The organism is Qipengyuania sphaerica, assembly GCF_019711595.1.
Taxonomy (GTDB): domain Bacteria; phylum Pseudomonadota; class Alphaproteobacteria; order Sphingomonadales; family Sphingomonadaceae; genus Qipengyuania; species Qipengyuania sphaerica.
Genome location: NZ_JAIGNR010000002.1, coordinates 280,395 through 334,397, shown reverse-complemented (window position 1 = coordinate 334,397; position 54,003 = coordinate 280,395). Strand labels below are relative to the sequence as shown.

The 54,003-nt window shown below is 63.4% G+C and carries 65 protein-coding genes and 2 tRNA genes (2 of these 67 running past the window's edge); 35 read left to right on the top strand and 32 right to left on the bottom strand.

All coding sequences use genetic code 11. The annotated features are described in order from the left end of the window. On the top strand, positions 1–332 hold the final stretch of the coding sequence (locus K3178_RS09380) for an aldo/keto reductase (protein WP_221571132.1). Its footprint begins 691 nt before the window's first position; 332 of the gene's 1,023 nt are visible here — the last part of the coding sequence; its start codon lies off the left edge, out of view; the stop codon is at positions 330–332. Between the two features lie 95 nt (positions 333–427). Next, positions 428–1,102 (top strand): response regulator transcription factor, encoded by a 675-nt coding sequence (locus K3178_RS09375; RefSeq protein WP_345719884.1) that lies wholly within the window; start codon positions 428–430, stop codon positions 1,100–1,102. A gap of 58 nt (positions 1,103–1,160) precedes the next feature. Here the strand turns inward: K3178_RS09375 and K3178_RS09370 are convergent, their stop codons facing one another. Both K3178_RS09370 and K3178_RS09365 read right to left on the bottom strand, forming a co-directional pair. Next, positions 1,161–3,908 carry a TonB-dependent receptor domain-containing protein gene (locus K3178_RS09370; protein WP_221571131.1) on the bottom strand — a complete coding sequence of 916 codons (2,748 nt, stop codon included), beginning with the start codon at positions 3,906–3,908 and terminating at the stop codon, positions 1,161–1,163. A gap of 94 nt (positions 3,909–4,002) precedes the next feature. Then, complete coding sequence (locus tag K3178_RS09365; RefSeq protein WP_221571130.1) at positions 4,003–5,589, bottom strand: hypothetical protein; 1,587 nt, start codon at positions 5,587–5,589, stop codon at positions 4,003–4,005. 238 nt (positions 5,590–5,827) lie between these two features. Here K3178_RS09365 and K3178_RS09360 point away from each other — a divergent pair, with 238 nt between their 5' ends. From K3178_RS09360 to K3178_RS09315, 10 genes are all read left to right on the top strand, one after another. Further along, on the top strand, positions 5,828–6,214 hold the full coding sequence (locus tag K3178_RS09360; protein WP_221571129.1) for a hypothetical protein: 387 nt from the start codon (positions 5,828–5,830) through the stop codon (positions 6,212–6,214). A 166-nt stretch (positions 6,215–6,380) separates the two neighbouring features. Further along, positions 6,381–7,013, top strand: coding sequence for a lytic transglycosylase domain-containing protein (locus tag K3178_RS09355; protein ID WP_425594616.1), 633 nt, complete (start codon positions 6,381–6,383; stop codon positions 7,011–7,013). Between the two features lie 6 nt (positions 7,014–7,019). Then, complete coding sequence (locus K3178_RS09350; protein WP_221571128.1) at positions 7,020–7,325, top strand: TrbC/VirB2 family type IV secretion system protein; 306 nt, start codon at positions 7,020–7,022, stop codon at positions 7,323–7,325. A gap of 1 nt (position 7,326) precedes the next feature. Continuing rightward, on the top strand, positions 7,327–7,611 hold the full coding sequence (locus tag K3178_RS09345) for a VirB3 family type IV secretion system protein (protein WP_221571127.1): 285 nt from the start codon (positions 7,327–7,329) through the stop codon (positions 7,609–7,611). Beyond that, positions 7,601–10,033 carry a VirB4 family type IV secretion/conjugal transfer ATPase gene (locus K3178_RS09340; protein ID WP_221571126.1) on the top strand — a complete coding sequence of 811 codons (2,433 nt, stop codon included), beginning with the start codon at positions 7,601–7,603 and terminating at the stop codon, positions 10,031–10,033. Before K3178_RS09345 ends, K3178_RS09340 begins: the two co-directional genes overlap by 11 nt. Continuing rightward, on the top strand, positions 10,030–11,199 hold the full coding sequence (locus K3178_RS09335; protein ID WP_221571125.1) for a TrbL/VirB6 family protein: 1,170 nt from the start codon (positions 10,030–10,032) through the stop codon (positions 11,197–11,199). Before K3178_RS09340 ends, K3178_RS09335 begins: the two co-directional genes overlap by 4 nt. Beyond that, the gene (locus K3178_RS09330) at positions 11,196–11,969 is read left to right on the top strand and encodes a TrbG/VirB9 family P-type conjugative transfer protein (RefSeq protein ID WP_221571124.1); all 774 of its coding nucleotides are present in this window, start codon (positions 11,196–11,198) and stop codon (positions 11,967–11,969) included. The genes K3178_RS09335 and K3178_RS09330 overlap by 4 nt, the downstream gene beginning before the upstream one ends. Next, a complete protein-coding gene (locus K3178_RS09325) occupies positions 11,969–13,078 on the top strand; it encodes a TrbI/VirB10 family protein (protein WP_221571123.1) in 1,110 nt (369 codons plus the stop codon). Before K3178_RS09330 ends, K3178_RS09325 begins: the two co-directional genes overlap by 1 nt. A 10-nt stretch (positions 13,079–13,088) precedes the next feature. Then, the gene (gene virB11 / locus K3178_RS09320) at positions 13,089–14,114 is read left to right on the top strand and encodes a P-type DNA transfer ATPase VirB11 (protein WP_221571122.1); all 1,026 of its coding nucleotides are present in this window, start codon (positions 13,089–13,091) and stop codon (positions 14,112–14,114) included. Positions 14,115–14,321: 207 nt separating this feature from the next. Beyond that, the gene (locus tag K3178_RS09315) at positions 14,322–16,931 is read left to right on the top strand and encodes a TonB-dependent receptor (protein WP_221571121.1); all 2,610 of its coding nucleotides are present in this window, start codon (positions 14,322–14,324) and stop codon (positions 16,929–16,931) included. Positions 16,932–16,986: 55 nt separating this feature from the next. On the opposite strand, the gene K3178_RS09310 is transcribed toward K3178_RS09315, so the two are convergent. Further along, positions 16,987–17,724: a queuosine precursor transporter gene (locus K3178_RS09310; RefSeq protein ID WP_221571120.1), complete on the bottom strand. Its 738-nt coding sequence runs from the start codon at positions 17,722–17,724 to the stop codon at positions 16,987–16,989. A gap of 61 nt (positions 17,725–17,785) precedes the next feature. Here K3178_RS09310 and K3178_RS09305 point away from each other — a divergent pair. Further along, positions 17,786–17,862: transfer RNA gene (locus tag K3178_RS09305), tRNA-Arg, on the top strand. 38 nt (positions 17,863–17,900) lie between these two features. Here the strand turns inward: K3178_RS09305 and K3178_RS09300 are convergent. The 8 genes from K3178_RS09300 to leuC all read right to left on the bottom strand — a co-directional run bounded on the left by K3178_RS09300 (position 17,901) and on the right by leuC (position 23,217). Beyond that, positions 17,901–18,683, bottom strand: a complete 783-nt coding sequence (locus tag K3178_RS09300; RefSeq protein WP_221571119.1) for an NUDIX hydrolase — start codon at positions 18,681–18,683, stop codon at positions 17,901–17,903. 284 nt (positions 18,684–18,967) lie between these two features. Continuing rightward, the gene (gene grxD, locus K3178_RS09295) at positions 18,968–19,300 is read right to left on the bottom strand and encodes a Grx4 family monothiol glutaredoxin (protein ID WP_221571118.1); all 333 of its coding nucleotides are present in this window, start codon (positions 19,298–19,300) and stop codon (positions 18,968–18,970) included. Positions 19,301–19,339: 39 nt separating this feature from the next. Continuing rightward, positions 19,340–19,573 carry a BolA/IbaG family iron-sulfur metabolism protein gene (locus K3178_RS09290; protein WP_221571117.1) on the bottom strand — a complete coding sequence of 78 codons (234 nt, stop codon included), beginning with the start codon at positions 19,571–19,573 and terminating at the stop codon, positions 19,340–19,342. A 4-nt stretch (positions 19,574–19,577) separates the two neighbouring features. Continuing rightward, positions 19,578–19,901 (bottom strand): DUF1476 domain-containing protein, encoded by a 324-nt coding sequence (locus tag K3178_RS09285; protein WP_221571116.1) that lies wholly within the window; start codon positions 19,899–19,901, stop codon positions 19,578–19,580. Between the two features lie 75 nt (positions 19,902–19,976). Further along, positions 19,977–20,975 carry an NADPH:quinone oxidoreductase family protein gene (locus K3178_RS09280; RefSeq protein ID WP_221571115.1) on the bottom strand — a complete coding sequence of 333 codons (999 nt, stop codon included), beginning with the start codon at positions 20,973–20,975 and terminating at the stop codon, positions 19,977–19,979. Further along, positions 20,972–21,583 (bottom strand): 3-isopropylmalate dehydratase small subunit, encoded by a 612-nt coding sequence (gene leuD / locus K3178_RS09275; protein ID WP_221571114.1) that lies wholly within the window; start codon positions 21,581–21,583, stop codon positions 20,972–20,974. The genes K3178_RS09280 and leuD overlap by 4 nt, the downstream gene beginning before the upstream one ends. Next, the gene (locus tag K3178_RS09270; protein WP_221571113.1) at positions 21,583–21,741 is read right to left on the bottom strand and encodes an isopropylmalate isomerase; all 159 of its coding nucleotides are present in this window, start codon (positions 21,739–21,741) and stop codon (positions 21,583–21,585) included. Before K3178_RS09270 ends, leuD begins: the two co-directional genes overlap by 1 nt. A 39-nt stretch (positions 21,742–21,780) precedes the next feature. Further along, entirely contained in the window at positions 21,781–23,217 is a 1,437-nt protein-coding gene (gene leuC, locus K3178_RS09265; protein WP_221571112.1) for a 3-isopropylmalate dehydratase large subunit, read from the bottom strand. Between the two features lie 90 nt (positions 23,218–23,307). Between leuC and K3178_RS09260 the strand changes: the two genes are divergently transcribed. The 3 genes from K3178_RS09260 (at position 23,308) to K3178_RS09250 (ending at position 24,696) form a co-directional block, all read left to right on the top strand. Next, positions 23,308–23,727: an acyl-CoA thioesterase gene (locus K3178_RS09260; protein ID WP_221571111.1), complete on the top strand. Its 420-nt coding sequence runs from the start codon at positions 23,308–23,310 to the stop codon at positions 23,725–23,727. 38 nt (positions 23,728–23,765) lie between these two features. After that, positions 23,766–24,284, top strand: coding sequence for a sterol desaturase family protein (locus tag K3178_RS09255; RefSeq protein WP_221571110.1), 519 nt, complete (start codon positions 23,766–23,768; stop codon positions 24,282–24,284). A 199-nt stretch (positions 24,285–24,483) separates the two neighbouring features. Continuing rightward, positions 24,484–24,696: a hypothetical protein gene (locus K3178_RS09250; RefSeq protein ID WP_221571109.1), complete on the top strand. Its 213-nt coding sequence runs from the start codon at positions 24,484–24,486 to the stop codon at positions 24,694–24,696. 9 nt (positions 24,697–24,705) lie between these two features. Here the strand turns inward: K3178_RS09250 and K3178_RS09245 are convergent, their stop codons facing one another. The 14 genes from K3178_RS09245 to K3178_RS09180 form a co-directional block, all read right to left on the bottom strand. After that, positions 24,706–24,864 carry a YqaE/Pmp3 family membrane protein gene (locus K3178_RS09245; protein ID WP_221571108.1) on the bottom strand — a complete coding sequence of 53 codons (159 nt, stop codon included), beginning with the start codon at positions 24,862–24,864 and terminating at the stop codon, positions 24,706–24,708. Between the two features lie 72 nt (positions 24,865–24,936). After that, positions 24,937–25,284, bottom strand: coding sequence for a YbaN family protein (locus K3178_RS09240; RefSeq protein WP_221571107.1), 348 nt, complete (start codon positions 25,282–25,284; stop codon positions 24,937–24,939). A gap of 1 nt (position 25,285) precedes the next feature. After that, the gene (locus tag K3178_RS09235) at positions 25,286–25,693 is read right to left on the bottom strand and encodes a SufE family protein (RefSeq protein ID WP_221571106.1); all 408 of its coding nucleotides are present in this window, start codon (positions 25,691–25,693) and stop codon (positions 25,286–25,288) included. A gap of 43 nt (positions 25,694–25,736) precedes the next feature. Continuing rightward, entirely contained in the window at positions 25,737–25,913 is a 177-nt protein-coding gene (locus K3178_RS09230) for a hypothetical protein (RefSeq protein WP_221571244.1), read from the bottom strand. Then, on the bottom strand, positions 25,910–26,146 hold the full coding sequence (locus K3178_RS09225) for a hypothetical protein (RefSeq protein ID WP_221571105.1): 237 nt from the start codon (positions 26,144–26,146) through the stop codon (positions 25,910–25,912). Before K3178_RS09225 ends, K3178_RS09230 begins: the two co-directional genes overlap by 4 nt. Before the next feature lie 41 nt (positions 26,147–26,187). After that, a complete protein-coding gene (locus K3178_RS09220; protein WP_221571104.1) occupies positions 26,188–26,472 on the bottom strand; it encodes a hypothetical protein in 285 nt (94 codons plus the stop codon). Further along, a complete protein-coding gene (locus tag K3178_RS09215) occupies positions 26,469–26,777 on the bottom strand; it encodes a hypothetical protein (protein ID WP_221571103.1) in 309 nt (102 codons plus the stop codon). The genes K3178_RS09220 and K3178_RS09215 overlap by 4 nt, the downstream gene beginning before the upstream one ends. After that, positions 26,777–27,058 carry a hypothetical protein gene (locus K3178_RS09210; protein WP_247713672.1) on the bottom strand — a complete coding sequence of 94 codons (282 nt, stop codon included), beginning with the start codon at positions 27,056–27,058 and terminating at the stop codon, positions 26,777–26,779. The genes K3178_RS09215 and K3178_RS09210 overlap by 1 nt, the downstream gene beginning before the upstream one ends. Further along, a complete protein-coding gene (locus K3178_RS09205; RefSeq protein ID WP_221571102.1) occupies positions 27,058–27,366 on the bottom strand; it encodes a hypothetical protein in 309 nt (102 codons plus the stop codon). Before K3178_RS09205 ends, K3178_RS09210 begins: the two co-directional genes overlap by 1 nt. Then, positions 27,366–27,677, bottom strand: a complete 312-nt coding sequence (locus K3178_RS09200) for a hypothetical protein (protein ID WP_221571101.1) — start codon at positions 27,675–27,677, stop codon at positions 27,366–27,368. The genes K3178_RS09205 and K3178_RS09200 overlap by 1 nt, the downstream gene beginning before the upstream one ends. 27 nt (positions 27,678–27,704) lie before the next feature. After that, entirely contained in the window at positions 27,705–28,082 is a 378-nt protein-coding gene (gene pspC, locus K3178_RS09195) for an envelope stress response membrane protein PspC (protein WP_221571100.1), read from the bottom strand. After that, complete coding sequence (pspB, locus tag K3178_RS09190) at positions 28,079–28,381, bottom strand: envelope stress response membrane protein PspB (protein WP_221571099.1); 303 nt, start codon at positions 28,379–28,381, stop codon at positions 28,079–28,081. The genes pspC and pspB overlap by 4 nt, the downstream gene beginning before the upstream one ends. 3 nt (positions 28,382–28,384) lie before the next feature. Next, the gene (gene pspA, locus K3178_RS09185) at positions 28,385–29,188 is read right to left on the bottom strand and encodes a phage shock protein PspA (protein ID WP_221571098.1); all 804 of its coding nucleotides are present in this window, start codon (positions 29,186–29,188) and stop codon (positions 28,385–28,387) included. A gap of 116 nt (positions 29,189–29,304) precedes the next feature. Further along, complete coding sequence (locus tag K3178_RS09180; protein ID WP_221571097.1) at positions 29,305–29,457, bottom strand: hypothetical protein; 153 nt, start codon at positions 29,455–29,457, stop codon at positions 29,305–29,307. Between the two features lie 156 nt (positions 29,458–29,613). On the opposite strand from K3178_RS09180, the gene pspF reads away from it, so the two are divergent. Further along, positions 29,614–30,642 carry a phage shock protein operon transcriptional activator gene (gene pspF / locus K3178_RS09175; RefSeq protein WP_221571096.1) on the top strand — a complete coding sequence of 343 codons (1,029 nt, stop codon included), beginning with the start codon at positions 29,614–29,616 and terminating at the stop codon, positions 30,640–30,642. Here pspF and K3178_RS09170 read toward each other — a convergent pair. Further along, complete coding sequence (locus tag K3178_RS09170) at positions 30,639–31,115, bottom strand: hypothetical protein (RefSeq protein ID WP_221571095.1); 477 nt, start codon at positions 31,113–31,115, stop codon at positions 30,639–30,641. The genes pspF and K3178_RS09170 overlap by 4 nt on opposite strands. A gap of 252 nt (positions 31,116–31,367) precedes the next feature. On the opposite strand from K3178_RS09170, the gene rimP reads away from it, so the two are divergent. From rimP to rbfA, 8 genes are all read left to right on the top strand, one after another. Beyond that, entirely contained in the window at positions 31,368–31,925 is a 558-nt protein-coding gene (rimP, locus tag K3178_RS09165; protein ID WP_221571094.1) for a ribosome maturation protein RimP, read from the top strand. After that, complete coding sequence (gene nusA / locus K3178_RS09160; protein ID WP_221571093.1) at positions 31,925–33,562, top strand: transcription termination factor NusA; 1,638 nt, start codon at positions 31,925–31,927, stop codon at positions 33,560–33,562. Before rimP ends, nusA begins: the two co-directional genes overlap by 1 nt. Then, the gene (locus K3178_RS09155; protein WP_221571092.1) at positions 33,543–34,271 is read left to right on the top strand and encodes a DUF448 domain-containing protein; all 729 of its coding nucleotides are present in this window, start codon (positions 33,543–33,545) and stop codon (positions 34,269–34,271) included. Before nusA ends, K3178_RS09155 begins: the two co-directional genes overlap by 20 nt. A gap of 22 nt (positions 34,272–34,293) precedes the next feature. Then, the gene (infB, locus tag K3178_RS09150) at positions 34,294–36,798 is read left to right on the top strand and encodes a translation initiation factor IF-2 (protein WP_221571091.1); all 2,505 of its coding nucleotides are present in this window, start codon (positions 34,294–34,296) and stop codon (positions 36,796–36,798) included. Then, positions 36,795–37,220, top strand: a complete 426-nt coding sequence (locus K3178_RS09145; RefSeq protein WP_345719883.1) for a PaaI family thioesterase — start codon at positions 36,795–36,797, stop codon at positions 37,218–37,220. The genes infB and K3178_RS09145 overlap by 4 nt, the downstream gene beginning before the upstream one ends. Continuing rightward, positions 37,217–37,771, top strand: a complete 555-nt coding sequence (locus tag K3178_RS09140) for a DUF1697 domain-containing protein (protein WP_221571090.1) — start codon at positions 37,217–37,219, stop codon at positions 37,769–37,771. The genes K3178_RS09145 and K3178_RS09140 overlap by 4 nt, the downstream gene beginning before the upstream one ends. A gap of 91 nt (positions 37,772–37,862) precedes the next feature. Then, entirely contained in the window at positions 37,863–38,081 is a 219-nt protein-coding gene (locus tag K3178_RS09135; RefSeq protein ID WP_221571089.1) for a hypothetical protein, read from the top strand. A gap of 56 nt (positions 38,082–38,137) precedes the next feature. Beyond that, positions 38,138–38,539: a 30S ribosome-binding factor RbfA gene (gene rbfA / locus K3178_RS09130; RefSeq protein ID WP_221571088.1), complete on the top strand. Its 402-nt coding sequence runs from the start codon at positions 38,138–38,140 to the stop codon at positions 38,537–38,539. 27 nt (positions 38,540–38,566) lie between these two features. Here rbfA and K3178_RS09125 read toward each other — a convergent pair whose 3' ends face one another. Then, positions 38,567–40,219: an AbgT family transporter gene (locus K3178_RS09125; protein WP_221571087.1), complete on the bottom strand. Its 1,653-nt coding sequence runs from the start codon at positions 40,217–40,219 to the stop codon at positions 38,567–38,569. A 95-nt stretch (positions 40,220–40,314) separates the two neighbouring features. Between K3178_RS09125 and K3178_RS09120 the strand changes: the two genes are divergently transcribed. Beyond that, complete coding sequence (locus tag K3178_RS09120) at positions 40,315–40,893, top strand: thymidine kinase (protein ID WP_221571086.1); 579 nt, start codon at positions 40,315–40,317, stop codon at positions 40,891–40,893. 4 nt (positions 40,894–40,897) lie between these two features. Here K3178_RS09120 and K3178_RS09115 read toward each other — a convergent pair whose 3' ends face one another. Then, on the bottom strand, positions 40,898–42,715 hold the full coding sequence (locus K3178_RS09115) for a DUF1963 domain-containing protein (protein WP_221571085.1): 1,818 nt from the start codon (positions 42,713–42,715) through the stop codon (positions 40,898–40,900). Positions 42,716–42,853: 138 nt separating this feature from the next. Between K3178_RS09115 and K3178_RS09110 the strand changes: the two genes are divergently transcribed. The 5 genes from K3178_RS09110 to K3178_RS09090 all read left to right on the top strand — a co-directional run bounded on the left by K3178_RS09110 (position 42,854) and on the right by K3178_RS09090 (position 47,941). Continuing rightward, positions 42,854–43,543: a site-2 protease family protein gene (locus tag K3178_RS09110; RefSeq protein ID WP_221571084.1), complete on the top strand. Its 690-nt coding sequence runs from the start codon at positions 42,854–42,856 to the stop codon at positions 43,541–43,543. Further along, on the top strand, positions 43,540–44,460 hold the full coding sequence (gene truB, locus K3178_RS09105) for a tRNA pseudouridine(55) synthase TruB (RefSeq protein WP_345719882.1): 921 nt from the start codon (positions 43,540–43,542) through the stop codon (positions 44,458–44,460). Before K3178_RS09110 ends, truB begins: the two co-directional genes overlap by 4 nt. A gap of 4 nt (positions 44,461–44,464) precedes the next feature. After that, positions 44,465–44,734: a 30S ribosomal protein S15 gene (gene rpsO / locus K3178_RS09100; protein ID WP_221571082.1), complete on the top strand. Its 270-nt coding sequence runs from the start codon at positions 44,465–44,467 to the stop codon at positions 44,732–44,734. 177 nt (positions 44,735–44,911) lie between these two features. Next, positions 44,912–47,191: a polyribonucleotide nucleotidyltransferase gene (gene pnp / locus K3178_RS09095; protein WP_221571081.1), complete on the top strand. Its 2,280-nt coding sequence runs from the start codon at positions 44,912–44,914 to the stop codon at positions 47,189–47,191. A 69-nt stretch (positions 47,192–47,260) separates the two neighbouring features. Further along, positions 47,261–47,941, top strand: coding sequence for a spermidine synthase family protein (locus tag K3178_RS09090; RefSeq protein WP_221571080.1), 681 nt, complete (start codon positions 47,261–47,263; stop codon positions 47,939–47,941). On the opposite strand, the gene K3178_RS09085 is transcribed toward K3178_RS09090, so the two are convergent. Both K3178_RS09085 and K3178_RS09080 read right to left on the bottom strand, forming a co-directional pair. Further along, positions 47,938–49,143, bottom strand: coding sequence for a GGDEF domain-containing protein (locus K3178_RS09085; protein WP_221571079.1), 1,206 nt, complete (start codon positions 49,141–49,143; stop codon positions 47,938–47,940). The genes K3178_RS09090 and K3178_RS09085 overlap by 4 nt on opposite strands. Before the next feature lie 231 nt (positions 49,144–49,374). Next, positions 49,375–50,049 carry a GcrA family cell cycle regulator gene (locus K3178_RS09080; RefSeq protein WP_221571078.1) on the bottom strand — a complete coding sequence of 225 codons (675 nt, stop codon included), beginning with the start codon at positions 50,047–50,049 and terminating at the stop codon, positions 49,375–49,377. Positions 50,050–50,122: 73 nt separating this feature from the next. Between K3178_RS09080 and K3178_RS09075 the strand changes: the two genes are divergently transcribed. After that, entirely contained in the window at positions 50,123–51,028 is a 906-nt protein-coding gene (locus tag K3178_RS09075) for an ABC transporter permease (RefSeq protein ID WP_247713670.1), read from the top strand. A 52-nt stretch (positions 51,029–51,080) separates the two neighbouring features. Further along, positions 51,081–51,156 (top strand) — tRNA-Ala (locus tag K3178_RS09070). 5 nt (positions 51,157–51,161) lie between these two features. Here K3178_RS09070 and K3178_RS09065 read toward each other — a convergent pair. Continuing rightward, positions 51,162–51,944, bottom strand: coding sequence for a DUF1499 domain-containing protein (locus K3178_RS09065; RefSeq protein ID WP_247713669.1), 783 nt, complete (start codon positions 51,942–51,944; stop codon positions 51,162–51,164). Positions 51,945–51,957: 13 nt separating this feature from the next. Beyond that, positions 51,958–52,416 carry a preQ(1) synthase gene (gene queF / locus K3178_RS09060; protein ID WP_221571077.1) on the bottom strand — a complete coding sequence of 153 codons (459 nt, stop codon included), beginning with the start codon at positions 52,414–52,416 and terminating at the stop codon, positions 51,958–51,960. A gap of 103 nt (positions 52,417–52,519) precedes the next feature. Between queF and K3178_RS09055 the strand changes: the two genes are divergently transcribed. Both K3178_RS09055 and K3178_RS09050 read left to right on the top strand, forming a co-directional pair. Beyond that, positions 52,520–53,614, top strand: coding sequence for a hypothetical protein (locus K3178_RS09055; protein ID WP_221571076.1), 1,095 nt, complete (start codon positions 52,520–52,522; stop codon positions 53,612–53,614). Positions 53,615–53,651: 37 nt separating this feature from the next. Continuing rightward, positions 53,652–54,003, top strand: the 5' end (the start) of a protein-coding gene (locus K3178_RS09050) for a sulfurtransferase (protein ID WP_221571075.1). 482 nt of this gene lie beyond the right edge of the window; 352 of the gene's 834 nt are visible here — the first part of the coding sequence; its start codon is at positions 53,652–53,654; its stop codon lies off the right edge, out of view.

Below are 54,003 nucleotides of genomic sequence, written 5' to 3'. Positions count from 1 at the left end.
TGCGCAGCGAGACCGACGGTTTCGGCAAGACGCTCTACACGCAGAACGTTGATGCCGACCGCGAGGTGATCGAGGCGGTGGGCGCGATTGCCGATGAGCGCGGAACCAGCCGCGCGACGGTGGCGCTGGCATGGCATTTCGCGCGGGGCATCACCGCTCCGATCATCGGGGCGACCAAGCCGGGGCATATCGGCGCTGCGGTCGAGGCGATGACGCTCGGCCTGACCGACAGCGAGGTCGAACGGCTCGAAAAACCCTATCGCCCGAAGATGCCTGTGGGCGTGGTTTCGACCGCGCCGCAATTCGGGAAAATGACGCTCAAATCGACCTGATCGCCAGAGTGTTACAAACGCGGTTTCAGGGTCACAAACCGGTCACATGAATGCGCCAGAGCTTTTCCCTGACTTAGGGGACAAGGGGCGCATTCGTGGCCGTGATCAATATTCTCATGACCGGCGAAGATGCAGGCAGTTTCGCACAATTCGAAAACGGCGACACGCGCTATGTTTTCGACAGCCTGACATCGGGCGGGCCGCAGCGCCTGATCGAAGGGCCGGTCTGCGCCTTCATCGACTGGGTTCTGGACGACCTATCCGGCCTCGAAATGTGCCGCCGCCTGCGAGCCGATCCTCGCACTTCCGACGCCCATATCACGATGGTGCTCGAAAGCTGCGATGCCGAGGACAAGCGCCGCGCGCTTGCTGCCGGGGCGGACGATTACATGGTCGGTCCCGTCGACCGCACGACGGCGCTGGACCGCGTGCTGGCGCTCGGTACGGGCCGCATGGCGCAGGCCACCAACCGTCCCTTCACGCTGGGCAATCTCGAAATCGACCTGCCCGCCTTGCAGGCGCGCTGGGAAGGCAAGCCGATCCCGCTGCGGCCCAATGAATTCCGCCTGCTGCGCTTCTTCGCCGAGAATGCCGACCGCGTGCTCACCCGCACCGAACTGATAGACGGGCTTGGCAAGCAGGAACCGCCGATCGACGAGCGCACCGTCGATGTCTGGATCGGCCGCCTGCGCCGTGCACTGCGCGATGTCGGAGCGGGCGAACCGATCCGCACCGTGCGCTCGCTCGGTTACGTCTACGACAGCCACTAAAAAAAGGGGCCGCTCCGAAGAGCGACCCCATGAAGGAATCTTCCGGGAGGAAGAGGATCTAGAATTTCATCGAGGCACCGATGCTGAAGCTGCGACCCACGTCGTAGCTGTTGATCTCGATGCGGGTGTCGCCATTGGTCTGGAATTCCTCGTGGTCCGTACCGGTCAGGTTGCGGGCCTCGAGTTTCATCTCGACTTCCTTGCCGCCGATTTCGAAACCCTGACGGATCACGAAGTCGAGGCTCAGGCCCGGCTCTTCGATGATGTCGGGCAGCGGGCCGGCACCGCGGCTGGTCACACGCTCGCTCGCGTATTTGAGCAGCAGGGTGAACTGGCTCAGGCGGTCGAGGTCCTCGAGGCCCAGTTGCAGGTTCACGAGATGGTCCGACTGGCCGGTAAGCGAAGTGCCATCGTCGAAGAAGTTGGTCGCCGGCTGGTCGGCAAACGGGAACACCCGGGCGATGTCGCCGTCGCCGACGCTGATCTCGGACTGGGTGTAGGTGTAATTGGCGATGGTCACCAATTGCTGGCTGTCGAACCAGCCTCCCAGATCGAAGAGGTCGATATTGTACTGGAACTCGACTTCGGCACCATAGAGCTCCGCCTGCGGAGCGTTGGCGAAGCCGCTGATGATCGCATTGTCGGAAAAGCTCGTGAACACCTCGATCGGGTTTTCGATGTCCTTGTAGAAGCCGGCCAAGCTCGCGCGGCTGCCGCCGCCCATGTAATATTCGAGGCGCGCTTCGTAGTTGGTCAGCTCGCTGTCGATCAGGCGCGGGTTGCCGTTGAACTGGCGGTTGGTTTCCGGATCGAAATAGGTCTGGAAAATCAGTTCGCGGAACTGGGGCCGGGCGATCGTCTTCGAAGCGCTGGCGCGGAATTGCAAGGCATCGGTCAGTTCCCAGGTCAGCGTGCCGCCCGGCAACCAGTAATCGTTTTCAAGCAGCGTCCCGCTGGTCGAACCGAGCGGTTCGGCAAAAACCTCGACGGCTTCGACCGATTGCGTCGCGTCTTCGTAGCGCACGCCGAGATCGACCGTCAGCCTGTCGAAGGGACGAAGGTTGACCTTGCCGTAACCGGCCCAGACTTCGAGCGCTGCTGCGAAAGCGGGATCGGATCCGGTCGTCTCGAAGATTGCATAACCGAACGGGCCAAGGCCCGCTGCATCCTGCGCATCGCGATCGAAGCCAAGGTCGATCAGGGCATCGCCGAGCAGATTGTCCGGGCGGAAAGCGCCGAACACGGTCGGGTAATCGCCGGTCGAACGGATATCGAACTGGCGGCGCGTGGAGAGGCGTTCGGTGTCGGTGTAGGCAAAGCCAACCGTGGCACTGAGGAAATCGCTGAAGAAGTAACCGACGTCAGCGCCGCCGAACCACAGGTCTTCGGTAAGGTCCGAAAAGGCAACTGTCGCACCGCCACGCTGCGGATTGAGCGTATTGATGAAGAGATCGCCGTAAGGATCACTTTCGTTATTGGTGCGAACGTAGCTGAATTCCCACTCGAACGGGGCTTCGCGCTGTGTCTGCGCGTAACCGCCGCGCAGGTCGAGCGACAGATTGCCGAACTCGAGTTCGCCCACGAACTGGCTGTTGATCAGCTGGCGTTCGAACCAGCTCGTGCTCTGGTTGAGTTCGCTATCACCGTCCTGGAAGTCCGTGCCTTCCTCCAGCGACGCGCGCTTGAGCGTGTCGTGGATGAAGAGGTTGGTAAAGCGGAACTTGTGTTCGCCCAGTTCGAGGCCAAAGCCCAGCAGCGCGTTCGTCAGGACACGGTTGTCGGTCGCGAATTCGCGAAAGTCGGTGTCGAGTTCCAGCGCCTCGTTCGCGGCGGTTTGCTTGGTGATGAAGCGGTTACGCCACTTGTTGCTGATCGAAGCGGTGGCGATGATGCCCAGCATTCCGTCCGAGCCGACATCGAAAGACGTGCCTGCGGTCAGGCCCGCGCTGAAATTGGCGGGTACGTCGGCCAGCTTCTGAACGAGATAGAGGTTGGGATCGTTGATGTCCTTGAGGATGCCCCGGATATCGACGCCGTCGTCGCTGATGCGGGCACCACTGTCGAAGAAGCCCTGCAGGGCGTCATAATATTCGACCTTGCGCCGACCTTCGTCGAAGCCGGTCCAGTCCATCCCGCTGCCGAAATAGGTGTAACCGGGGCCGAAGGTGGTTTCGCTGTCGCCCGATAGCGAGCCGCTGACCGTCAGGAAGCTTTCGGTCGGGATCGCGCGGGTAGTGAGGTTCACCACGCCGCCGCCGAATTCGCCGGGGAAGTTGGCCGAATAGGTCTTCTGCACGAGGCTGGAGGCGACCACGCTGGTCGGGAAAATGTCGAGCGGGACGACGCGGGAGAGCGGCTGCGGCGAGGGGAGCGGCAGGCCGTTGAGCAGAGCAAGCGAATAGCGATCGCCGAGTCCGCGCACGTAAACGAGGCCGCCCTGTTCGGACAGGCCGGTCGTGCGACCGAGCGCGCCGGCAATATCGCCTTCGCCGGTGCGGGCGATCGTGGCGGTGTCGAGCACGGTGACGACCTGCGGCGAGGCGCGCGTCACGTCGCGGTTGCGGCGACCGGTGACGACGATCGTGCCGCCGGGAATGGAAATATCGGGCTGGGCCTCTTCTTCCACGATATCGCCCGGAACGGTTTCGTTCGCCGCGTCGATATCCTGGGTCAGTTCCTCGTCGGGAACTTCCTCTTCGGTCGGCGGCGGTCCTTCGGCGCCCGTGCTCTGGGCGAGCGCGGCAGCGGGGAAGGTCAGGGCGGTGGAGAGCAGGAGCAGGGCGGAAAGCCGCTTGCCGGATGACATGGGATTGACCCCCTCAGATCAGGACGGGAATTCGAAAAGGATGCAAAGGGGGCGGGAACGCGGAAAATCCGCGCCCCCGCCCGTGCCTCGTGGATTAGTCGTAGACCGGCAGGCTCGCGCAGTTCGAAACCGAGGTGTCGAAGGTCACGAGTGCGGAGTTGCAGGTCCAACCGTTCACCCAGTCGCGGTTACCGTCGAAGACGGCACCGATGTGGGCGGGCAGTTCGAAGAAGGCATCCCATGCGGTCACGTCGAACACGACCACACCGTCTTCGTTGCTGCCGTTGATGAACAGCGACTGGAGGGTGTTAGTGAAGTCCGAATCGTTGTTGGTGCCGGCATCGAAGATCGCCTGGGTCTGTGCTGCGGTCACGCCGCTGCTGCCGTCGCGGAAGTCGGTAGCACAGTCGAGCACGACGCTGTCGAAGCTCGGCGGGCCTGCTTCATCCGGACCCGCACCTGCGGCGCGGACGGTTTCCGGCAGGTCGATACGGATACAGGCGGTGCCGCCGGTCTGGTCGACGAGGACGGTGTTGGCGATGGCGAAGTCCGCACCGCCGCGAAGGCGCAGCGCCTGGTCCTGGTCGAAGCCGTTGTGGATGAAGGTGCCGTTCGAAATCTTCGTGTACTGGCGCGGGGTGTTCTCGACCAGGGCATTGTTGGAATCGCCCTCGAGGATGGTGTCGCCGACGCCGGGGCGCTGGATGGCGATCACGTACTGGAGGTTGGCCTGGACGCCCACGTCTGTGTCGAGCGAGTCGTCGCCCGAGCCGACCACGATCAGGTTCGACATGTCGACGTAGCCGCCGAAGAATTCCACGCCGTCATCCGAGCTGTTGTAGCTCATGATGTGGCTCAGTTCGGTGCCCGAACCGGTGCCGCCCGTGGTCAGCGACTGCAGTTCGCTGTCGGGAGCGAAGACGAAGCCCGAGTAACGCAGCTGGACGTAGCTCATGCTGCCCGAGCTGTCGTCAGGGGTTGCGCCGCCGTAAAGCGCGGGATCGGCAACGCCTTCCACCTGGCGTTCGCAGTTGACCGAGCCCGGGGTCGCGCCCGAAGCGATACAGTCGGTGATCGGCGCGCGGCCCGAAAGCACGACGCCGCCCCACTGACCGGCAGAGGTCTCGGTGTTGAGGCCCTGCACGTTGTCGCGGCTGGTAAAGACGATCGGGCGGTCGGCGGTGCCGTTGGCCTGGATGGTGTTGCCGCGATTGACATTGAGGAAGCTGCGGCCCGAGCCGTAGACGATAACGCCCGGCTCGATGGTGAGTTCGACTTCGGTGTCGGACAGTCCGTCGCTGGCGTCCGGAGCCGGACCGCCATCGCTGCCGACATCGACGCGGCCGTTCATGCGATACACGAGGCCCTTGATGTAGGGCAGGGTCGAGCTTGCAGTGAAGACCGAGGGCAGGGTGCAGACGCGGTATTCGCCGGTCGGGCCGGAGATCGTGCCGCTGTCGGTCAGGCCGACGGGATCGCTGATGGTCGGGCAACCGGCTGCCGGGGTGACGAGAGTGCCGCCGGTGGCAGTCGGGGTCGGGGTCGGCGTGCCGCCGGTGCCGCCACCGTTGTTGATGGTGATGTTGCCGCCGGTGCCGGGCGAAACGATCTCGTCCGCGCCGCAAGCCGAAAGGGCAATTGCGGACGCGCCAAGGATGAGCGAGCGATGGAAATTGGTCACGGGCTGAGTTCCCCTCAAGAAGCCGGATGAAAATCGAAATTCGAAGTGCGAATTCGTTGATCGCGACTCGCCAGCTAGGGGCGTCGTGTGACAGTTTGTGTCGCTTCGTGACCGTTATGTTGCAGTTTCAACAGGAAACGGGCCGAAACGCGCACATTTCAGAAATATGACAATGTTACGGTTTTGTTGCAGTTCGGGCCGGGCCGTAATATTTCGCTCCTGCAAGTTTGGGAGAACAATGATGTCGTTAATCGCTGCAGCAGCGCTTCTGGTCGTCGCGGAAGGTCCGGTCATGGTCGTCTCGGCTCCCGAGGCGGAATACGATATCGGCTATGTCGAACTGGTGACCGGCGAGGACCGGGCCGCCATCAAAGCGATCGAAAATTGCGAGAAGCTTCCGGCCAGCGATCCGGCCCGCCAGATCAACCATGCCGTCGCCCTCGCGCGTGTGGGCGAATTTGATGCTGCCCGCGAAAAGTTCGACGCGGCTGCGCGCAATGCCGATCGTTTCGAGCTGGAAACCACCAGCGGCGCATGGGTCGATTCGAAGGTACTCGCCCGCCGCGGCCTCGCCATGCTCGATGGCGGAGAGTTCCGCGGGTACGAGGCGCTCGCCGTTCGCTAAGCTTTTTGCCCGGAGCCACGGGTAATCTCAACTGGGCCCGCCCTCCCATACGGAGGCGCGGGCCTTCTTATATAGGCTATATTAACCAAACTTGGTATATTCAGCTTTCTGTCACCCCGGTGTCATGTAGGATGGCCATTGGGGTCCGCACGGAGGGCGTTGGACAATGATTCGCGCGAAGCTCGCGCCGATTGCAGGAGTGGCCTGCATGGCGCTGACCGCCTTCCCCGTGAAGGCGGATGTCATGGAGATCGACACGGACGGAGCGCGCTGGGTAGCCGGCGGAAGCACCGCGCTCGCTCCTGCGCAGATCGTGGATGCCGAATTTGCCGGCCCGGTCGAGGAAGTCCCGGCCGAAATCTTCGTGCCCGACCTGGTTGTCGCCGATCCCGCGCAGCATGCGGCAGGCGTACCCGAAATCTACCGCGCCAAGGTGGCGGAACTGTCCGCGCGCTTCGATCTCAGCCCGTCGCTGATCGAAGCGATGGTCTGGCAGGAAAGCCGCTGGCGGCATGACGCCGTCTCGCCTGTTGGCGCACAGGGCCTTGCCCAGCTGATGCCCGGCACCGCGCGCGACCTCGGCGTCGATCCGCGCGATCCATTCGCCAATCTCGAGGGCGGCGCGCGCTACCTGCGCGAACAGCTCGACCGCTTCGACGGCGATCTCGAAAAGGCGCTGGCCGCCTATAATGCGGGACCCGGCAGGGTCGAGCGCGCGAACGGGATCCCGCGCATCCGCGAAACCCAGCTTTACGTGGCAGCCATCATGGGCCGTCTTGCAGACCACTCACGGGAGTAGAACAACTTGAAATCGCTTTTCGCCAAGCTGGCGGTCATCGCCGCCCTTGTCAGTCCTTCCGCCGCCATGGCGCAGCAGGTGCAGAACGATCCCGCAGGGTCGGGCCCGGTCGTCAATGCGCTCGCATGGCTCCAGGGCACGCTGCTCGGCAATGTCGCCACCGCAGTTGCCGTGATGGCGGTGGCCGCCGTCGGCTTCATGATGCTGACCGGCCGCCTCAACTGGCGTTTCGGCGCGACTGTCATCATCGGCGTATTCATCCTATTCGGTGCCGCATCGATCGTCGCCGGCATCCAGGGCGTGGCGGCATAAGATGACCGCACTCGTCCGCCACCCCGTCCATAGAGCGCTTACCCGCCCGCAGATGTTTGCGGGCGTGACGTTCAACTATTTCATCATCAACGGGGTGGTGACGACCGAGGCATTCCTGATCACCGGCAGCTGGCTGGCGCTGCTCACCTTCGCGGTGATGCACGGCGTGGGCTATTTCGCCTGCCTGCGCGAGCCGCGCATCTTCGACCTGTGGATCACCAAGGTGTCGAAGTGCCCGCGCGTCGCGAATTACAAACGCTGGGGGTGCAATTCCTATGCCGCGTAAGGACAAATGGATCGGCCCCGCTGCGTGGAGCGCCAAGGAAGCCCGTGCGGGCGACCGGCTGCCCTATGCGCGGCTGGTCGATGAAAACACGGTGCTGCTGCGCGACGGCAGCGTGATGACCGCGATCCAGGTCCCCGGCCTCCTGTTCGAGACCGAGGATAGCGAGGCATTGAATGCGCACGCAGCGACGCGCGAGGTGATGCTGCGCAGCACGCTCGATGCGCGCTTCGTCATGTATCACCACGTCATCCGCCGCCGCGTGTCGGTGGAACTGGATGCCGAATTCCCCGATCCGATCAGCCGCCATATCGATGCGCGCTGGAAGGAACGGCTGGGTTCGGGCCAGCTGTTCGTGAACGACCAGTTCATCACCCTCATCCGCCGCCCCGCGCGCGGCAAGGCGGGCCTGGTCGAGCGTGTCGGCAAGAAAATGCGCCGCCAGAAGGACAGCCTCGAGGCCGATCCCAAGGACCTGCGGTCCTTGCGCGCTGCCAGCCAAGGCCTCGTCGCCTCGCTGACCGCCTATGGCGCAACTGTGCTCGGCGATTACGTCGGGCCGCAAGGCAATGTGAATTCCGAAATGCTGGAGCTGCTGTCCGCGCTCTACAATGGCGAGATGCGGCCTGTCCGCAAGCCTTCGGACGATGTCGATCTCGGCATGATGCTGCCCTATCGCCGCGTCAGCTTCGGTTTGGACGCGCTGGAAATGCGCGGCTCGGGTTCGCCCGATTTCGGCGCCATGCTCGGCCTCAAGGACTATCCCGAAGCGACCAGCCCGGGCCTGCTCGACGGGCTGCTGCGCCTGCCGTTCGAAATGGTCGTCTCGGAAAGCTATGCCCCGGCAGAGCGCCAGACCGCGCGCGAACGCATGGACCTTGCCATCCGCCGCCTGAAAAGCGCGGACGAAGAAGCCATGGCAGAGCGTGCCGACATGATGGCCGCGCGCGATGCGCTGGGTAACGGCGCGGTCGGTTTCGGCGATCATCACCTCACCGTGATGGTGAAGGAAAGCAATCTCGGCCGGCTCGACGATGCGACCGCTGCCTGCGCCGCTGCGCTGGCAGATACCGGCGCGATCGCGGTGCGCGAGGATACCAATCTCGAACCCGCCTTCTGGGGCCAGTTCCCGGGTAACGAGGGTTATCTCGTCCGCCGCGCGCTGATTTCGAGTGCGAACATGGCGAGTTTCGGTTCGCTCCACGGTTTCGCGCTCGGCCAGGCGCAGGGCAACCACTGGGGCGAGGCGGTGACGCTGCTCGAAACCACCAGTGCGACGCCCTTCTTCTTCAACTTCCACCACGGCGACCTCGGCAATTTCTCGGTCATCGGGCCTTCGGGTTCGGGCAAGACCGTGGTGATGAACTTCCTCGCCGCGCAGGCGCAGAAGTTCGCCCCGCGCACCATCCTGTTCGACAAGGATCGCGGCGCCGAACTCTTCGTGCGCGGTATCGGCGGGCGCTACGACAGCATTCGCGCGGGCGAGCCGACCGGTTTCAACCCGATGGCGCTGCCCGATACGCCGGGCAACCGCGCCTTCCTGCGCGACTGGCTGGGCGTCCTGCTCAAGGCCGAAGGTCCGGAAGAGGATGCGACGATCGCGGCGGCTGTTGACGCGGCCTATGCCAACGATCCTTCGCTTCGCCGGATGCGCCATTTCAAGGAGCTGCTTTCGGGCAGCAAACGTCCGCAACCGGGCGATTTGGCCGACCGTCTGGGCGCATGGATCGGCGAGGGCGAGAATGCCTGGCTGTTCGACAATGCGGAAGACAAGCTCGACCTCACCGCACGCGTTCTCGGCTTCGACATGACCGCGCTGCTGGAAAACCCCAAGCTGCGCACGCCGACGATGATGTACCTTTTCCACCGGATCGAGGAGCGTCTCGACGGCAAGCCGACGATGATCCTCATCGACGAGGGCTGGAAGGCGCTCGACGACGAGGTCTTCGCGGCGCGCATCCGCGACTGGCTGAAGACCTTGCGCAAGCGCAACGCGCTCGTCGGTTTCGCCACCCAGTCGGCGCGCGATGCGCTCGAAAGCCGCATTTCGACCGCGCTGGTCGAGCAGACTGCGACCATGGTCTTCATGCCCAACAGCCGCGCCCGCGTGGAGGATTATTGCGATGGCTTCGGGCTTACCAGCCACGAACTTGCGCTGATCCGCACGCTGCCTGCGCACAGCCGCTGTTTCCTCGTGCGCCAGCCCGATGCGAGCGTGGTGGTGCGGCTCGACCTTTCGGGCGCGCCCGAGGTGCTGACGCTGCTTTCGGGCCGCGAAAGCTCGGTGCGCCGTCTCGACCTGCTGCGCGAAGCCATGGGCGATGCGCCGGCCGACTGGTATCCCGCGCTCACCGGCACGCCGTGGCCCGGCGGCCCTGACGATGCCAAGGGCGACGATATCGAGATCGGGATGGCCGCGGAATGACTTCGGCCACCTGCCAGCAAGCCGCCGAACAGGTAGGCAATGGTGTCGCAGCAGCACTGCGCGGCGTCGACTGCGTGGCGGGCGAGGCAAGTGCCGCGGCTTTTGGCAAGCTTTTCGCCTCGGGCGGGGCATTGAGCTATGCGCTGACCGCAATCCTCACGATCTATATCGCCATCTTCGGCTACCTGCTGCTCACCGGCCGCACCAATATCGGTGTGCGCAGCCTGGTCCCGCGGATGATGACGCTGGGCCTCGTGCTGACCTTCGCTACCAGCTGGGTCGCCTACCAGAGCGTGGTGTGGAACCTCTTCGTCTATACGCCCGACTGGCTGGCGGGCGTGCTGACCGGCACGCAGGGTTCCGCCACCGATGTCTTCGCGCAGAAGATCGACGTGGTCTTCATCGCTATCCAGGAAGCGAGCGGGAGCAACAATGATTTCTCGGCCTTTTCGCCGCACGGGATGATGTGGCTTGGCGCCATGCTCTTCATGCTGGGAACGGTGGGCCTGCTGGTGACGACCAAGATCGCGCTCGGCATCCTCGTTGCGCTCGGCCCGGTATTCGTCGTGATGGCGCTGTTCAACGGCACGCGCGGGCTGTTTACCGGCTGGCTCAAGGGCGTGGTGATGTGCGCGCTGGCGCCGCTTTTCGCGGTGCTGGGCGGGTCGATCATGCTCGAGCTTTCAGTCCCCATCCTCGGCGCGCTGACCGCCAATCCGGGTACGGTCCCGGCGCAGGCGGGCATGGCCTTCTTCATGATCGGCGCGGTGCATGTTGCGCTGATGATCATGGTGTTCAAGGTCGCCGGAGCCATGGTGTCGGGCTGGACCGTATTCGGCCTCGCCGGCGGCAAGGACGAGAGTGACGCCGCGCCCGCGGCTGCCCCCGCTCCGCACACCGTCGTCACCCAGCCGCTTGCGCAGGCGCAGGCCGCCACGCAGGCGAGCGAACAGGCGCGGCGGATCGACGTGTCCGCCGTCGCCACCGGCGCTGCCGCGAACGACAGCGGCATGGGCGCATCGCGCACCACCAAGGTTTACGCCACCGCTTCAGGTGGCGCTCAGACGGGACCTGCTAGCCAGGGTCCCAGCCGCACGACGGGGATCGGCAGCCGCTTCAAGGCAGCCCCGCCGCGCGCCTTAGGTTCTTCGGAGAAACACTCATGACCCGCGCAGTTTTCGCAGCGCTTTCGCTCGCACTCGTCGCCACCCCGGCGCTGGCGGATTCCCGCCTGCAGGAAGTGATGTATGACGAATTCGCGGTCTTCACGCTGCCCGGCCGCGTCAATGTTCAGGCGAGCATCGTATTCGGCGAGGACGAGACGATCGAGAACGTCGCCATCGGCAATTCGCAGACCTGGCAGGTGACGCCCAACAAGCGCGCCAACATCCTCTTCGTGAAGCCGCTGGAAGCGCGCGCGGCGACCAACCTGACGGTCGTTACCAGCAAGCGCACCTACCTCTTCGACCTCGTCGCCAGCCCCAATGCCAAGCCAGTTTACGTGCTGCGCTTCGATTACCCGGTCGATCCGGAAGCCGAGGCCGCCAAGGCCGAAATGGCGCAAGGCTCAGCGCAGCCGCAGGTGCCCGCCGATCCCTTCTCCTCGGTCGATCCGGCCGAGCTCAACTTCGCATGGGATGGCGAGGGTTCGCCCTCCCTGCTGCCCGAGCGCGCCTTCGACGATGGCGAAGCGACCTTCCTCGCCTGGCCCGCCGGGCGCGACGTGCCCGCGATCCTCGTCACCAATGCCAAGGGCGTCGAAGGCCCGGTAAACTATACCGTGCGCGGCGATACCATCGTGATCGACGGCGTCCCGCGCAAAGTCGTCCTGCGCGCAGGCGAGGATAGCGCCACGCTGGTCAACACCGGACCGACACGCGCCGCAACTTCCGCTAATACCGCCGGCGGCGAATTCGCCCAGAGGGGAGACAAGTAATGCGTCTTGCCAACCGTATCCCGCAGTCGGGCCCCGTCGCCAACGACATGGACCCACGCGACGACAGCGATGCCGATGTCATCGACCTCGCGCAGCGCAATGCCTTCCCCGCCGTGGCGCGTCCGGGCGGCAAGGGCGATGCCATGGGCATGGTCGCCGGTATCGCGATCGTGGCCGGCCTTGGCGCGGTCACCTTGTGGAGCATGAGCAGCGCACGCCTGCCCGATCAGCCCAGCGTCGGCGGCCAGCAGTCAGCCGTCCAGCCGGCAGCAGCGTCGGTAGCGCCGCCTCCTGCCGAAATCGCTCCGCCGACCCCGGCGCAAAGCGCTGCCATGGCCGATCCGGCACCCGCACCGGTGCTTGCCGCTGCGCCCCAGCCGCAGGCGCTTGGCAACCCGTATAACAACCCCACCGTCGTCTATGACGCGGGCACGGCAAATGTCGTCGCAGTCGATGCAGCCGGAGCTGCCGAGGGCGCACCTGCTGAAGCCAGTGGCAATTCCGCCAGCGATTTCGCCAGCCGCGTGGGCGGCGTCGGCGGCGCTCCGGCGCAGGCGAGGGCGATGACCAATCCCTCGACCACGGTCACGCAGGGCACGCTGATCCCGGCGATCCTCGAGACCGCGATCGACACCAATGTGCCCGGCTACGTCCGCGCGGTAGTGAGCCAGGACGTGCGCAGCTTCGACGGGACCAAGATCCTCGTGCCGCGTTCGAGCCGCCTCATCGGCCAGTACCAGTCGGGCATGCAGAACGGCCAGAAGCGCGCCTATGTCATCTGGACACGCCTGATCCGTCCCGACGGTGCCTCGGTCAACCTCGCTTCGCCCGCAGTCGGTTTCGACGGCACCACGGGTCTTGAAGGCAAGGTCTCGGGCAACGGCTTCTTCAAGCGCTTCGGCTCGGCCATGCTGCTCTCGGTCGTCGGCGGCCTAGGAACGCTCGCAACCGGCGGTGCCGGGGCGGTCGTGGTCGGGGGCACGGGAACCTCGGCAGCTGCTGCCGCGGCAGAACAGGACGGCAAGCGCAGCCCCACCGTGCGCGTGCGCCAGGGCGAACCGATCCGCATCTTCACCGCGCGCGATCTCGATTTCAGCTCCGTCAGCTAGGACCAAGCGCATGAGCGCCGACATCCATCCTTTCCTGCCCGACGACCATCCGGAAGAGGACGCCCCCAGCGTCGACCTACAGGGCGAGCGCAGCGTCTATCTCGAGGCCTATCTCAAGCCCTTCGCCGAATGGCTGGAACGCGACACGGTCACCGAGATCCTTGTCAACAAGCCGGGCGAGGTGTGGGTGGAGGATGCCGCGGCTGGCGGCATGCAGAAGGTCATCCGGCCCGATATCGACGACCGGCTGATCCAGCGCCTCGCCGAACAGGTGGCGCGCGTCAGCCACCAGGGCATCAACCGCGAACACCCGCTGCTAGGTGCGACGCTGCCCGATGGCGCGCGCGTCCAGTTCTGCGGGCCTCCTGCCGCGCGCAAGCACTGGGCGATGGCGATCCGTCGTCACCGCCGCCTCGACCTTCCGCTCGATGCCTATGATACCGGCCCGCTCACCCCTGCACAGCAAGGCGCGATGCCCGATCCGCAGGCCGAGCCTGTCGCTTTCCTGCGCGAAGCGATCCGCCAGCGGCGCACGATCCTAGTCTCCGGCGGCACCAGCACCGGCAAGACGACCTTCCTCAACGCCATGCTCGGCGAAATTCCGAAGCAGGAGCGCGTGGTGCTGGTCGAGGATACGCCCGAACTCAAGCTGCCCGGCGAAAACGGCGTGGGCCTCGTCGCGGTGAAGGGCGAGCTGGGCGAGGCCAAGGTCACTGCGAACGAATTGCTGCAGGCCGCCCTGCGCCTGCGCCCCGACCGCATCGTGCTGGGCGAACTGCGCGGCGCGGAAAGCGTCAGCTTCCTGCGTGCCATCAATACCGGCCACCCGGGCAGCTTCTCGACCATTCACGCCAACTCTTTGCGCGGCGCGCTCGAACAATTGTCGCTCATGGTCATGCAGACGGGCATCGGCCTGACCCGCTCGGACACCATCGCCTATGCCGCCAGCGTGATCGACGTGGTCGTACAATTGAGCCGCGATTCGAACGGCAAGCGCGGAATCGCGCATATCGCGCAAAGCAGCGAACTCCTCTGACATTCCCCGCAGGCCGTAGCGTAAGCCCAGGCAGAGCGGCCATGCCGTAACGTCAGTTGACGTGCGCGCAAATGCTGCAATGCAACATTGCATCGCAATTGACGAGTTTCGCGCAAGAATCCTGCGTGAAAACTTGCGCGCATACGAATGTATGTTAGCGTGGCGACAGGCCGCCGTCTGAGCAGGCCAGGGATGAGGAGAGGGTTTATGAAGATCAGGGCAGCCCTGATGGGCGGCATCTGTGCCAGCGCGATTGCTTTTCCGGCATACGCCCAAGACACTGACGAAGACGAGATCACTGCCGACGAGGATGTTATCATCGTCACGGCGACCTTGCGTGCAAGCGATATCCAGGAAGTTCCGATTGCTGTGACCGCCGTCCAGCCCGCCGAATTGCAAAGGCAGGGGATCCAGGACATCAAGTCGCTGTCCTCGGTCTCGCCGAGCTTCAACATACAGTCCTCCCAGACCGAAACACAGGGGACCTCGATCCGTATCCGCGGCGTCGGGACCACCGGTAACAATACCGGCCTCGAAAGCTCGGTCGGCGTGTTCATCGATGGCGTCTACCAGTCGCGCCCCGGCATTGCGCTGGGCGACCTGCTCGACCTCGAACGGCTGGAAATCCTGCGCGGTCCGCAAGGTACGCTGTTCGGACGCAATACCTCTGCCGGTGCGTTGAACATCACGACCAAGCGCCCCGATCTCAACGAGGTCGAAGGCTTCGCCAACGCCACTTACGGAAACCTGGGCTATTACGGCGCGCAGGCCGGTGTCAGCGTCCCGGTCATCCAGGACGAGCTGGGTGTTCGCTTCTCGGGCGCCTACCGCAAGCGCGACGGCTATATCGTCAGTTCGACCAGCGGGGCGGAAAGCGGCAATCGCGATCGCTTCATCCTGCGCGGCCAGATGCTGTGGGAACCCACGGCAGATATGAGCCTTCGCCTGATCGGCGATTATGCTGAATCGGATGAAAACTGCTGTACGGCGGTCATCATCCGCGAGACGCCCTACCGCGATCTGGGCGCGTTCGAAGCCTATGGCCTTCCCGCCAATGGCGGGGTCATCGATTACGGCTTCGATGCGGTAGAAAATCGCCTGTCCAGTGATGACGGCTACATCAACACGACCAAGCAATGGGGCGTCTCGGGCCAGCTCGATTATAATCTCGGCGGGGCCGAACTGACCTATATCGGCTCCTTCCGTCACTTCGAGTCGCAATCGGCTCAGGACGATTTCGTCGGTGTCGACGTCTACCAGGTCGGACCGAGTTCCTTCGCTCCCAACGCGCCGTTTAGCGGCGGCGACAACGAGGTGATGACCCACGAGCTGCGGTTGAAGGGAACCTTCGGCGACGGTGCGGTGGACTGGCTCGTCGGTGCCTATTACTCCGATGAGCAGATCGACGAGATCCAGTCGATGGTTCTCGGGCCCGATTACCAGGCCTATGCCTCGAATGCGCTGTTCCCGCTGCTGGGCAACAATTTCGCCACCTTCGGTCCGAACCCGCTGTTCGCGCTGACACGGCTCGCCCAAGCTACCGGATTCACGGTCATACCGGGTCTGGGTGCGGTGCCGAATGCAGCGCTTCCCAGCGTGGTCGGCGTCGATGCTTCGGGCAGCTTTGCGGTGAACAGGTTCACGCAGGATGCGCAGAGTTTCTCGGTTTTCACGCATAATGTGATCAGCTTCACCGACGAGCTCAGCCTCACACTGGGTGCCCGCTATGTCGACGAGACAAAGGACGGCGCGTTCAACCAGGTAGACGCCAGTTCGCCGGCCTGTGCGACTATCGCCAACGGCTTCGGCAACATCGTGCAGAACCTCGTGGATTTCGGCCAATCGGAAGCGATTGCAACGGCAGTGGCAAGTGCAGGCCTGGGTTTGACCTGCTTCCCGTTCACGACACAGGCGAACCTGCCCGCATCGGCAGTGCTGCCGCTGCCGCGCGAATATGACCTTACCTTCGAGGATGACGAACTGACCTATACGGCCCAGCTTGCCTATAATGTCGGCGATTTCCTCGGCTATGCGAGCTTCAGCCACGGCTTCAAGTCGGGCGGCTTCAACCTCGATCCGGCTGCTTCGGCCGGCGGGGCCGATCCGCGCTTCGATTCCGAAAAGGTCGATGCCTATGAAATCGGTATCAAGACCTCGCTCGCCAACCGGCAGATCACCGCGAACCTCGCTCTTTTCCATATGGAAATGACCGACTTCCAGGTGCTCGAGTTCACCGGCGTGCAGTTCCAGACCTTCAACGTGGCCGCGGCCAAGTCGACCGGCGCGGAACTGGAGCTGGTCGGAAGGTTCGATCCCTACATGACGATCAACCTGTCCGGTACCTATGCCAATGCGCGCTATGCCGACGATTGCGACGAAGGGATCACCGGATCTGCGCTCGCGACCGTCCGGGTGCTCTGCGGACAGCCGCTCACCAATGCGCCGAAGTTCAGCGGGGTGGCGGGTATCACCTATGACGGGCCGATCAACAGCTCGGGCTGGGGAATGCTGGCCAATCTGAACGTCTATTATTCGGGCGATCGCCGGACCAGCACGACGCCGACCGAAACGGCGCCGCCATTCACCCCGTTGCCGCTCGATTACCAGGAGGCATATTTCAAGATCAACGCGCGCCTCGGCTTCACGACGCCGAACGAGCGCTTCACGCTTGAATTCTGGGGGCTCAATCTCAGCAACGAGATTACCCGCGGCATTACCGCCAACACGCCCCTGCGCGGCGGTGCGGGCAACCGCTCGCGGATCGCCTTCCTCGAAGAACCGCGCACTTATGGTGTGACGGTCAGGACCAAGTTCTAGATCCCAAGGGTCTTCAATTGGGAAATTGGGGCGGCCTTTGCGGGTCGCCCCTTTTTTATGTCCGCCCTGCTGAAGAGGCGAAGGGCGAGAAATCGGTGTCGGTATCGAAAATCTCGACACCCTCGGCCCGCTTCAGCCTGTTCACCACCAGATAGGTCAGCGGGGTCAGCAATGCTTCCCAGGCGGTCTTGATCAGCCATTGCGACAACACGACCTGCCACAAGAGCTCGACCGGCCAGCCAGCCAGGCCCCAGAATGCGAGCGGGTAGAAGATCAGGCTGTCGAGGCCCTGTCCGACCACGGTTGAACCGATTGTGCGCGCCCAAAGGTGCTTTCCGGCGGTCCACACCTTCATCTTTGCGAGAACGAAACTGTTGGCGAACTCGCCCGCCCAGAAGGCGACCATCGAGGCGAGCACGATCCGCCAGCTGTTCCCGAAGACGAATTGGTAGGATTCCTGTCCCGGCCATCCTTCAGCGGGCGGCAGCTGGACGACCACCCAGGCCATGAACGCCATGAAAAGGAGGGCCGCAAACCCGGTCCAGATAACCCGCCGCGCCCGGGCATATCCATACACTTCGGTGAGGATGTCGCCGATGATGTAACTAACTGGAAAGAAAAGGACTCCTGCTCCGAACGACCAAGTCCCGATCAGTGGCAGGTTCACATAGCTGGGCTTCGAAGCGCCGATCAGGTTGGACAACAGCAGGATGGTGACGAAGGCAGCCATCACGAGATCGTAATAGCGGAAGCGTGGCTGCTCCTGTGTCGGACTGGCTGGCGGCTTTTCCATATATTCGCTGCCTATCGCCGATTGGCGCATTGGCAAAGCCGCGTTATGGGATGCCCGGCGCGCGCCCGTAGCTCATCTGGATAGAGCGCGAGACTTCTAATCTTGAGGCAGCAGGTTCGAGTCCTGCCGGGCGCGCCAAATTATTTCGCCCTATCGCAGCGCTGCCTGAGGGCGGCTTACCCCCGTGCCACAGTGTCGAGGGGCTCACCAGTGACCGGATAGCCCAGGTCCTCCCCTATCTCGAGCCAGCTCTTGCCCTCTCGTTCGCCCATGAACGGCGTGATCGTGCGTACAGGGATGCGGTCGGCCTGCTCCTTTGCGGCGGAAAAATCGTCGAACAGGGCGAGGCGCTCGAGGTTGCGGCGGGTAGGGAAGATAATTTTGATCTCGCCTCGCTCCGCCGCAGCAAGTGCGCCATGAGCAGTGGTCCAGAAAAGGTGCGTGTTTTCCGATAGATCTGCCTCGATTTCCACTGCGCCTGTGCCGAGGTCCGCAATGTAGAACCGCGTATCGTAGACGCGCGGGATGCGCTCGTTCTTCGGATACCAGCGCGCGAAGGGGGTGAGCTGGGCTAGATCCAACTCCCAGCCGAAATGATCGAGCACGCTGGCAAGATCGCCCGTCTGCATCAGGTAACGCCGCGCCGCCCGCGCCTTGTCCGCGTCGATATCGCCCGATAGCCCGATGGCAAGACCGGTCTCTTCAAGCGTTTCGCGGACCACGGCGATTTGGTGAGCGGCCTCGTCGGGATCGAGCGGGCCGCCCATCATCGCTCCAAGATCGAAATCGGCCGGATCGACGCGCCCGCCGGGGAACACCGCCATGCCGCCGGCAAACACCATCTCGCGCGAACGGATGGTCATCAGGATCTCCGGTGGACCGCCTTCAGCGGCATTGCGGAAAATAACTACGGTTGCTGCGGGGATTCCGTCGGGCTGGCCGGCTTGGTTATCGCTCATGCGCCATGTGTGGCGCTGTTGCGGGCAATTGCCAAGGTTGAAAGGTTAACGCGGTGCGTCGGCAGATTTTACAACCCATGATGCCCGCAATTCCGCGTTAACCATCGAGTGGTCTGGGATTCTGCGAGATACCGATTTTGGCACGGGGCATGCATAATTGGCGGTGTCCCTATCGGTATAAAGAGGCGGACCTCTCCTGGTCTCGTGTCCGCCTCCCCGAAAAAAGAAAACCCGCCCGGTCGTCCCCCGGGCGGGTTTTTTTATTGGATTGGTGAGGTTCGCGCTCAGCTTTCGGCTTTGGCGACCTGCTTTTCTTCCATCAGGCTCTGCAGTTCGCCGGCCTCGTACATCTCCATCATGATGTCGCTGCCGCCGAGGAATTCGCCCTTCACATAGAGCTGGGGAATGGTCGGCCAGTCGGAATAGGCCTTGATGCCCTGCCGGATTTCCATGTCCTGCAGCACGTCGACGCTGTCGTAGGCGACGCCGCAATGGTCGAGGATTGCCACCGCGCGGCTGGAAAAGCCGCACTGTGGGAAGAGGGGGGTGCCCTTCATGAAGAGGACGACGTCGTTACCGGAAACGATGTCGGAGATGCGCGAATTTACGTCGGACATGGTTGCCCTGCCTTTGAATAGTTCGAATTTGCTGATGCTTCAGTTGGGGGCTTGGGTGGTCAGTTGCAAGGCGTGGAGCTCGCCGCCCATCCGCTCACCCAGCGCCTCGTAGACCATCTTGTGCTGCGCGACGCGCGTCTTGCCGGCGAATTGCGGCGCGGTGACCTTGGCGGCCCAGTGATCGTTATCGCCCGCAAGGTCGCGCATTTCGACGACTGCGCCCGGAAGCGCGGCCTCGATCAGCGCGACGATGTCTTCGGAAGCCATCGGCATGGTATTACTGGTCGCTCATGAACTGGCGGCGCGCTTCGATCTGGCATTCGTCGAGCTTGGCGCGGATATCGGCCTCGCTGACATCGCATTCGGCAGCGGTCAGATCGCCCAGCAGCTTGCGGACCACGTCCTCGTCGCCCGCTTCTTCGAAATCGGCCTGGACGACGGCTTTCTTGTACGCGTCGGTTTCTTCTTCGGTCAGGCCCATCAGGCCCGCTGCCCATTCACCCAGCAGGCGGTTGCGGCGTGCGGCGATCTTGAATTCGGTTTCCTGATCGAATGCGTATTTGGTTTCTTCGCCGCGTTCGCGGTCCTTGAAATCGGTCATGTCCTGTCCCCTTTTGAAGGTAGTTACCCTTCGAATAGGGATGCCGCAGGTCAGCGGCAAGGGCGAGAACGAGGATTAATCCATCGTCACGACGAGCTTGCCGATCGCACTGCGGTTTTCCAGCTTGGCAATTGCCTCATGCGCGCGCTCGATCGGGTAGGTTTCCGAAACGAGCGGGTTTATCTTGCCCGCTTTCCAGAGGTCGAACAGCTCGGCGATATTGGCATTGTTGCGCTCGGGCTCGCGCGCCGTGAAAGCACCCCAGAAAACACCGCGGATGTCGCAGCTTTTCAGCAGGGTCAGGTTGAGCGGCATCTTGGCGATACCCGCGGGGAAACCGATGACGAGGAAGCGGCCTTCCCATGCGATCGAACGCAGCGCAGGCTCGGAATAATCGCCGCCCACGATGTCGTAGACGATGTCCGCACCGTTCGGGCCGACGGCATCCTTGAATGCCTGTGCCAATGCCTTGGACTGGTCCTTGTCGAAGGGTGCGCGCGGGTAGATGACGACTTCGTCGGCGCCGGCTTTCTTCGCGACCTCGCCCTTTTCCTCGGTGGATACGGCGGCGACCACGCGGCAGCCATAGGCCTTGGCGAGTTCGACTGCTGAAAGCCCGACACCACCAGCTGCGCCGAGGACGAGAACCGTCTCGCCCTCCTTGATGTCGCCGCGGTCCTTGAGGCCGTGGATCGTCGTGCCATAGGTCATCAGGAGCGCCGATGCCTGCACCAGGTCGATGCCTTCGGGGACCTTGAAGAGGCGTGCGGCAGAGACCGCGACCTTTTCCTGCAGCCCGCCATTGCCGACGCCGCAAATGACCTTGTCACCCACCGCGAAGCCCTCGACACCTTCGCCCAGAGCCTCGATCGTGCCCGAAATCTCGCCGCCCGGCGAAAACGGACGCGGCGGCTTGAACTGGTACATGTCGCGGATGATCAGCGTGTCGGGAAAGTTGATCGCACAGGCGGCCACATCGATCAGGACCTCGCCCTTGCCGGGGGTTGGGGCATCGATCTCCTCGACAACGAGGGTTTCGGGGCCGCCGGTCTCTTTCGACAGGACTGCTTTCATGCGGGTTCTCTCCGTTTGTTGGTCGGCGCGTCGAGCCAGGGGAGGCTTGCCGCGCGCTTTCTCTCATGGGTGCCGATCGCCGCATCGCGCTCCAGCGTAAGACCGATCTCGTCGAGCCCATTGAGGAGGCAATGCTTGCGAAAGGGATCGATTGCAAAGGCAAAGCGATCCTGGAAGGGGGTGGTGACGACCTGGTTTTCGAGGTCGATGGTAATCGGGTGCTCCCTCGCCACCTCAAGCAGCCGATCAACCTGCTCCTGCGGCAGCTCGACCGCGAGAATGCCGTTCTTGAACGCATTGCCCGAGAAGATGTCCGAAAAACTGGGTGCGATGACGGCGGTCAGCCCCATGTCGAGCATGGCCCAGGCGGCATGTTCGCGGCTCGACCCGCAGCCGAAATTGTCTCCGGCGATGAGGATGGGAGCGCCCGCGAAATCCTCGACATCGAAGGGGTTGCCGGGTGCTTGCCGGATGGTCTCGAAGGCACCCTTGCCGAGCCCTTCACGGCTGACCGTTTTCAGCCAGTGTGCGGGGATGATGACGTCGGTGTCGACATTCTTGAGGCCAAGCGGGATCGCGCGGCCGTGGATGGTCGACACCTGTTTCATCAATCGGTCTCCGGGTTCTCGCCCGAGGGAATGGGTCCGGGCTGGGCGGGTTTGTTCTTCTTTTCACGGCGCTTGTTCGCATAGAGCAGCGCGGCGGCGATGGCGGCGGAGCCGATCGCACCTGCGATGGCGGCCTTGCCTTTGGGGAGCTTTGTCATGCCCCCCTCATGGATACAGTGCAGGCGAAGGGCAAGGGGTCACTCGCCCATAAGCTTGCGGACATCGGTGAGCCGACCGGTCACCGCGGCGGCGGCAGCCATGGCAGGGCTGAGCAAATGCGTGCGCGCGCCGGGACCCTGGCGTCCGACGAAATTGCGGTTGCTGGTCGACGCGCAGCGTTCGCCCGGAGGAACCTTGTCGGGGTTCATCGCGAGACAGGCCGAGCAGCCTGGCTCGCGCCACTCGAATCCGGCATCGGTAAAGATGCGGTCGAGGCCTTCGGCTTCTGCCTGTCGCTTGACGAGGCCGGAGCCGGGGACGGCAATGGCCCACCTGACATTCGATGCTTTCGTCCGGCCCTTCAGGATCTCGGCAGCAGCGCGCAAATCCTCGATCCGGCTATTGGTGCAAGAGCCGATGAAGATGTTCTCGACCTCGACCTCTTCGAGCGGGGTGCCGGGGGCGAGGCCCATATAGTCGAGGCTCTTGCGCGCGGCTTCCTGCTTGGAAGGATCGGTGAAACTTTCGGGCGAGGGGACGCTGCCACCGATAGCCACCACGTCTTCGGGGCTGGTGCCCCAGCTAACGGTGGGCTCGACATCGGCGGCATCGATGACGACGGATTTGTCGAAAGTCGCCCCTTCGTCGGTGGCAAGCGAGCGCCACCAGGCGACGGCCTTCTCCCAAGCCTCGCCCGATGGCGAGTAGGGTCGACCATTGAGGTAACGGAACACGGTGTCGTCCGGCGCAATCAGCCCCGCACGTGCGCCGCCTTCGATACTCATGTTGCAGACCGTGAGGCGGCCCTCGACGCTCATTTCCTCAAACACGCGTCCGCGATATTCGATGACATGGCCGGTTCCTCCCGCCGTGCCGATCACGCCGATGATGTGGAGGATGAGATCCTTGGGCGTGACACCCGGGCCGAGCTCGCCCTCGACGCGCACCTCCATCGTCTTGCTCGGCCGCAGGAGCAGCGTTTGGGTGGCGAGCACGTGCTCGACCTCGCTGGTCCCGATCCCGAAAGCCAGAGCGCCGATCCCGCCATGCGCTGCCGTGTGGCTATCGCCGCAGACAATGGTCGTGCCGGGAAGCGAGAATCCCTGCTCGGGCCCCACGACGTGGACGATGCCCTGCTCGGGCGCGACCGCGTCGATATAATCGATCCCGAAGGCAGGAGCGTTGGCCTCAAGCGCGGCGAGCTGGGCGGCGCTTTGCTTGTCGGCGATCGGCAGGCGCGAACCGTCTGGAGCGGTGCGCGGGGTAGTAGGCAGATTGTGGTCCGGAACTGCCAGCGTCAGGTCGGGACGGCGCACCTTGCGGCCTGCTATGCGCAGCGCCTCGAACGCCTGCGGGCTGGTCACCTCGTGGACGAGATGCCGGTCGATATAAATGAGGCAGGTGCCGTCCTCCTGCCGTTCGACGACATGGGCGTCCCAGATTTTCTCGTAAAGTGTGCGCGGATTTGTCGGCATGCGAGGCTTTGTGCTCCCGGATCGGGACAGAGGCAAAAAGGCAAATCCAGAGTCTTCCAAAGGTAACCTTTCTGTGCTTTACTTACACTCATGTCAGCAAAGCCATTCTCCTTTCCGATCAAGGTCCTGCCCGCCGATATCGATTTCATGGGGCACGTGAACAATGCGCGCTACCTGAACTGGGTGCAGGACACGGTGCTCGCGCACTGGCAAAAGCTGGCCCCGGCAGAGGAAGTGGCGAGCAAGGCGTGGGTCGCGCTCAAGCACGAGATCACCTATCGCAAGCCGGCGTTCCTCGACGACGAGGTGATCGCCGAAACCGTGCTCGAGAAGATCAAGGGGGCGCGCAGTTTCTACAATACTGTGATTCGCCGCGGCGAGGATGTGCTGGCCGAGGTGAAGAGCATGTGGTGCTGCCTCGATAGCGACACACACCGCCCCGCGCGCATCAGCGCAGAAGTGGCGGAGAAATTCTTCGGCATCCCTCGCAAGGTGCGGGCCGCAGACTAGGCTTTGCGCGGCGCGGATCGAGCGCCTATATTACCGTCATGCAATTTCTCGGCCCCATCCTGATCGTTTTGGCGAGCGTTCTCGCAATGGAGTGGGTCGCATGGGCGAGCCACAAGTACATCATGCACGGCTTCGGCTGGGGCTGGCACCGCGACCACCACGAGCCGCATGACAATGTCCTCGAAAAAAACGACCTCTACGCCGTCGTCGGCGCGGCAATGAGCATTTCGATGTTCGCGCTGGGGAGCGAATGGGTATTGGGGGATGCTGCATGGTGGCCGGCGACATGGATCGGTCTCGGCATCATGCTCTACGGTATCATTTACACGCTGGTGCACGACGGGCTGGTCCACCAGCGCTATTTCCGCTGGGTGCCTAAGAAGGGCTACGCCAAGCGGCTGGTCCAGGCACACAAGCTGCATCACGCCACCATCGGCAAGGAGGGCGGAGTGAGCTTCGGCTTCGTTTTCGCGCGCGACCCGGCAAAATTGAAGGCCGAACTGAAGCGTCAGCGCGAGGCCGGAGAGGCAGTCGTCCGCGAAAGCGCCGGAGCCTGAAGCGATCGGCGATCCCCACAACCTCACCGGCGAATGGGAAGGTACTTTTGCCTATCCCGGCGGCGAGGGCGCTACACCGTTCAGGGCCAGGCTGGCCGATGCCGGAGGCGCTTTCTCGGGATCGATCATCGAGCCCGACCTCTATCGTCCCGCGAGCATGATCGAAGCGAGGTGCACCGGGCACCGGAGTGGCGGGTCTGTGGATTTCACGAAGGCCTATATCGATCCGCCGCACGGTTACGAAAATCCCGTCGATTACGTCGGCAAGTTCTCTTCGGACGGGAATTCCGTCACGGGAGTGTGGAGCCTGCTGGATATGAACGGGACTTTCGAAATGCACCGCGAGATAGAAGCGACCGCAGCACAAGAGGCCGAGACTGCCGAAACAGTCCCGACCTCCGTAATCAGCTAGAATTCTGCGCTACCTCGCGTAATTCACGTAGAGCCCGTGAATGAGGCCCGGAATGAAACCGAGCAGCGTTAGCACGAGGTTGATGATCGTGGTCTTGCCGAGCCCGTGCTTGGCGGCAACGCCGAGCGGGGGAAGCAGGATCGTTGCGATCAGGATGAGAATTGCCATGGAGAGTGTCCTTTCGTTCGCCCTCCCGTCGTATGCAGGATCAACGGCTTACACCGCCTGCTGTTCCTGAAATCACTCGTTTCGCGTGGCGATCCAGCTTCCTGCTACGACAAGGATTGCGACCGATATCCAGTACCATGGATGCCCGAGCGTGAAGTAGGTAACCACTGCGCCGGTCGCCATGGCGCCGATGGCCATGGTTTTCGAACGGCGGCTGATGGCTCGCCGTTCGCGCCAGTCGAGAACCTGCGGCCCCCAATGCGGATGATCGAGGATCTTCTTTTCCAGTTCCGGGCTGGAGCGGGCGAAAAAATAGACCGCCAGAAGGAGGAACGGGACCGTCGGCATGATCGGCAGGAAAGCGCCAATCGCACCGAGTGCTACCGCGATATAGCCCAGGACGCGGTAAAGCATCCGCATGTCAGGCGGCCGCGATCCTGGCGGCGTGTTCCCTGACGAGGGCAATCATGTTCGGGACGCCCTGCGTGCGGTTACTAGATAGCTGGTTCTTCAGGTCGAAGGGCTCCAGAACGCCGTGAATGTCCATCTCGGCGACCTCCTTGGCGGGACGATCCTGCACGGCGGATATGACCAGCGCCACGATGCCCTTGGTGATCGCGGCATTGCTGTCGGCAAGGAAATGGAGCTTGTCGGCTTCTCCGGTAGGATAGACCCAGACCTGCGCGGAACAGCCGCGGACCAGCGTCGCGTCGGTCTTCAATGCGGCCGGCATTTCGTCCAGCTCGCGGCCGAGTTCGATCAGCAGGCGATAGCGTTCGTCGCCTTCGAGGAACTCGTATTCTTCGCGGATATCATCGAGCGATCGCATGGAGGCGGCCTCTAGCGGGGCTGGCCGCTCTCGTCCATCGCGCTCAGCCGACAAGTCCTCCAGGGCGGGTGAAAGCATGATAAATAACGTAAATCCAGCTGATGAAGCCATGGAAGATGGCCCACAGGATCGACTGGTTCTTGGTCCACGAGATCGCAATCGCAATGGCGCTGCCCATGCCGATACCGACCTTGGCGACTTCGGAGCCGCGCTGGATCACAGGTCGACCCCGCTGGCGATGGCTTCGAGCTTCTTTATCCGTTCCTTCAGGTCGGCAAGCTCGATCCTGGCTGCGCCCATCGATGAGCCTTCCTCGGAGCGAGGGCCAGTATGTCCCTCCAGTTCGGAACGCTTGAGTTCCAGCCAGCCCTGCCAGCCGCGTAGCATGGCCGCGGCCACGATCAGCAGGCCGGTCAGGCTTGCTGCTGCAATGATGATCGTAGGTTCGAACATTTCCCCATGTCCTCCTTCAACCTGTGCCTATCCAACCCGCCTCAATCGGCCTGCTTGTCGCGCAGGGCTTCGATTTCGGCGGAAATCCTCTTGGTTTCCTGAGCGTCGAGCGAGTTGCCGTCGGTGGCGATCCGCTCGAGCACCTTGATGCGTTCGCGCAGGTCCTCGATCTCCCGTTCGGCATCCGAGTCGCGGGCATTGCCGAAGCTTTCGTTACCGCGCTCGTCCGGAACGATGCCGCGCTCGGCCCGATGGCGGGCCTTGGCCGTCTGGACGATGCCCCAGACCACGATGGCGACAACTGCTACGATTGCCCATCCGCTCATTTGGCCTTCTCCGTACGGTCTTCGATCGCATCGAGCGCGCGCAATTCCTCGATCTGCGAGGCGAGCGCATGATTGCCGTCAGTCGCAATGCGTTCGAGCACGCGCAGCCGTTCTTCCATCTTCGAATAGTCCGTATTCTCTTGTCGCGCCCGGGCAGCTTCGGCCTCCGCCGCGCGCGCCCGCAACTCCAGTTTGCGCTCCTGATGGCGATGGTTTTGCCGGCTGAACAGATATCCGCTCGCCAACGAGATCAGCAGGATGGCCAAGACGAAAAGAAAGATCATTTCGAGTTCGGGATCGACCATCAGTTGACCCCCTTTACGCGGTCATCCGACAGGTCTTCGATCTGCATGGCCAGATCCAGGCCGCGATCGGTCGCAATACGTTCCATTACACGCATGCGCTGCTCCAGGCGCTCGACCTTTGTAGCGTATTGCGCAGCCTTCTCGGCGGTCTGGTTGGCCATAAGTTCGAACATCTTCTCGCGGTGATCGAGCCAGCGCTTGAGGAGACTATTCGCGAGCAGATACGTCATCGGTATCATGAAGAATGCGAAGGCAAGCATCAGTACGAATTCGCGGTCCATCAGTTGGCCTCCTTCTTGTCGCGTAGGCGGTCGATTTCGCTCGTCAGGTGGTACCCGCTATCGGTAACGATGCGTTCGACATTGCCCAGCCGGTCCTTGAGCGAACCGAGTTCGGCGCGCAGCTCGGCGTTTTCCTGGGTCAACAGTTTAACCCGTTCGACCGCCTCCGTGTTCTTAGGGTATATGGGCCGACCGAAGCTGCCTTCGAGGGGGTAGCCGTTCTTCATCTTCATCCAGTTTGAAAGCAGGTAACCCGCGGTCATTATGGCGATGCCGGCAATAACGGTCGTTTCGTTGAGGAATTCCATCACGCCTTGGCTCCCTGTCTTATCTCCAACGGCACGCCGCTGCCCTGTTCTTCCACCCGGCGCTCGTCACGCAGGGCTTCGATCTGAGTAGCGACGTCGTAACCCTTGTCGGTCACGATGCGTTCGAGAACGCGGACCCGGTCCTCCAGTTTCTGAACCTGGCTGGCATATTGGGCAGCCTGTTCCGCGGTTGCCTGCGCGGTAGTCTGCACGTTCATTTCGGCAATCTTCTGCTGGCCTTTTACCCAGACGATGAAGCCAACCATGAGGAATGGTGCGAGCGGGATCAGAACCCAGACTGCGTCTCCCATTTCAACTCTCCCACTTTTTGGTCGCGATTAGCGCAGGCGCTCGATTTCGGCGGTCAGGCGCGGATTGCTGCTGACGTAGAAGGTTTCGACTTCGGCCAGGCGGCGATCGACGTCCTTCATCTTGGCGCGGATTTCGCGCGCGGTGCGCTTCGGGTTCTGGCGCACGCCCTGCCAGTATTTCTGCTCGGCAGGCTCCGAATAGAGATGCGCGGGCTTCTTGTTGAGCAGGACGCCTGCGATGAAATAGAAGGGAATGGTCGAACCGCCGGTCATGAAGGTCAGGCCGAGGAAACCGAGCCGCACCCAGAAGGCGTTGACGCCGGTATAGTCCGCGATGCCCGAGCACACGCCCATCAGCTTCGCATTCTGCTTGTCGCGATAGAGAGTGGTGCGGGGGCTGTTCACTTTGCCATTCCTTTCTTTTCGGCGATCAGCTGTTCGAGTTCGCGCAGCTGCTGGTTGTCTTCCTCGCTGTCGTGCACGAGGCGGGCGGCGCTGAAGCCGGGATTGTCCGAGGCGACCAGGCGCTCGACCGTATCCATGCGCTCGTCGAGGCGCTTGGCGAGGTTGTAGAGCTCCTCGAGCAGGGCTTCGTCGTCGGTGGTGATGGTGGCAGCCGTCTTCCACTTCGTGATATAGTGGAGGATGATCCACGGCAGGAACACGAAGATTGCCGCGATTGCCATGACGTCTTCGACATCCATGATTTATTTCCCCTGTTTGTCAGCGGCGTCGTCGGACATGCCGAGCGCCTTCTTCATTTCAGCAAGCTCGTCGTCGATCGCATCGGCGCCTTCCAGCGCGGCGATTTCGTCGGCGAGGCTCGGCTTCGAATTGCCTTCGATAGCCAGCGCATCGGCGCGACCCTCTGCGTAGTCGACGCGGCGTTCGAGCTGGTCGAACCGGCTCAGCGCATCGTCGACGCGGTCTTCGGTCATCAGGCTGCGCAGCTTGACGCGGTTCTCCGCACTTTCGAGACGCGCGGCGATCGCGGTCTGGCGGCTACGGGCTTCGCGCAGGCGGTTCTGCAGCTTTTGGATGTCCTGCTCGTAAGCGCGCAGGGCATCGTCCAGCACCGAGATTTCCTGTTTGAGCTGCTCGCTCATGTCGGCGGCCTTCTTCTTCTCGACGAGCGCTGCGCGGGCAAGGTCCTCGCGGTCCTTGCTGAGCGCCAGCTGCGCCTTCTCGCCCCAGTCGGCCTGGAGTTTGTCGAGCTTGACCGTGTGACGGTGCATTTCCTTCTGGTCGGCGATGGTGCGCGCGGCACTGGCGCGGACCTCGACCAGCGTTTCCTCCATTTCGAGGATGATCATGCGGATCATCTTCTGCGGGTCGTCCGCCTTGTCGAGCATATCGTTGAAATTGGCCGCGATGATATCGCGAGTACGGCTGAAGATTCCCATCAAAGGTGCTCCACTGGAGAAAAAGTCGTTGCCCCGGGGCTTGGCCTGTCCCTGCGTCGGCGTAGGCGTGCGGCGGAGCCGTTCTACCTCACTGTCGAGCCGCGACAAGGTCACGCGCTTGGGGCGGGCCGGAGCGTCCGGTGCGTTTGGGGAACGCGGGGGACTGTCGGGACTGGTACGCTCCGGCCCAAGGGGATGTTTATGGTCGCTCACGTCGCCTGACCTTACGCGATCTCGACCTGGCTGATCGAGGCCACCATCGGCATGGGCGTAGTCACCGCGATCTGCGAACTCAGCGCCACGAAAGCAGTCATCATCGCGATGCTGGCGATAGCGGCCTTTCCGAGCGTGGAATTGAAGAACTGGCGGTCGTACATTGTGTCCTCCCTGGACGTGAACTGCTGTTGTCCCATGTTCAGCAAGGGGTGTGCCAAAATCCAAAAACGGGAGAAATCCGCGCAAATCGCATTTCTCGACAAACGGCATGATGGGAGGGATTGCCAAGCCTTGGTGAAATTTCCTATATATTGGTCATGGAGCGGGAAAATCAGTTTATCGGCCAGTCCGGCGCCTTCCTCGATGCGGTCGAGCGGACGAGCCGCGCGGCCCCGATGCGCCGCCCCGTTCTTGTCATCGGCGAGCGGGGAACCGGCAAGGAACTGATCGCCGAACGATTGCATCGACTTTCCACTCGCTGGGACGAACCGCTCGTCACCATGAACTGCGCCGCGCTGCCCGAAACTCTGATCGAGGCCGAGCTTTTCGGACACGAGGCGGGCGCGTTCACGGGTGCTACCAAACAACGCGCCGGACGGTTCGAGGAAGCCGACAAGGGCACGTTATTTCTCGACGAACTGGGTACCTTGTCGATGGGCGCACAAGAGCGGCTGCTCAGGGCAGTCGAGTATGGCGAGGTCACGCGTATCGGGTCCTCGCGTCCGATCCGGGTGGATGTCCGCATCGTGGCGGCAACCAATGAAGACCTGCCCGCCAAGGCCGCGCGCGGCGAATTCCGGGCCGACCTCCTCGACCGGTTGAGCTTCGAGGTCATCACATTGCCGCCCCTGCGCGTGCGTGAAGGCGATATCGAGGTGCTGGCAGACTACTTCGGACGACGGATGGGGGCGGAGCTGGGCTGGGAAGCCTGGCCCGGATTTGCCGAGCACGTCGCCGAGGAGCTCGAAAACCATCAATGGCCCGGAAATGTGCGCGAACTGCGCAACGTGATCGAGCGCGCCGTCTATCGCTGGGACGACTGGGGCAGCCCGATCGGCCATGTGCAATTCGACCCGTTCGAAAGCCCGTGGAAGCCGGTGTCTCCACCGTCGCCGGGGCCGAAGCCGGAAAGCCCACGGACGGCCGAACCGTCGGCGCCTGCGCCTGACCTTGAGAATGTCGACGACTTGCGCGCTGCAGTCGACACGCATGAGCGTGCGATCCTCGAGCACGCACTGGGCAAGCACCGCTGGAACCAGCGACAGACCGCGAAGGCACTCGGCCTGAGCTACGACCAGCTACGCCACGCCATCAAGAAACACGGGCTTATGGAAGGGGCGGACTAGGCCTCTTCTTCGTCGCGGCGGCAGGTCAGCTCGTCTGCTCCGATGTAGAGAACCACATCCTCGCCCACCGGCTCAATCCAGAGATCGTCCATGCCGTCGCGTGCCGCTACGACCGGACGCGAACGCATGAAGGCGGATTCGATGAACCCCTCTCCTCGCCGGTGCTCGAGCGTGTCCCGCGGTGTGTAAAGATCGAGGTTGCCGCTCCAGGCGGTCAGGACATATTCGTTGGGCCGGTCGCTTACCGGCTTGTCCGTGAAGGTGCAGGCGTCGCTTTCTTGCGGCTCGAGCCGGTTCATCCAGCTGCTGCCACCGGGATTGGGATCCTGTCGGTCGGCAAAGTTTGGCAGGCCTTCGGGCGGGGTCCACGCCGTATCGCGGTCACGCGGACCTTCGTCGGCGGTTTCGTCTGCCGCTTCGCCGCACGCGCCCAGCAAGAGCGCCCCCGTTAGGATCAGATAGGTTATTTTCATGTCGCATCCCCTTCGCTGAAGGGCTCTCCCGGTCGTTTCGACAACGGGAACTCCGGGGGAGCACGATCACGGCTTCGTATGGCCGCAGGACTGCTATAACATAAAGCTGGTTGCAATTCACGCTGCCCGCGCCTATCTGGCCATCAATCCCGACATTGTCGCGACACTGGAGGGGCTGGCGCCGCAAGGGGCCGGCCACAAACGCTTACGAGCAACGCCAATGTCGCAATGCATGTCTATACCGGAGTGTGAATGGCAGATATCGACCGCTTGAACGAAGTCATCGAACCCGAAGCGCAGGCGCTGGGTTTCGAACTCGTGCGCGTGAAGATGATGCCCTCGGAAGCCGGTGACGGGGGCATGGCGCTCCAGATCATGGCGGAAGACCCGGCGACCGGACAGCTGATCATCGACCAGTGCGCCGCGCTCTCGCGCCGCGTGTCCGACCGGATCGACGAGCTGGAAGAGCAGGGCGAAGTCCTGGTCGAAGGGGCCTACCACCTCGAAGTCAGCTCGCCCGGCATCGACCGCCCGCTGACCCGCCCCAAGGATTTCGCCAACTGGGCCGGTCACGAAGCCAAGATTGCAATGGACAAAGGTTTCGACGGCCAGCGCAATTACAAAGGCGAACTGAAGGGCATCGAAGGTGACCTCGTGGTCATCGAGGATGCCAAGGCGGGCGAGGTGAAACTCGACCGCAAGCTTATCCACTCGGCGAAGCTCGTCTTGACCGACGCGCTGATTGCCGCCACCCAGCCGCTCGACACGAGCGGTGCCGACGACATCGAAGAAGAAAAGGCAGACGACTGATGGCCAGTGCCATTTCCGCCAACAAGGCTGAACTCCTTGCAATCGCGAATGCGGTCGCATCGGAAAAGATGATCGACAAATCCATCGTGATCGAAGCGATGGAAGAGGCGATCCAGAAGTCCGCCCGCAACCGCTACGGCGCGGAGAACGACATTCGCGCCAAGCTCGATCCGCAGACCGGCGACCTTCGCCTGTGGCGCGTCGTCGAGGTGGTCGAAGAGGTCGAGGACTACTTCAAGCAGGTCGACCTGAAAGCCGCGCAGAAGCTGCAGGACGATGCCAAGGTCGGCGACTTCATCGTCGATCCGCTGCCCCCGGTCGATCTCGGCCGTATCGACGCGCAGTCGGCCAAGCAGGTGATCTTCCAGAAGGTCCGCGATGCCGAGCGCGAGCGCCAGTTCAACGAATTCCAGGACCGTGCCGGCGAAGTCATCACCGGCGTGATCAAGTCGGTCGAATTCGGCCATGTGATCGTCAACCTCGGCCGTGCCGAAGGCGTCATCCGCCGCGACCAGCAGATCCCGCGCGAAGCCGCCCGTGTCGGCGAACGCGTCCGCGCGCTGATCACCAAGGTCGAGCGTAACAACCGCGGCCCGCAGATCTTCCTTTCCCGTGCGCATCCGGACTTCATGAAGAAGCTGTTCGCGCAGGAAGTGCCCGAAATCTACGACGGCATCATCGAGATCAAGGCCGCCGCCCGCGACCCGGGCAGCCGCGCCAAGATCGGCGTGATCAGCCACGACAGCAGCATCGACCCCGTCGGCGCCTGCGTCGGCATGAAGGGTAGCCGCGTGCAGGCCGTCGTGCAGGAACTGCAGGGCGAGAAGATCGACATCATTCCCTGGTCGGAAGATGGCGCGACCTTCATCGTGAACGCGCTCCAGCCCGCCACCGTCAGCCGCGTCGTGCTCGACGAGGAAGACGGCCGCATCGAAGTCGTCGTTCCCGACGACCAGCTGTCGCTCGCCATCGGCCGCCGCGGCCAGAACGTGCGTCTCGCCAGCCAGCTGACCGGCAACCAGATCGACATCATGACCGAGGAAGAAGCCTCGGAGAAGCGCCAGAAGGAATTCGCCGAGCGCTCGAAGATGTTCGAAGAGGAACTGGACGTCGACGAAACGCTTTCGCAGCTGCTCGTCGCCGAAGGTTTCGCCGAGCTCGAAGAAGTCGCCTATGTCGAGCTGGAAGAACTCGCCAGCATCGAAGGCTTCGACGAGGAACTGGCAGAGGAACTCCAGAACCGCGCCAAGGAAGCTCTTGATCGCCAGGAAGAGGCGAGCCGTGCGGAGCGCCGCGAACTGGGTGTCGAAGACGATCTTGCCGAACTGCCGCACATGACCGAAGCGATGCTCGTCACGCTCGGCAAGGCAGGCCTCAAGACGCTCGACGATGTGGCCGATCTCGCCACCGACGAACTCATCGCCAAGAAGCGTGAAGCCCCGCGTCGCCGCAACAATGCCGACGGTCCGCCGATGCGCCGCGATCGTCCGCAGCGCGAGCAGGACAAGGGCGGTGTGCTCGGCGAATACGGCCTGACCGAAGAGCAGGGCAACGAGATCATCATGGCTGCCCGCGCGCACTGGTTCGAAGACGAACCGGCAACCCAGGAGGCCGCCGATGCGGACTCCACACAATGAGCGCCTGAGCCCCGACATCGCTGAAGCCCCCAAGGCCCGGAAAGCTTCCGAGCCCGAACGGCGCTGCATCCTTACCGGAGAGTCGGACTCGCGCGATGCGCTGGTCCGCCTGGCCGCGTCGCCTTCCGGCCTGGTCCTGCCCGACGCGCAGGAAAAGGCACCTGGGCGGGGCGCCTGGGTGTGCTCCTCGCGCGGTGCGATCGAGGACGCGCAGGGTAACGGCAAGCTGAAGGCGGGCCTGTCGCGCGCCTTCAAGACGGGCGATCTCGAGATCCCCGATGACCTGCCGCAGAAGATCGAGGATGCGCTCAAACGCGTGTTTCTCGACCGGCTGGGGCTCGAAATGCGCGTCGGAGCCCTTATCTTGGGCACGCAGCGCATTGCCGAAACCGCGCGGCAGGGCGGCGTTTCGGCGCTATTCCACGCCAGCGATGCCAGCGAGGACGGGCGCAAGAAGCTCGACCAGGCCTGGCGCGTCGGGCGCGATGCGGAAGGCAGCGGAGAGCGCGGCTGGACGCTGCCACTGGACCGCGACGCTTTGTCTGTGGCATTGGGCCGCGACAATGTCGTCCACTTCGGACTGGCAAACGATGCCGCAGCCGCTCGGGTGATGAAACCCTTGAAGCGGCTGATGCATTATCTGGGGCTTCAAATCCCTGACGAATCCGGGCGCGCAGATGCGCCCCGCAACGACGATACAATTGATTGAACGCGAAGAGAAACGAGCAAGAATGAGCGACGACGACAAGAAACCGGCCCGTAAACCGCTGACCCTGAAGGGCGCGCAGCCGGGCGAGGTCAAGCAGACCTTCAGCCATGGCCGCACCAACAAGGTGGCGGTCGAGGTGAAGCGCCGCCGCAAGCTCCTCAAGCCCGGCGAGACTCCGCCGCCGCCTCCGCCGCCCGCGCCGGAGCCGACGCCGGAACCTGCGCCTGCGCCTGCCGCCAAGAAGGCCGCGCCCAAGAAGGCTGCTCCGCCTGCGGAAACCCCGCAGGAACGCGTCGCGCGTCTCCAGCGCGAGGCCGAGGAAGAGCGCCTGAAGCTCGCCGAGGAAGCCCGCAAGCGCGACGAGCAGAACGCCAAGCAGGCTGCCGAGGACGAGAAGAAGCGCGCCGAGGAAAACAAGAAGGCCGAAGCCGAAGCTGCCAAGAAGGCCAAGGAAGACGCCAAGACGGCCAAGGAAGAAGCTCCCGCCGAGCCTGAGGAAGCCCCGGCCGCCGACGAAGGCACGCCCACGCCCGCCGCGCGCAAGTTCACGCCGGTCAAGCGTCCCGAAATCAAGAAGCCGGAGCGCAAGAAGAAGGACGACAAGCCCGAACGCGGTTCGGAAACCCCGGACAAGCGCCGCTCGGGCAAGCTGTCGGTCAAGAAGGCCCTCAACGAGGACGAAGGCCGACGCGCCCGCAGCCTCGCGGCCCTCAAGCGTGCGCGCGAGAAGGAACGTCGCCTCCAGGGTGGCGGATCGAACAAGCCGCGCGAAAAGCAGGTCCGCGACGTGGTCGTGCCCGAAGCCATCACGGTTGGCGAACTTGCCAAGCGCATGGGCGAGAAGGGCGCCGACCTCGTGAAGGAACTCTTCAACCTCGACATGATGGTCACCGTCAATCAGACGATCGACCAGGATACGGCGGAACTGCTCGTCGAACAGTTCGGTCACAACATCCAGAAGGTGTCGGAAGCCGATGTCGATATCGCGGTCGAAGAGGATGTCGATCCGGAAGAAACGCTGAAACCCCGTCCGCCGGTCGTCACCATCATGGGCCATGTCGACCACGGCAAGACCAGCCTGCTCGACGCGCTTCGCGGTGCCAATGTCACCAAGGGCGAAGCCGGCGGCATCACGCAGCATATCGGCAGCTACCAGGTGAAGACCAAGGGCGGCGATGTGATCACCTTCCTGGACACGCCGGGCCACGCTGCCTTCACCCAGATGCGCCAGCGCGGTGCTAACATCACCGATATCGTGGTGCTGGTGGTTGCGGCCGACGACGGCATCATGCCGCAGACGATCGAGGCCATCAATCACACCAAGGCCGCCGGCGTCCCGATGATCGTTGCGATCAACAAGATGGACAAGCCCGAGGCCGATGCGAACAACGTGCGCAGCCGCCTGCTCGAACACGAGGTCATCGTGGAAGCGATGTCGGGCGATGTGCAGGACGTGGAAATCTCGGCCAAGGCCAAGACCGGCCTCGACGAATTGCTCGAAAAGATCGCGCTGCAGGCCGAACTGCTCGAACTCAAGGCACGTCCCGACCGCATGGCCGAGGCGACCGTCATCGAGGCCCAGCTCGACAAGGGTCGCGGCCCCGTCGCCACCGTGCTCATCACGCGCGGTACGCTGGAACGCGGCAATACCTTCGTCGTCGGCACCGAGAGCGGCCGTGTCCGCGCCATCGTCGACGACCAGGGCAAGCAGATCAAGAAGGCCGGTCCTTCGATGCCGGTCGAGGTCCTCGGCCTCGGCGGCGTGCCCAGCGCGGGCGATGTGCTGACCGTCGTCGAAAACGAACAGCGCGCCCGCGAAGTTGCTTCCTATCGCCAGGAAAAGGCGACCGAGAAGCGCACCGCGCTCGCTCCGACCAGCTTCGATACGATGTTCAACAACCTCGCATCGAACGTGATCGAATTCCCCGTGCTGGTGAAAGCCGACGTGCAGGGTTCGGTCGAAGCGATCACCAATGCGCTGCACAACCTCTCGAACGACGAGATCAAGGTCCGCGTCCTGCATGCAGGCGTGGGTGCGATCACCGAAAGCGATGTGACGCTGGCTTCGGCTTCGAAGGCGCCGATCATCGGCTTCAACGTGCGCCCCAATGCCAAGGCGCGCGAGCTGGTGAAGCGCGACGGCGTGGAGATGAAGTATTACGACGTCATCTACCACCTGACCGAGGAAATCGCGAAGGAGATGGCAGGCGAGCTGGGTCCGGAGCGGATCGAGAACGTCGTCGGCCGTGCCGCGGTCAAGGAAGTGTTCCGTTCGGGCAAGAAGGACAAGGCCGCCGGCCTGCTGGTCGAGGAAGGCGTCATCCGCAAGGGGCTGCACGCACGCCTCACGCGCGAAGACGTCATCGTCTCGGCCACGACCATCGCCTCGCTGCGCCGTTTCAAGGACGATGTGGACGAAGTCCGCGCGGGCCTCGAATGCGGCGTGGTCCTTGCCGACACCAACGACATCCAGCCGGGCGACCAGCTCGAGGTGTTCGAGGTCGAGGAGCGTGAACGCACGCTGTGAGCGAGAAGACCGACGCAAGGCCACATAACGAAGGCGCCGCCCATGCCGATCTGATGGGCGTCGTCTTCGACCATTTCGACGAGGAGCGCGAGGAAATCACTTTGCGCTTCACTGCGCCTGACAGCTTCATCACCCCGCGCGGGACGGTGCAGGGCGGTCTGGTTGCGGGCTTCCTCGACGAGGTGATGGGCTGGGCGCATGTCTGGGCCACTAGCCATGAGGAAGCGCCGCTCAATCTCGACATAAACATGACCCTGCTGCGCCCGGTGATGGCCGGGCCGCTGGTGGGCAAGGGCCGCGTGATCAAGCGCGGGCGGCGGGTGATCTATCTCGAAGGCGAACTGTTCGACGAGGGGGGTAACCTACTCGCGCGTTCGACCAGTACCGCAATCCCGACCCCGCGACCCGGCAGCGAGGGGTGAGCGTCCGCCTCGCGTTGCTCGGTAGTATCAATATCGGCGAAAACCGGATCAAGATGGTCGACCTGAAGGCCGCCCTTGCAGCCGCAGGTTATGACGACGTGCAAACGGTGGCGGCCAGCGGAAACGTGATCCTGCGCGACGACAGCGATCCGGCCATGCTCGAAATCCGGCTGGAAAGCGTTGTGCAGGACAGCTTCGGATTCAAATCCTGCGCGATGGTGCGCACCGCCGAGGAAGTACGCGCGGCGATAGCCGACAATCCCTTTCACGGCACCGGTCCCGAACACGGATCGGACAAGATGGTCCATTCCATTTTCCTTAGCCAGCAGCCCGATCGCGCAGCGGCGGAGGCATTGATCGAGGAACATCGCAGCAGGGGCAGCGAAAGGCTGGCCCTGGGAAACCGGGTCCTGTTCCTCGATTATGTACACGGCGTCGGGGTGTCCGACCTGTCGAACAAGGTTCTGGAAAAACGGCTCGGCTGCAAGGGCACTGCGCGAAACATGAATTCGCTCAAACGCATACTTGCAAAGATGGAAAAGCTTGATTGATGGCCAGCCCATCCTTCCATTTTCGTTTGCACGTAACTGAAAGCTAACGGATTCAGCCTAGCAAGCCCTCGACTGCCTGGAGGATTTTACTGTGGATGACAATGATCCGACCGTCTCGAAGGCGATCTGGAAAAAGGTCAGCACCAACGCCAAGAAGGACTGGCCCCAGACCAAGCGCAATTTCGTCCAAGGAGAGGTCGATAATGCACTTCTCGAAGCCGGCATCCCGTGGTTCGGGTCGCTCAAAGCGACCGGCTACTATTTCCTCGTACTGATCCTGATCGTGATTTTCTGGGGCGCCCTGTTCTAGGCGCTCTTGCGTCCCTGTGCTTGCGCTGATGGCCGCAAGCCGCCTATGGGCGCGCGATGGCCAAGCACCAGCATTCGACCCCCGAACAGCAATCGGTCCGCGTCCTCAAGGTGGGCGAACGCGTCCGGCACATATTGTCCGAACTGCTCGCACGCGGCGAGGCGCATGACGACGTGCTGCGCGCGCACAATATCGCTGTCACCGAAGTGCGGATGACGCCCGACCTCAGGAACGCCAAGGCCTATGTGAAGCCGCTGCTGGGCAAGGACGAGACCGAGGTGCTCAAGGCGCTGCGGACCAACACCGCCTTCTTCCAGAAGGAAGTGGCGCAGCGGCTGGGGCTGAAATTCGCGCCCAAGCTGTCCTTCAAGCCGGACGAAAGTTTCGACGAGGCAGACCGGATCGAGAGCCTGCTTTCGGACCCCAAGGTCGCGCGCGATCTGGGGGATGAGGACTAAGCCCCATCCCGCAAGCGGGTAGCGAGGTTACTCCACTATCGCCGGAGCGGCCATTTCGGGCAGAGCATAGCTCACCGGCGCATCGGGCCCGAGCGGCAATCCGATATAGAACCACGCCACGATCAGCAGCGTGCCCGAGATGAGCAGCCAGACCGAATAGGGCAGCATCATCGCCGTGAGGCTGCCGAGGCCGAAGTCCTTCTGCCAGCGCTGCGCGAACACGAGGATCAGCGGGAAGTAAACCATCAGCGGCGTGATGATGTTGGTCGCGCTGTCGCCCACGCGGTAAGCTGCGGTCGCGCCTTCGGGGCTGATCCCGAGCAGCATGAGCATCGGCACGAGGATCGGGGCGAGCAGCGCCCATTTCGCCGATGCGGAGCCCACGAAGAGATTCAGCAGCGCCGCGAACAGCACCATCAGGCCCAGCACGAGCGGCAGCGGCAGGCCGGTACTCTCGATGCCTGCAGCGCCATGCACGGCGGTAATAAGTCCAAGGTTGGACCAGCCGAACATCGCGACGAAATGCGCTGCGGCGAAGGCGAGGACGAGATAATAGCCCATGTCCTTCATGCTTTCGGCCATCATGTTGACGAGGTCGCGGTGGTCCTTGATCGTGCCGGAAGCGCGGCCATAGGCCCAGCCGGTCAGCAGGAAGAGCAGGAAGAAGCCCGCCACCAGCGACTGGTAGAGCGGGGCGAGTTCGGTGTGGATCGAACAATCGGCGATGGCCGAACCGTCTTCGGCAAGGCAGGCCGCCTCGTTCACCAGCGGCGTGCCGGGCGCGAAGACCATCACCAGCCAGAGAGCGACGACGCCAAGCGCGGCAAGTCCGGCAGCGCGCAGCCCCTTGGAGGCCTTGGCGTCGTCGATTTCGGTCGGATCGGGGCTGGTGCCATCGCTATCGATCCCGGCAGTCGTGCCGCCTTTCCAGGGACCGAGACGCGGTTCGATGATCTTGTCGGTCACGTACCATATGATCGGCAGGAACAGCACGGTCATGGCCGAGATGAAATACCAGTTGCCTGCGATATTGGCGGTCCAGGCCGGGTCGAGCGCGCTGGCACCGACGGCTTCCTCGGTGATGCCGAACAGCAATGCGTCGAGCTGGCCGGGTGAGATATTGGCCGAAAAGCCGCCCGAAACCCCGGCAAAGGCGGCGGCGATACCGGCGAGCGGATGACGCCCGGCGGCGGCGAACAGGATGCCGGCAAGCGGGATAAGCACCACGTAACCTGCGTCTGCCGCGTGGTTGCCGAGCATGGCGACCAGCGCCACCACCGGGGTGAGCAGGGATTTGGGTGCGGCCTTCACCGCCTTCGACATGCCCGCAGCGAAGAAACCCGAGCGTTCGGCCACGCCAGCGCCCAGCATCACCACCAGCACGTATCCCAGCGGGTGGAAGTGGGTGAAGGTCTTGGGCATTTCGACCCAGAGCCGCTGGATGTTGTCGGGCGAAAGCAGGCTCACCGCCTCGATCAGCAGCGCGCTGCCGGTCTCCTCGTCGATAGCCGTGGGGTGAAGTGCGGACACGCCGGTCATCGCAGCGATGATCGAAATGATCACGAGCGCGATGATCAGGTAGAAGAAGATGAAGACCGGATCGGGCAACTTGTTGCCCGTGCGTTCGACCCATCCCAGGATGCCGGTCTGCGTGCTGTCTGCGGTGTTCGCCTCTGCCATCTCGTGTCCCTGAAATTGTTTTGCGGGGGCGTCATCCCCCATCCTGTCTGTCACCCTCCTTAACAGCCCTTCGCGCCGAGGCTAGACCCTGTCCCATGGCAAAGCTCTATTTCTATTTTGCGAGCATGAATGCGGGCAAGAGCTCGACCCTGCTGCAGACCGCATTCAACTATGGCGAGAGGGGTATGAAGGTCTCGCTCTGGACCGCCGCGCTGGACGATCGCCCCGGCTTCGGCGCTATCTCCAGCCGCATCGGGCTTGCAAGCGATGCGCATCGCTACGAAGCGGATACCGATATCGAGGCGCGCGTGCTGGAGGAGCATGCCGAGACCGAGCTCGCCTGCGTGCTGGTGGACGAGGCGCAGTTCCTGACCAAGTTACAGGTCTGGCAATTAGCGCGGCTGGCCGATGAGGCAGGCATCCCAGTGCTCTGCTATGGCCTGAGGACAGATTTCCAGGGCGAGCTCTTCCCCGGCTCGGCGGCGCTGCTTGGGATTGCCGATGCGCTGGTCGAGATGAAGGCCGTATGCGACTGCGGACGCAAGGCGACGATGAACCTGCGCGTCGATGCCAATGGCAAGGCGGTAAGCGAAGGCGCACAGACCGAAATCGGCGGCAACGACCGCTACGTGGCCATGTGCCGCAAGCATTTTTCGCAGGCGCTGGAGGGCTGAGGCCTCAGGAGCACTCGAAGGTCAACTCCGCCTTGTCCCAATTGCCCGCCGCTAAATTCTCCGGCGAAATCCAGAAGTGATAGACGCCCATGTCGCCAAACCGGAATTCGGGCAGGTCGTCGTAGGTGATCTGCAGCAGCAGGTGATCGCTCATATGCCCGTAGATGCCGTCCTGCGGGCTGGCACCCACGCCGAACATCTGGTGCATCGCTTTTGACGGGCGGCGATAGCCGTTGTTGAGGTAGGAAAGCACTTCGTCCGGAAGCGCTGCGGCTGCAGCTTGGTCACCGGTGATCATGCGCCGGATGCTCGCGGACCGCAGGTCCTCCATCCGGTACGCCACGCGGTAGCTGCAAACTTGATCGAAGTTGTCCCGGACCTCGCGCATCGCCTCTTCGAGGATCTGCACCTCCTCTGCGCTCATCTCGCTCCACGGATCGCGACCTGAGACGAATTTCTCGAAATGGCCGATGAAGTCCGCCAATTCGCGCCCCTTTTCCTCGATTTTCGGGATTGCGCGGCGATAGCTTTCCTCGTTCGCCTCGGCGGAAGCGATCTTGGCGGCGCTGGGCTCGGGCTCTGCGGCAAGACGGCGCTGGTAGTCGCGCGAAGCGGCGATGCTGTCGTACTGGCTCTGGATGCGCCGGGGCACTCCTGCGAGCGAGGTGCGCAGCTGCCGCAGGAACAGGTCCGCGCCGTACCACCACATGGTGTCGAGGCCCGCAGTCCTATCCTGGTCGTACCTCCCGGCAGTGAAGGCATAGCCGCGCCCCGGTACCAGCCGGTCGAGCGCGGCAAACTGGGCCGTCTCGATCTCTTCGATGATATCGTAATCGTCGCAGGGTTCAGGCAGGTCCTGGGGCAGGGACAGGCGCATCAAGTCGACCGGCCAGAAGGGAAAGGCCTGGTGCGAGACATGCGAGGCGTGTTCGGGCAGCGGATGATCGTCTTCGGCATAGGCTGGCGGCAGATCATGCGGGGCCGGGGTAATCGGGAAGTCGCCTTCGGGCACATGGATTACCGCACCATCATTGATAAAAAAGGCCAGCGAACCGGTTTTCGGGAGCGGGGTATCGGGATTGGCCGCAGCGACTTCGGCGAGATCGATCTGCGCCACGAATGGGAGCGGGACGCCCTTGGCGCTGCGCGGCCATTCGGCATGGCCGAGACGCGGGAGGCCGCCGAAATGCGAGCGGTCGCCGGACCAGTTGCGGTCCTTTTCGCGCGTCTTGCGGACGATGGCGATCGGATCGACCCGCTTGCCGTGGGGCGTTGCCTTGCGAATGCGCTCTCCTGCCATTGCGAAAGCCCGGTCGATCACCTCGTCGGGAATATCACCCTCGAAAGCGGGGAAGGCGCGTTTTAACTCTTCCCGTGTCGGACGGCGCTTTCCCAGCCGGACTTCAAGTGGCAGCAAGCCGCTGTAGTCGAGATTGGGATCACCTGCGCGCGGCACGGGCGGGGGAGGCGGCGGCGGAGCGGCTATCGTTTCCCGATGCGCCACACCCGACAGCGCGCGTTTGCGTGAAACGCCTTCGGGAACAGGATCGTGAGCGGGGAAGCTGGGCTTGGGGATGCTCGGCATCGAAAACTGCGGCAATCCTATGCCGAGCCTCACGAGTACGCCGAAAATTGCGATGATGCCGAGAACGATAACCACCGGCTCGCGTCCGAATGCATCGACGACCGGGACGAAGATGGAATTGACCAGCGCACAGGCAATCTCGCCTTTGCCCGTGGCGGCTGCTCCCTCGATGGGTACATGCCACACCAGCACGGCGAGGCAGATGCAGAGCAAGGCCACTGCCGAGCCTGCTTTCATTTTCCCGATTTGTGAGATCAACATTCGGCTCCGGACTTGGTCGCTTCGCCATAATACTTTCCGGTTAAAGGCAATTTAAGCAGGTACTTGCCGCTCGCGTCTTTACCTCGGCGCACGCGATGTCCATGTGGGCTGGCAATGCTAGACACCCTTACTCTCGCTCTCATCCTCATCCCGTGCCTCGTGATCGCCATCGTCTTTCATGAAGTGGCGCATGGCTGGGTAGCGCTCGCGCTGGGCGACACGACTGCACGCGATCGCGGGCGGCTGACGCTCAATCCGATCAAACATGTCGACCCGGTCGGCACTTTGCTCGTGCCCGGCGCGCTGGCGCTGATGGGCGGGCCGATCTTCGGCTGGGCGAAGCCCGTGCCGGTCGACCAAAGGCGGCTCGACAACCCGCGCTACGGCATGATGGCGGTCGCTGCGGCGGGGCCGGGGACGAACATACTGCTCGCGCTGATCGGCGCCGTCATTTTCGGGATCATCGCAGGCTTCGCAAACAATTGGGGCGTGGCGATACCCGAATTGATGATGACCGCCTTCGGTGCCTTCATCCTGATCAACGCCTTCCTCGCGCTGTTCAACATGCTGCCGATACCGCCCTTCGACGGCTCGCACATCGTCGGAGGGCTGATGCCGCGGCGCTGGGCACATCACTGGCAGAAACTGCAGGCGATGGGCATGCTGCTGCTGGTTGTCCTTATCGCGGTGACGTGGGCGTTTCCCGATGTCTCATGGGTCGAGAACACGATCCTGCCGCCGGTCGAATGGCTGACGGGCCTGTTCTATTCGGTCGCCGACGGCATCGCGCGCCTGATCTCGTGAGCGAGACGAAGAAACCCGCACCGCACGGCTGGCTGCTGCTCGACAAGCCGCGCGGGCTGGGCTCGACGCAGGCGGTGGGGCTAGTCAAGCGCGTGCTCAGGCAGGGCGGCTATGCCAAGACCAAGGTTGGCCATGGCGGAACGCTCGACCCGCTGGCCGAGGGCGTGCTCCCTATCGCGCTGGGCGAGGCGACCAAGCTCGCTGGCCGGATGCTCGACGCCAGCAAGATCTACGACTTCACTCTCCTTTTCGGCGAGCAGACCGATACGCTCGATACCGAGGGCGAAGTGGTGGCCACTTCCGACCACATCCCGACCCGTGCGGACATTGAAACCATCCTCCCGCAATTCACCGGCGCGATCGAACAGGCACCGCCTGCCTATTCGGCAATCAAGATCGACGGCAAACGCGCCTACGACCGCGCGCGGGCGGGCGAGGAAGTCGAAATGAAGCTGCGCGCGACGACCATCCATTCGCTTGAGATCCTCGATGCCGACGAAGCCTCGGTCACCCTCACCGCCCATGTCTCCAAGGGCACATACATCCGCTCCCTTGCACGGGATATCGCGCTGGCGGTTGGAAGCTGCGGCCACGTTACCTATCTCAGGCGCATAAAGGCCGGCCCGTTCCTCGAGAAACAGGCGATTTCGCTGGACTCTGCAGAGGAAATCGCTAAGGGCGCGCCAATCGAAAACCTTCTCCTGCCGCTAGAGGCCGGACTGGACGACATCCCGGTCCTCACCCTCGAACCCGACAGCGCGCAGGCGGTCCGCCAGGGCCGGGTGTTGTCGGACCTGCCCCATAGCGACGGGCTCTACCTTGCCAGGCTGGGACAAACCCCGGTGGCATTGATGGAACTCGAAGCTGGCTCGGCCAAGGTCGTGCGGGGTTTCAACCTAATGGATGTCGCGGAGTAAATGCATGTCGGTTACCACCGAGCGTAAAGCTGAAATCATCAAGGACAACGCCCAGGCAAAGGGCGACACCGGTTCGCCGGAAGTCCAGGTCGCGATCCTCACCGAGCGTATTCGCAACCTCACCGACCACTTCAAGGCCAATCACAAGGACAACCACTCGCGTCGCGGGCTCCTCATGATGGTCAACAAGCGTCGTAACCTGCTCGCCTATCTCAAGAAGAAGGACGTCGAGCGTTACAACGCGCTGATCCAGAAGCTGGGTCTTCGTAAGTAAGAGTTTTCGGGAGGGGCGGCTCGGAAGGGCCGCCCCTCTTGCTATCCGGCTCCGTGGCAATTCGGCTCCGGGGCAGGCAATGGGGCAGACGTAGTCCCCGAACCGGACCGGGACGGAATACCCGGCACAGTAGGCCCCGCCTCGCAATCAGGCGCGGCGGGTCATTTAGGAAAATACATGTTCGACAAGAAAACCGTATCGATCGAGTGGGGCGGAAAGACCCTCACCCTCGAAACCGGTCAGATCGCCCGTCAGGCAGACGGCGCCGTTCTGGCCACCTATGGCGAAACCGTGGTGCTGTGCGCCGTGACCGCCGCCAAGAGCGTCAAGGAAGGACAGGACTTCTTCCCGCTGACCGTTCACTACCAGGAAAAATTCTCCGCCGCGGGCCGTATCCCGGGTGGCTTCTTCAAGCGCGAAGGCCGCGCCACGGAGAAGGAAACGCTGACTTCGCGCCTGATCGACCGCCCCGTGCGTCCGCTCTTCCCCGAAGGCTTCTACAACGAAATCAACGTCATCGCGCAGGTCCTGTCCTATGACGGCGAGACCGAACCCGACATCGTAGCGATGATTGCCGCTTCGGCCGCGCTGACCATTTCGGGCGTGCCCTTCATGGGCCCGATCGGCGCGGCACGCGTCGGCTTCCGCAATGGCGAATACGAACTGAACCCGAGCCTGCAGACCGCGCTCGACGAAGAAGGTCGTCTCGACCTCGTCGTCGCCGCCACGCAGGACGCGGTGATGATGGTCGAATCCGAAGCCAAGGAGCTGACCGAAGAGGAAATGCTCGGCGCCGTCGAATTCGCTCACGACGAAGCGCGCAAGGTCATCGGTGCGATCATCGACCTGGCTGAACAGGCTGCCAAGGATCCGTGGGAAATCGATACCTCGGACGACACCTCGGCCATCAAGGAAAAGCTGCGCGGCCTTATCGGCGACGATATCGCTGCCGCCTACAAGCTGACCGACAAGTCGGCCCGTTCGGACGCGCTCAACCAAGCACGCGCCAAGGCCAAGGAAGCCTTCGCCGAAGAAGAAGCGCAGACGCAGCTCGTCGCCAACAAGGCGGTCAAGAAGCTGGAAGCGGAAATCGTTCGCGGCGCCATCCTCAAGGACGGCACCCGTATCGACGGCCGCAAGCTCGACCAGGTTCGCCCGATCGAGGCGATGGTCGGCCTGCTTCCGCGTACGCATGGTTCGGCACTGTTCACCCGCGGTGAAACGCAGGCGATCTGCACCACCACGCTGGGCACCAAGGATGCAGAGCAGATGATCGACGGTCTCGAAGGCCTGTCGTACAATCACTTCATGCTGCACTACAACTTCCCGCCGTACTCGGTCGGCGAAGTTGGCCGCTTCGGCTTCACCGGTCGCCGCGAAACGGGTCACGGCAAGCTCGCATGGCGCGCGCTGAACCCCGTCCTGCCCGACCATGAAGACTTCCCCTACACGATCCGCGTGTTGTCGGACATCACCGAGTCTAACGGCTCGAGCTCGATGGCGACCGTGTGCGGCGGCTGTCTGTCGATGATGGACGCAGGCGTGCCGATCGAACGTCCGGTGTCCGGCATCGCCATGGGCCTGATCCTCGAAGGCGACGACTTCGCCGTCCTGTCGGACATCCTGGGTGACGAAGATCACCTCGGCGACATGGACTTCAAGGTCGCAGGTTCGGAAGCTGGCATCACCACCATGCAGATGGACATCAAGGTTGCCGGCATCACCAAGGAAATCATGGCCAAGGCGCTCGAACAGGCGAAAGCCGGCCGTGCGCACATCCTCGGCGAGATGAACAAGGCGCTTTCGAGTGCACGTAGCGGCGTTTCCAAGCACGCTCCGCGCATCGAGACGATGCAGATCGACAAGTCGAAGATCCGCGACGTCATCGGTACGGGCGGCAAGGTGATCCGCGAGATCGTCGCGGAAACCGGCGCCAAGGTCGACATCGACGACGAAGGCGTGATCAAGATTTCGTCGAGCAATGCCGACGAGATCGAGGCAGCCCGCAAGTGGATCGAAGGCATCGTCGAAGAGGCGGAGGTCGGCAAGATCTACACCGGCAAGGTCGTCAACATCGTCGACTTCGGCGCATTCGTGAACTTCATGGGCGGCAAGGACGGTCTCGTCCACGTCAGCGAAATGAAGAACGAGCGCGTCGAGAAGCCGACCGACGTCGTGTCGGAAGGCCAGGAAGTGAAGGTCAAGGTCCTCGAGATTGACCAGCGCGGCAAGGTCCGCCTGTCGATGCGCGTGGTCGACCAGGAAACCGGCGAAGAGCTGGAAGACACCCGCCCGCCGCGCGAACCGCGCGGTGACCGTGGCCCGCGTGGCGGCGGCGATCGTCGCGGTGGCCGTGGCGGCGACCGCGGTGGCCGTGGTCCGCGCCGCGACCGTGACGGTGGCGGAAACAAGGACGGGGGCGGTGAAGCCCACGTGCCGGACTTCCTGAAGGACTAAGCTTCTTCAAAGCCAAATCAGGAAAGGGCCGCTCGACAGGGCGGCCCTTTTCGTATCTAGGGTGCGCGCATGCTCCCGCGCGAAACCCTTGCCACTGCCCAGATCCCCGGAGGCGACACGCTGACGCTTGTCAGCCACGGGCGCGATTACATCATCATGCTCGGTCGCAACGAGCTGATGGGTACGCGGATGCAGTTCAGCGAGGAGCAGCTGGCAGAACTGACGCTGGCGGAATTGCGCACCAGCGCGCCGCGCGTGCTGATCGGCGGATACGGCATGGGCTTCACCTTCCGCAAGGCGCTGGAGAAGGGCGGGGTGAAGGCCGATATCGTGGTGGCCGAAGTCGTGCCCGAAATACTCGAATGGGCGGAGGGTCCGCTGGCGCATCTGACCGGCGATACGCTCTCGGACCCGCGCGGCGAGGTGGTTCTGTGCGATGTCGCGGCGCTGATCGACGATGCGAACGACGGCACCTGCGGCAAGTGGGACGCGATCCTGCTCGATGTCGACAATGGCCCGGACGGGATCGTGCGCGACGGGAACGAGCGGCTCTATTCCAAGACCGGCCTCGGCAAGGCGCGCGACGCGCTCAACCCGGGCGGAGTACTGGCGGTATGGTCCGCTGCGCCCGACCACCGGTTCCGGATCCGGCTGAAGGATGCCGGCTTCGACGTCGAGGAGCGCAGCGTGCGCGCGCGTCCCAACAACAAGGGGCCGCGCCACACGATCTGGTTTGCCAGGAAGCGCTAGGCGCTCTTGAGCGAGGCACCGGGGCGGAACTCGGTGAGCGAGAGGCTGCGATTGCGCCCCGCTTCCTTGGCCGCATAAAGCGCGCGGTCGGCGCGTTTCATCACCGAACCCAGCGTGTCGTTTTCCTCGAGCGCGGCAAGACCGGCGCTGGCGGTGATCGGATAGGGTAGCTCAGGCACGGCATTGCGCACGCCCTGCGTGATCCCGCGACGGGCGATCTCGGCAGCTTCCTGCCAGTTCTCGCCATAAAGCAGCAGGACGAACTCCTCGCCGCCCAGCCGCGCTGCGAACAGGTTCTCGCTGTCGAGGCTGCGCGCAACGGCGCACAGCACGCTGTCGCCGACATCGTGGCCGAACTGGTCGTTGATGCGCTTGAAATGGTCGCAGTCGACCAGCGCGAGGCCAGTCGGGCGGCGGCGTTGCTTGCCGTTGAAATGCTGTTCAAGCCCGCGCCGGTTGGCGATATTGGTCAGCGGGTCGAGCGCGGTGGCGAGTTTCGCCTCCCGCATGTCCTTGAGCGCGCGGTCGCGTTCACCCTTGATGCCCATGAAACCGTCGACCACGCCCATCGCGGTGATGATGAACTCGATCACCAGAGCGCCCATCATGGCAGCGAAATAGTGAGGGATCATTCCGCCGACGATCAATTCGTGGAGCAAGGCGGCAATCGCCACGGCGAGGGCAGGTGCCCAAGCAAATGCCTGGAAGATCGCGGCGCGGCTGCCTTCGCGGATCGTGCCGGCGATGCCCCAGCACAGCATGCCGAGCATTCCCAGGAGGATCGTGTCGTGCAGCCAGTCCAGCCTTCCCGCGAAGACGATGGAGGGTAATAGTGCGATGGGCACGAGGCTCATCGGCAGCATCAAGCCGAGAAGCTTGCGCTCGCGGCGGGCAACCACGCGCTTTTCGAGATAGGAGGCCAGCATCGGACCGGTGAAAGCGAAACCGAGGTCGGTCGCCACCACGCCGATCAAAAGCCGCTCGGTGTCGGAAATGAAATCGGGAACCGGCAGCTGCTCAGCCAGCGCCCACACCATGATCGTGATGGCGGTCACACGGGCGACGATCCAGGCGAGAAAACGGCGACGCATGATCGGAAGCAGCGCCAGCGCGGTGCCTCCGAAGATAAATGCGCTTGCAATGAAGGCGCCGAGTGTGGCGCTCGCCCAGTCCATCTCTCGCCCCTCTTCTCTTTCCCGCATGAACGGGTTTCATGCCCAGATAGCCCCCCAAATGGCATCAAGGCATGAGAAGCTGGTTACTTTTCATGGTAACCAGCGAGGAAAGATTGCCGGAAAAATCCAGCGAATCCGACCGTTTGCGCGAGTTAACGGGTGGCTATGCGGAAGTAAACAAGTCCGCGTTAACTACCAAAAGCCCCGCCTCTCCGTGGCTCGGAGAGACGGGGCCATGATCTTGATGGTTTGTTAGCCTTAGCGGACGCGCGGGCCGCCGAAAGGCAGCGGCGGAGGGGGGCGGCGCGCACCGCGGGGCAGCTGTGCCTGATAGGCCCGCCCGCAATGTTCGACGCAATAGGGGAAGCCGGGGTTCACCGCTTCGCCGCAGAAATGGAAATCGGGTTCGCCCGGGTGGCCCATCGGCCAGCGGCAGACCTTGTCCGACAGGTCGAGCAGGCTGGTCTTGTCCGCAATCGAGGGATCGGGCTTGGCCGGCACCAGGCGGCGCGGCGGTGCGGGCGGGATCGGCGGCTGTTGGTCGCCGGGGCCTTGGCGCAGGAAGCCACCCGGGCCGACCGAAACGATCTTCGGCAGGTCGGGCGTGCGATTCGGGATCGGCTGCGAAGGGATCGCCGCATCGGGCTTGGGCGCGGTCTGCGCAGCGGGCTTGGCAGGTGCTGCCGGAGCGGGCGCGGGGCGCGGAGCGGCTTTCTTGGCCACGGGCTTTGCCGCCGGCTTGGCCTTGGGCGCCGCCTTCTTCTTTTCGGCTGCCTTTACGGGCGAGGGGCGCGATTTGAGGCCGAGGCGATGCGCCTTGCCGATCACCGCGTTGCGGCTCACGCCGCCCAGTTCGTCGGCGATCTGGCTGGCGGTCGAGCCGCTTTCCCACATTTTCTTCAGCGTCGCGATCCGTTCGTCGGTCCAGGCCATGCGAAATCTATTTCCTTCGTATTCCCGCCGGCCACGCTTGCCAGCAGAAGTGCTTGGCCCTAGGCGCACGCCCATGGCCGATCAAGTCCAACCCGCTCCAACGACCATCGGAGCCGCAGAGGAAGCCTCTTTCACCGATAATACGGATAAGGGAAGGGGCAGTTTCCCGAGGCGCGGAGAGCCGGTGATCACCGGGATCAACCGCGTGGGATTATGGAGCCTCTATATTAAGGAGGTTCGCCGTTTTCTCAAGGTCCAGACGCAGACGATCTGGGCGCCCGCGGTCACAACGCTGCTCTTTTTGGTCATTTTTACCGTCGCGCTGGGCCGCGAGGGGCGCGAGGTGCTCGGCGTCAACTTCGCGACCTTCGTCGCGCCGGGGCTGATCGTGATGGGCATGATGCAGAACGCCTTTGCCAATTCCAGCTTCTCGCTGCTGTCGGGCAAGATCCAGGGGACGATCATCGACCTGTTGATGCCGCCGCTTTCAACCGGCGAGCTGATGGCGGGGATCACCGCTGCCGCAGTAACCCGTGCGATCGCCGTGGGCGGCGCGGTGGCGCTGGCGATGGCCTTCTATCCTGGCGTCGACCTCTCGCTCGCGCACCCATGGGCGGTGGCATGGTTCGGTCTGATGGGGGCGGTCATGCTCGCGCTGATGGGCCTCCTCGCCTCGATCTGGGCGGAGAAGTTCGACCACAACGCCGCGGTCACCAATTTCGTGATCGCACCGCTCAGCCTGCTCTCGGGCACCTTTTACGTGATCGACAACCTCGCGCCCGCATTCCAGGCCATCAGCCGCTTCAACCCGTTCTTCTACGTGATCAGCGGCTTCCGCTTCGGCTTCCTTGGCGAAAGCGACATCGGCAACACCAATGAGGCGGTCGTGCAAGCTGGAATCGGACTGGGCCTCTTCAACCTCGTTTTCGCCTTCGTTGTCTACCGCATCCTCGCCTCGGGCTGGAAAATCCGCAGCTGAACGGGCTTTTCCGCCCCGCGCAGATCCGCTAATTTGCCGCTTCGCCTGGAACGGGGCCGTAGCTCAGTTGGGAGAGCGCGTCGTTCGCAATGACGAGGTCAGCGGTTCGATCCCGCTCGGCTCCACCAGGCGCTTATTCCCCCAGCCGCGCCTCGATAGCCGCCGACAGTTCGCGCAGCCGTGCGGCGTTGTAGCCGAGGTCCGACAGGCCCACCCGGCTGACCGAGCGCAAGTCGATCACCCCGTCACCGACTCGCGCCACGACATCGTCCTTGAAGCCGAAGGCGAAGGTTTCCGCCGTGCCTTCGACGGTGCCTGCCTCCACATCGCTGCGGATATCGGTGAGGCCGATGTCGCTCATCGCGGCCGAGACCGAGGCCATGGCATCGGCGCGGTCGGTGGTGAAGGCGATCGGCTGGAGGTCAGGAAAGGCCTCGGCTATGATCTGGGCGTGCGACTGGCCCTTGACAGGGCTGTCGTCGGGCAGGCCCATCCATGCGTCCATTTCGCCGAGCGGGACCGAATAATCGTTGATCGGATTGGCTTCGGCCATCTCGCGGATCGCCATGGTCGCGGCGGAGAAAGTGGGCGGGTTAGCCGTGTCGGTTGCGACATCGTGGATCGGCGGCACGCTTTGCGCCTTGCTGGCCACCGAGGCGAGACCCGCCATCAGCGCCGCCGGTATCGCCAGCGCGAGCGCCGCCTTCCACCACTCACCGCGGGGTCCTTTCCACAGCGCGACAAGCGCGACAAGCGCGGTGATACCGATCAGGATCGGTCCCACTTCGCGCAGCATGGTGCCGAGCGCGAATCTCCAGTCCACCATCCCGAATTTCGGCCCGAAGACCGCGACCGCGAACCAGACTAGGAGCGCCAGGGCCAGCCACAGCGCATATTTCGGCAGTTTCGCGATCATCAATCTCTCTCCCTTATCCGCGCCCACGATAGGACGAAACGCCCTGGTCGGGTAGCCACAAGCCTTCAGGCGGCGCACCGCTCTGCCAGAAAACGTCGATCGGGATGCCGCCGCGCGGATACCAGTAGCCGCCGATGCGCAGCCATTGCGGCTTCATCTCGTCGAACAGGCGCTGGCCGATGCCGACCGTCACGTCCTCGTGAAAACCGCAATGGTTGCGGAAAGAACCGAGGAACAGCTTGAGGCTCTTCGATTCGACGATGGTTTCGCCCGGCGCATAATCGATCACGAGATGCGCGAAATCGGGCTGGCCGGTGACCGGGCACAGCGAGGTGAACTCGGGCGCGGCGAAGCGGACCATGTAGAGCTGGCCCGCGCGCGGATTGGGCACGTAATCGAGCTCTGCTGCCTCCGGCGAGGAGGGCAGCGGGCTGTTCGCGCCGAGGAACTTGGGTGTGGGTGTGTCGCTCATGCCGCGCCTGTGCCGCGAATGGCGGATTTGCGCAAGGCGGGGCTTGGAACTTGCGCCTTCAGTGCCTATTCAGCGCGACCCCTCGATTGAGCCGCCTTTACCGATGAAAACCCGTTTCCGCCTGCCCCTGATCGCGCTCGTGCTCGCAGCGCCCGCCGGCCTTGCCGCGCAGGACTTCCAGCTGCCGCCCAACCCGACGCCGACGGCGAGTCCGCGTGCGCAGGGTCCCGTCGATACCGAGGGCAGCAATGTCCCCGCCGTCCCGCGCGTAATCGCCACGCCGACGCCGACCCCGACTGCGCGGCCTGCAACGGTACAGCCGATCCCGACTGCCACGCCGACACCCGTGCCCAGTGCCAGTGCGACCCCTGCCCGAGCGCAACCGTCTTCGCAGCCTACCGTCACTCCGCGTGTCCAGCCCAGCGCCTTGCCGACGGGTGCGGAGCGCCTGCCGCTCGACCCCGGCGAGACCGCGCCCATCGTTCCGGCTCCCGTTCCGAGCGAGACCGCCACAAGGCAGCCTGCAGCCGTTCCGACATCCACGGCAGGCGAAACCGCTGCGCAGGAACCCGCCAGCGAGGAAGGCATCGACTGGCTCTGGCCCGCACTCGGCGGCGGTTTGCTGCTGTTACTCGGTCTCGGCTATCTCATCTCGCAGCGCCGCCGCAACGCGCCTCCGCCCGAGATCGAAAGGCCCGTCATAACCGCTGGCGGGCCGGTTTCTCCCTCGGATATCCTCGTGAAGGCCGATGCGATCAAGCTCACCCGCTCGCTGATGAACGCCACGCTGCAATATCGCGTCTCGCTGATGAACAAGGCGACGCGCGCGCTCGGCAATGTCGTCGTGGGTGCCGATATCGTCTCCGCGCATGGCGGCGTGCCGGTCGAACAGCAGGTAGCGAGCGCCAACCAGCAGCTCGAAAAACGGCATACATTCGAGCGCATCGCACCCGGCCAGAGCGTGCGGTACGAGGGCCAGATCACGATCCCGCTCTCGCAGGTGCGCGCGATCCGGCAGAGCAATGCCGCGCTCTTCGTGCCGCTGCTGCGCCTGCGCGTCGACGGTGCATGCGAGGAGCCGCTGGTAAAGACCTTTGTAGTCGGTCTCGGCGCTCCGGGCGGCGGGCGTGTCACGCCCTTCCGGCTCGACGAAGGTCCGCGCAGCTACGAGCCGATCGCCGCCCGCGCGCTGGACTGAATCGACACGGACCCGCGCTCCCGCTAGCAAGCGGGTGATGGACCTTCTCGTTTCGACCGAATGGCTTGCCGCGCGCCTCGATGCGGATGATCTCGTCATCCTGGACGCGACGATGCACCTGCCTGACGATCCACGCGATGCACGAAAGGAATTTGCGGCGGGGCATATCCCGGGCGCGCGGTTCCTCGATCTCGCCAGCTTCATCGATGCAGGGTCCGCGGTGCCCAAGGCCATTCCTACTCCCGAGCAGTTCGCCGAACGGATGGGCGCCCTCGGTATCGCGCCGGGCAGCCGGATCGTCATTTATGACGACAGCGACATCCGCAGCGCCGCGCGCGCATGGTTCATTCTCACCCGTTACGACGAACAGAAGGTCGCGATCCTCGACG

Bases quoted from the DNA above. Each gene is read 5' to 3' on its own strand.
- K3178_RS09370 (WP_221571131.1), bottom strand. From the start codon at position 3,908: ATGTCATCCGGCAAGCGGCTTTCCGCCCTGCTCCTGCTCTCCACCGCC.
- K3178_RS09360 (WP_221571129.1), top strand. From the start codon at position 5,828: ATGATGTCGTTAATCGCTGCAGCAGCGCTTCTGGTCGTCGCGGAAGGT.
- K3178_RS09355 (WP_425594616.1), top strand. From the start codon at position 6,381: ATGATTCGCGCGAAGCTCGCGCCGATTGCAGGAGTGGCCTGCATGGCG.
- K3178_RS09345 (WP_221571127.1), top strand. From the start codon at position 7,327: ATGACCGCACTCGTCCGCCACCCCGTCCATAGAGCGCTTACCCGCCCG.
- K3178_RS09340 (WP_221571126.1), top strand. From the start codon at position 7,601: ATGCCGCGTAAGGACAAATGGATCGGCCCCGCTGCGTGGAGCGCCAAG.
- K3178_RS09335 (WP_221571125.1), top strand. From the start codon at position 10,030: ATGACTTCGGCCACCTGCCAGCAAGCCGCCGAACAGGTAGGCAATGGT.
- K3178_RS09330 (WP_221571124.1), top strand. From the start codon at position 11,196: ATGACCCGCGCAGTTTTCGCAGCGCTTTCGCTCGCACTCGTCGCCACC.
- K3178_RS09325 (WP_221571123.1), top strand. From the start codon at position 11,969: ATGCGTCTTGCCAACCGTATCCCGCAGTCGGGCCCCGTCGCCAACGAC.
- virB11 (WP_221571122.1), top strand. From the start codon at position 13,089: ATGAGCGCCGACATCCATCCTTTCCTGCCCGACGACCATCCGGAAGAG.
- K3178_RS09315 (WP_221571121.1), top strand. From the start codon at position 14,322: ATGAAGATCAGGGCAGCCCTGATGGGCGGCATCTGTGCCAGCGCGATT.
- K3178_RS09310 (WP_221571120.1), bottom strand. From the start codon at position 17,724: ATGGAAAAGCCGCCAGCCAGTCCGACACAGGAGCAGCCACGCTTCCGC.
- K3178_RS09300 (WP_221571119.1), bottom strand. From the start codon at position 18,683: ATGAGCGATAACCAAGCCGGCCAGCCCGACGGAATCCCCGCAGCAACC.
- grxD (WP_221571118.1), bottom strand. From the start codon at position 19,300: ATGTCCGACGTAAATTCGCGCATCTCCGACATCGTTTCCGGTAACGAC.
- K3178_RS09290 (WP_221571117.1), bottom strand. From the start codon at position 19,573: ATGCCGATGGCTTCCGAAGACATCGTCGCGCTGATCGAGGCCGCGCTT.
- K3178_RS09285 (WP_221571116.1), bottom strand. From the start codon at position 19,901: ATGACCGATTTCAAGGACCGCGAACGCGGCGAAGAAACCAAATACGCA.
- K3178_RS09280 (WP_221571115.1), bottom strand. From the start codon at position 20,975: ATGAAAGCAGTCCTGTCGAAAGAGACCGGCGGCCCCGAAACCCTCGTT.
- leuD (WP_221571114.1), bottom strand. From the start codon at position 21,583: ATGAAACAGGTGTCGACCATCCACGGCCGCGCGATCCCGCTTGGCCTC.
- K3178_RS09270 (WP_221571113.1), bottom strand. From the start codon at position 21,741: ATGACAAAGCTCCCCAAAGGCAAGGCCGCCATCGCAGGTGCGATCGGC.
- leuC (WP_221571112.1), bottom strand. From the start codon at position 23,217: ATGCCGACAAATCCGCGCACACTTTACGAGAAAATCTGGGACGCCCAT.
- K3178_RS09260 (WP_221571111.1), top strand. From the start codon at position 23,308: ATGTCAGCAAAGCCATTCTCCTTTCCGATCAAGGTCCTGCCCGCCGAT.
- K3178_RS09255 (WP_221571110.1), top strand. From the start codon at position 23,766: ATGCAATTTCTCGGCCCCATCCTGATCGTTTTGGCGAGCGTTCTCGCA.
- K3178_RS09245 (WP_221571108.1), bottom strand. From the start codon at position 24,864: ATGGCAATTCTCATCCTGATCGCAACGATCCTGCTTCCCCCGCTCGGC.
- K3178_RS09240 (WP_221571107.1), bottom strand. From the start codon at position 25,284: ATGCGGATGCTTTACCGCGTCCTGGGCTATATCGCGGTAGCACTCGGT.
- K3178_RS09235 (WP_221571106.1), bottom strand. From the start codon at position 25,693: ATGCGATCGCTCGATGATATCCGCGAAGAATACGAGTTCCTCGAAGGC.
- K3178_RS09225 (WP_221571105.1), bottom strand. From the start codon at position 26,146: ATGTTCGAACCTACGATCATCATTGCAGCAGCAAGCCTGACCGGCCTG.
- K3178_RS09220 (WP_221571104.1), bottom strand. From the start codon at position 26,472: ATGAGCGGATGGGCAATCGTAGCAGTTGTCGCCATCGTGGTCTGGGGC.
- K3178_RS09215 (WP_221571103.1), bottom strand. From the start codon at position 26,777: ATGGTCGATCCCGAACTCGAAATGATCTTTCTTTTCGTCTTGGCCATC.
- K3178_RS09210 (WP_247713672.1), bottom strand. From the start codon at position 27,058: ATGGACCGCGAATTCGTACTGATGCTTGCCTTCGCATTCTTCATGATA.
- K3178_RS09205 (WP_221571102.1), bottom strand. From the start codon at position 27,366: ATGGAATTCCTCAACGAAACGACCGTTATTGCCGGCATCGCCATAATG.
- K3178_RS09200 (WP_221571101.1), bottom strand. From the start codon at position 27,677: ATGGGAGACGCAGTCTGGGTTCTGATCCCGCTCGCACCATTCCTCATG.
- pspB (WP_221571099.1), bottom strand. From the start codon at position 28,381: ATGGATGTCGAAGACGTCATGGCAATCGCGGCAATCTTCGTGTTCCTG.
- K3178_RS09180 (WP_221571097.1), bottom strand. From the start codon at position 29,457: ATGTACGACCGCCAGTTCTTCAATTCCACGCTCGGAAAGGCCGCTATC.
- pspF (WP_221571096.1), top strand. From the start codon at position 29,614: ATGGAGCGGGAAAATCAGTTTATCGGCCAGTCCGGCGCCTTCCTCGAT.
- K3178_RS09170 (WP_221571095.1), bottom strand. From the start codon at position 31,115: ATGAAAATAACCTATCTGATCCTAACGGGGGCGCTCTTGCTGGGCGCG.
- rimP (WP_221571094.1), top strand. From the start codon at position 31,368: ATGGCAGATATCGACCGCTTGAACGAAGTCATCGAACCCGAAGCGCAG.
- nusA (WP_221571093.1), top strand. From the start codon at position 31,925: ATGGCCAGTGCCATTTCCGCCAACAAGGCTGAACTCCTTGCAATCGCG.
- K3178_RS09155 (WP_221571092.1), top strand. From the start codon at position 33,543: ATGCGGACTCCACACAATGAGCGCCTGAGCCCCGACATCGCTGAAGCC.
- infB (WP_221571091.1), top strand. From the start codon at position 34,294: ATGAGCGACGACGACAAGAAACCGGCCCGTAAACCGCTGACCCTGAAG.
- rbfA (WP_221571088.1), top strand. From the start codon at position 38,138: ATGGCCAAGCACCAGCATTCGACCCCCGAACAGCAATCGGTCCGCGTC.
- K3178_RS09125 (WP_221571087.1), bottom strand. From the start codon at position 40,219: ATGGCAGAGGCGAACACCGCAGACAGCACGCAGACCGGCATCCTGGGA.
- K3178_RS09120 (WP_221571086.1), top strand. From the start codon at position 40,315: ATGGCAAAGCTCTATTTCTATTTTGCGAGCATGAATGCGGGCAAGAGC.
- K3178_RS09115 (WP_221571085.1), bottom strand. From the start codon at position 42,715: ATGAAAGCAGGCTCGGCAGTGGCCTTGCTCTGCATCTGCCTCGCCGTG.
- K3178_RS09110 (WP_221571084.1), top strand. From the start codon at position 42,854: ATGCTAGACACCCTTACTCTCGCTCTCATCCTCATCCCGTGCCTCGTG.
- rpsO (WP_221571082.1), top strand. From the start codon at position 44,465: ATGTCGGTTACCACCGAGCGTAAAGCTGAAATCATCAAGGACAACGCC.
- pnp (WP_221571081.1), top strand. From the start codon at position 44,912: ATGTTCGACAAGAAAACCGTATCGATCGAGTGGGGCGGAAAGACCCTC.
- K3178_RS09090 (WP_221571080.1), top strand. From the start codon at position 47,261: ATGCTCCCGCGCGAAACCCTTGCCACTGCCCAGATCCCCGGAGGCGAC.
- K3178_RS09085 (WP_221571079.1), bottom strand. From the start codon at position 49,143: ATGCGGGAAAGAGAAGAGGGGCGAGAGATGGACTGGGCGAGCGCCACA.
- K3178_RS09080 (WP_221571078.1), bottom strand. From the start codon at position 50,049: ATGGCCTGGACCGACGAACGGATCGCGACGCTGAAGAAAATGTGGGAA.
- K3178_RS09075 (WP_247713670.1), top strand. From the start codon at position 50,123: ATGGCCGATCAAGTCCAACCCGCTCCAACGACCATCGGAGCCGCAGAG.
- K3178_RS09065 (WP_247713669.1), bottom strand. From the start codon at position 51,944: ATGATCGCGAAACTGCCGAAATATGCGCTGTGGCTGGCCCTGGCGCTC.
- queF (WP_221571077.1), bottom strand. From the start codon at position 52,416: ATGAGCGACACACCCACACCCAAGTTCCTCGGCGCGAACAGCCCGCTG.
- K3178_RS09055 (WP_221571076.1), top strand. From the start codon at position 52,520: ATGAAAACCCGTTTCCGCCTGCCCCTGATCGCGCTCGTGCTCGCAGCG.